This window comes from Streptomyces sp. NPDC093544, from assembly GCF_040683495.1.
Classification (GTDB): Bacteria; Actinomycetota; Actinomycetes; order Streptomycetales; family Streptomycetaceae; genus Streptomyces.
The window spans coordinates 1-45,816 of record NZ_JBFBEA010000045.1 but is presented as its reverse complement, the minus strand read 5'-3'; the positions used below and the strand labels follow the sequence as shown (position 1 = coordinate 45,816).

Sequence of the window (45,816 nt, the reverse complement as noted above, 5' to 3'; positions counted from 1 at the left end):
CCCGGCCGGGACGTGCACAGCGGCTTCCGCACCGTCCCGTGGACCCGCACAAGCACTGCCCGACACCCCCCGCCGTGCACGGACCGTACACGGACCGTGCACGGACACTGCACTGAGCCTGCGAGTGTCGGCATACGGCTCAATATGGCCCTGGCAAGATTTCCGTGAAGCCGGGCTGTGCCACCGTGCGCCGATGACGCTCCGTCACGGGAAGCGGCGTCGGAGGTGGGCCATGAGGACGACGCGGTGGCGCAGGAGCGGAACGCCGGCGCGGCCGGCCATGATCCGTTTCTGGAGCTTCAGGTCCGTGATCCGGCCTTCGTTGACGCCGGAGTTGAACGGGGTGGTGATGCCCTGCACGACTGCGGGCTGGTCCTCGCGGATGGCCTTGGCCAGGCTCGCCAAGGCAGACAGGCCAGAGGCCGCGAGTTGGTCGAGCCAGGCCGGCAGCGGGGCGGCGTCGCAGGCATCGAGCATGGCCGCGAACTGCCCTACCAGAGTGTGGGTTTGGTCGAGCTCCGGGCAGTGTTCAAGCAGCCGACGGAGTGCCTCGGTGGGGTGCAGGCCGCGCTTCGGCGGTGTGGTAGTGATCCACCGGGCGACCTGGCGGGGCGATGGTGGCCGCTCGCGCGGTGTGTCGATCGGCAGACCGCGGCGTGGCGGCGCGATGGCCATCTTGACCCGCTGGTAGTGGCCGCCGTAGCCCTTGGCGACAATCTCCTGGTGCAGCACGGTCGCGGTGTGCTCGCCTTGCTCCCAGCGCTGCCTCAGATACTCCAGATACGGGTCGAGGCTCGTGGACCGGCGGGGCGGAGTGCGCCGTACGCACTCCTGCCAACAGGCAGCGCGTGCGTACTTGGCCACGGTGCGGCGGTTCAAGCCGAGCTCGCGGGCTATCGCACTGAGACTGCGGGCCGTGCCGGCGTACTCCTGGACCCTCTCGAACAGTCGCTTCGCGTGACGGAGGGCGGGAGTATCGGCCGCCTCGCACGGTTCGTCCGACGGCGTTGGGGCCGGTTCGGGTTCACGTACTGCCGCGGCCAGGCAGCCGCGGTGGGCCGCAGCGATGTCCGAGACCCGCCTCGACAGCCCCTGCCACAGGTGAAAACGGTCGCTGACCTGCACCGCGTCCGGGGCTCCCTCGGCGATGCCCTGCCGGTAGACCAACGAACCGTCCCGGCACACCACCTCGACGCCGGGATGCGCACGCAGCCAGGAGGCCAGCTGCTCGGCATCGCGCCCGGCCCACAACTCGATCGGCAGCCGCGTGTCGGCATTCACGAGCAGCGTGCCGTAGACGTCCGCGTACAACGCGAAGTCATCCACGCCCAGCACCCGCGGCGTCGCGACCGACGGAAGTCCCATGCGCATCAACTGGAACAGCACACTCGTCCGCGACAACGGCGTCTTCAAGATGCACAGAAGCCGGGCCCCGCCACGGCCGGCGAGCAGCACCCCGGCCATCTCGACCAGATGCTGCAGCAGCGGACTGCGACGCTGATAGCGCACCGTCAGCCCCTCCACCTGCTCGGCAAACGTCCGCCGACCGCAGTCCGTACTGGCACAGAACAACCGCCGCACCGTCAGACTGATCAGCACCGGGCGGCCCCCGGCAGCGACATCGGCCAGCGTGCGGGAATACCGGCTGTGCACCCGCGCCGACTCGCACTGGCAGTCCGGACACGCAACCATCAACTCGCGGGTACGGGCAGCGATACGGACCACGCCGCCCGCCAACCACACTCGTTCCACCCGCACCGCATCGAGGTGCGGCGACACAATTCGTACGAGGTCATCACACTCACCGAAGATCCCGCTACCCGTGACGGAGCGTCATCGGCGCACGGTGGCACAGCCCCGCTTCACGAAAATCTTGCCAGGGCCAACCAGAGATGTACGCCAACAGCAGGAAACGGACCGGGACAGGGAAGCGGACGGGAACACACACAGACACAAAACCCCACCCCACCCCACCCCCGGCCGCAGGCACCCAGCAGTCACCCACCAGCGTCCCGCCACCGGGTGAAAAGACGGGGCCGCCATCCCCGCCGCCCCGGACAGCACCCCCGGACAGTCCCGCCACCGGCCGCACTCCAACCACCGCACGACACGCACCTGCACCGTCGATGCACCGGCGGCGGCGACGCGAGCGGCGAGGAGGAACACCGTCCCCGCCCCCGCCGGAGCCCGGGCCAGCGGGGGCGGGGACCCCCGCGATCCCCGCAGTCCCCCCTGGTCCCCGCAGTCCCCCCCTGGTCCCCGTGTCCCTGTAGTCCCCGACGGCCTTCTCCACCACCGACACGGCCCCCGCGATCCCCGCCCGAGCTGCTGCCCGGCCATAAGACGAACGCGCGGACCGGCGGGAAACCACCCAGCCACCACACAGCCCACCACCCCGGCGGCCCCGACCCCCCGCCGACCCCGGTCACCAGATCACCGCAGGCCCCCCCGTTACCGTTTTCGTGGCTCCGCAATGGGGCTCACCGGCCTTCGGGTCCGGCATGGCTTCCCCCCTTGTTGTTAATGATCCGAGGGGTGGTGTCACCGGGCCCGGAGGCATCGACGGACCGCTGATGAGGGGCTTGAGCACCGGCTTCACCCGAGCCGGAAGAGCTCTCCGTAACGTGGGTGTGGCAGCTCGATGCCGAGGCACGGCCGGACGAAATGCGTGACCGGAGGGGCCTGCACGTGATCGACACCGGCGACATCGACGTCTTCCTCGGCCTGGACGTCGGCAAGGGCGAACACCACGCCAACGCCGTCACACCGGCCGGGAAGAAAGCCTTCGACAAGCGGCTGCCCAACACCGAACCCAAACTCCGCGAGCTCTTCGCGAAACTCCAGGCCAAGCATGGAACGGTGCTGGTCGTAGTCGACCAGCCAGCCTCGATCGGTGCCCTGCCGCTGGCGGTTGCGAGGGACATGGACTGCCCCATCGCCTACCTGCCCGGACTGACCATGCGCCGGATCGCCGACCTCTACCCGGGCGAGGCCAAGACGGATGCGCGGGACGCGTTCATCATCGCGGACGCGGCCCGGGCGATGACTCACACGCTGCGGGCCATCGACGGCGAGGACGAGACGATCGCCGAGCTGGAATGATCGTCGGCTTCGACGACGACCTGGCCGGTGAGGCCACCCGCGTCGCCAACCGGCTCCATGGCCTGCTGACCCAGATCCATCCCTCGCTGGAGCGGGTGCTGGGGCCGCGGTTGCAACACCCGGCCGTCCTGGCCCTGTTGGAGCGGTTCGGCTCTCCGTCCCAGATTCGCAAGGCCGGCCGACGCCGCCTCGTCACGTTGTTACGGCCGAAGGCGCCGAGGATGGCCGAGCGGCTGGTCGAGGAGATCTTCGCTGCCCTGGACGAGCAGACCGTCACTGTTCCGGGCACCGAGGCAGCCGCTTTGATCGTCCCGAATCTGGCCGGATCGCTGACCGCCGTGCTTGACCAGCGCAAGTTGCTGGCCGGGCGGATCGAGGAACTGCTGGAGGCCCACCCTCTTCCGAAGGTCCTGACGTCCATGCCGGGCATCGGCGTCAGGACCGGCGCACGGATCCTGATCGAGGTCGGCGACGGCAGCACCTTCCCGACCGCCGGTCACCTCGCCGCCTACGCGGGCCTCGCCCCCGCGACCCGCAACTCGGGCTCCTCGATCCGAGGCAAACAGCCTTCCCGGCGGGGAAACAAGCAGCTCAAACGGGCCTTCTTCCTCTCCGCTTTCGCCGCTCTGGGCGACCCGGCATCGCGGGCCTACTACGACAAGAAGATCAGCCAGGGCAAGCATCACACCCAGGCCCTGCTCTGCCTCGCCAGACGCCGAGCCGATGTCCTCTACGCGATGCTCCGCGACGGAACCTTCTACGAATCCCGGCCGCCGACTGCGGTCACCTGACCAACGGCTCCGCAAGGAGGACAACTCGATCAGCCTCGACATCGAACCCGAGCACCGGATGGCCAGAGTCGCTCTCCGGATCCATCAGCACCGACTTGCCCAAGTGCCGCCCGATCTCACGAAGGAAGCCACAGAACACATCTAGTCGCGCCTGGCCCTGCAACTCCCGCAAATTGACGTCGAAGTCAATCTCATCGTCGGTATGGAAACGGAAGATCGCGAGCACACCGGGCACCGGCCAAACTCGCAAACTTGGGCACTCGGCTTCCGCGGGGCGGGCCAGAACGGCCGCCGCGCGAGGCACCGGAAGCACCGTCTCGCCTTCGGAGTACTGGTACTTCCAGCCCCTCTCAACGACAAGATCGAGGACCCACTGCCAGTCCTCCACGGAGGCACCTGGGACCCGCACATCCGGCAGCGACCCCATCAGGTCCGGATCGAAGAAACAGCTCACGTCGTCCCACAGCAGATCGGCCATGCCGCCATGCTGCCCGCCTACGCGAACCAACGCAGCCCCGTTTCGCTTGACCAAAGAGATAGGGGCCCCCGCTGCACCACCACCGTTCCAGGAGGTGCATGCGACAGCAGCGCCACCAGACGCGTACCGGCATCGGGTGTGAGTAGTTGCGGTACAGGAAGTGCCGTTGAGATTGATCATGGTCGGCTAGCTGTGTCGTCTCGTGAGGTTGGTTCCACGGCCGCGATCACTGCACGGTCGGCCCCGCCTTCTCGCTGACCTTCGCGTCCCGCTCCGCTGATACCGGGCGGGGAGGTCGCTGGTGTCGCCGATGAGTCGGCGCGCAACTCCCTCGACAGGATCCGCACCCATCCGGGTTTCGTGAGCAATGCCTCTGGGCTTGCGCCTACTCTCCGATCCCCTTCCAACGGACGACCCGGCCGCAGCGTCGGCAGCGATAGAGCAGAGCGTCGTTCCTGAACGCTTCGGCTCGCCGGCTTGCCTTTATTTCCTTGATCCGGGTGTGGGCGCACCGGGTGCCGGCCGCTTCGGCTTCAGCACGGTACCCGTAGGACCACCACGAGCTGTCCGGTCCGAAGTTGAACTGTTTTCCCGACTCCTGGTCGCGTGCGGGCCACCAGCACCGCAGCAGGCCACCCAGTCCGACCCACAGGGACCATTCGTCACCGCATACCGGGCAGCACCAGCCCTTCCCGTGTTCGTACCTGCCCAGCGAGTGGCCCCAGCCGGGCCGCTGCCGGTACTCGGACAGCCCGGAATACTGTTCTCGCCAAGGGTGCAGGCTGTAAGCCCTGGGCCGACCGTAGCTCCAACACGAGTGCCCCAACATGCGCCTACCGCTCATGCTCCCCACCTCCAGCAGAGAACCCGTGTGCCGCGGGCGCCTGGTAGCGAGCCCCCCGCACGCCGCCTTGGGCAGGAAGCCTCCGATGAGCCGGACCGCCGGCAGCGACTACCACGTCATCTTCGACTTCAACCAGCCGCCGGAACGGCTCGGCACCTTCCCGCAGCAATTGTCGTTCGAGGAGTTCGTGGAACCAACCTCATGAGACGGCACAGCTGTTCTGTTCACAGAGGTTGGTAACGATATAGCTCTGGCTGGCCCCCGTTGACATCCGCGGAGTCGGGCGGCGAGGAGGTTCAGGGCGTGGGCGCAGCTGGTGGCGTGTTGCGAACCCCGGCCGCGGCTCGGGCCAGTGCGGCGAGGACCGATGAGTGGTGGCCAGCTGGCCATGCGAGCACGGTCGTGATGTCCGGGGCGTCGACGACGGGCACCGCGACATGGTCGGGCCACTGCCAGGCGCGGCTGGAGGCAGGGATGACGAGCAGGGTCTTGCCGAGCGCGACGAGCTGAGCGAGTTGTGACTGGGTGTGCACCTCTGGCCCGGGGCCGTCGGGGTAGGAGCCGTCGAGCCGGGGCCATCGGGCGATGGGAAGGTCAGGCACGTTGCCGACGTCCGCAAGGGTGAGCTGGGGACGTGCGGCGAGCGGGTGTCCTGACGGGAGGAGGGCGACTTGGCCTTCGGTGCAGAGGTCTTCGGTATCGAACCCGGCCAGGTCGTCGACCGGCCGGTGCATGAGGGCCACATCTGCGCGCCCGCTGCGCAGGAACCGTGCCTGCTCACCGACCTCGCACAGGACGACTTCGACCGGTGCCGTATCGGTGTCGGCTGCCGACGAGGCGAGGAGTCGTTGCAGCAGTTCGTGTGATGCGCCGGCTTTCGTCACCAGTACCAGTGGCCGCTGGAGATCCTCTGCCCGCCGGGTCCGGCGCGCGGCAGCCGCGACCGCATCGAGGGCTACCCGAGCTTCGCGCAGCAGGACACTGCCGGCGCCGGTGAGGGCCACCTTTCGTCGATCCCGGTCCAGAAGCTGGACGCCGAGCCGACGTTCCAGCTGCCGGATGGCGCGCGACAGCGGCGGCTGCGCGATCCCGAGCCGCTGGGCCGCGCGCCCGAAGTGCAGCTCCTCGGCGACCGCAACGAAGTACCGCAACTCACGGGTCTCCAGGTCGTCCACTCGCATACCCTATCCACCTCGTGATACCCGCCGAGTATCACAGCGTACTTGATCGATATTGGACGAAACGGACGCCGCGCGCTGAGCATGGGCAGCGTGAACAACACCAAGACAGCGCTGGTCACCGGCGCGAACAAGGGAATCGGCTTCGCCATCGCTCAGGGTCTCGGAGCCCTTGGCTTCACCGTCGCAGTGGGGGCGCGTGACGACGCCCGACGCGAGGAGGCCGTGCGGCGGTGGCATGCCGCAGGCATAGATGCGTTCGGAGTCGCCCTCGATGTCACCTCCGACGCCAGTGTCGCCGCAGCGGCGGCGAGCATCGAGAAGGAAGCCGGGCGACTCGACGTCCTCGTCAACAACGCAGGAATCTCCGGCCGGTTCGCGGACGGGGCGCAGGACCCCACGACCCTCGACCTTGACGTCCTGCGCACTGTCCTGGAAACGAACGTGTTCGGGGTTGTACGGGTGACGAACGCGATGCTCCCGCTGCTCAGCCGTGCCGCCTCGCCCCGGATCGTCAACATGTCCAGCAACATGGGCTCGCTGACGCTGCAGACCGGCCCGGTCATGGCCGCCTACGCACCCTCCAAGTCGATGCTCAACAGCGTCACAGCCCAGTACGCCCGCCGATTCGCTGACACGAACATCATCGTGAACGTGGCATGCCCCGGGTACGTCGCAACCGACTTCACCGGATTCGCCGGGGAACGAACACCTGAGCAGGGCTCCGCGATCGCCCTTCGCCTCGCCACCCTGCCCGACGACGGCCCCCGAGGCGGCTTCTTCGACGACAAGGGAGCCGTCGCCTGGTAACTCTGCGCGCGCGAGAACGCCGAGGTGGCAGTGGGCGCGCCACGCACCCGCCAGGAACTGGGGTGGACCCCACACCACACCGACATGCTCAGCATGATCGGCGAACCCCCGCCTGAGAGAGGTGGCGACCCGCGAAGAGCGCACGCGTTCCGCGCGAGCCCATCCACGTTTTCACAACCCGCTACCGAACCTCACCACTTGCCGGCGCCCATCCAACGGCCGGGTGCACGAGACATCACTCGTGCACCCGGCCATCGTCATCTTCCGAGCCAGAAAAACCCCGCATGGTCCACCGCAACGCACCCCTGACCGAGACCGGCCGCCTGCGCCTGGCGCAGTGCGTCGTCGACGACCAATGGCCACTCCGCCGCGCGGCGGAACGCTTCCAAGTCTCACCCACCACAGCGAAACGGTGGGCCGACCGCTACCGCGAGCAGGGACCCGCCGGGATGACGGATCGCTCCAGTCGCCCGCACCTCAGCCCGCGTCAAACGCCGACCCGCACCGAGCGGCGCATCATCAAAGTCCGCGTCCTGCGCCGCTGGGGCCCAGCCCGCATCGCCTACCTGCTCGGCCTCAATCCCTCCACCGTGCACCGAGTACTTACCCGATACCGGATCGCCCGGCTGTCGCACCTGGACCGCGCCACGGGCCGTGTCATCCGACGCTACGAGCACGCCGCACCAGGCGGCTTGATACATGTCGACATCAAGAAGCTCGGCAACATCCCCAACGGCGGCGGCCATCAAGTGCTGGGCCGCCAGGCCGGTCGCAAGAACCGGATCGGCGGGGGCTACAGCTACCTTCACGACGCCGTCGACGATCATTCCCGCCTGGCCTACAGCGAGATCCTCGCCGACGAGAAGAAGGAGACCGCCTCCGCGTTCTGGACCCGGGCGCAGAACTTCTTCGGCCAGGCCGGAATCACCGTCCAGCGCGTCCTGACCGACAACGGCTCCTGCTACCGCTCACGCACCTGGGCCAACACACTGGCCGACGCAGGGATCACCCACAAACGCACCCGCCCCTACCGCCCACAGACCAACGGGAAAGTCGAACGCTTCAACCGCACGCTCCTCGACGAATGGGCCTACGCCAAGCCCTACCTCAGCGAGCAGGAACGCCGCGACGCGTACCCCGGCTGGCTCCATACCTACAACCATCACCGGAGACACACCGTGGGCCTTCCCCCACGAGAACTCCGCGACCTGCAACTCCGCGTCCGCACCGAGCAACAGACACCCGAGTGGAAGACCCGCTACGCGGTCCGCTCCGGAGTGGAGGGCACGGTCAACGAGTTCGCCCACGGACACGGCATGCGACGCTGCCGCTACAGAGGCCAGGGAAAAGCCCACATTCAGCACGCCCTGACGGCCATTGCCGTCAACATCGAGCGCCTCAGCGGACTGCCGCCGACCGAGGAAGCACCCACGCCCCGCCGGCCCACTGCCTTCCAGAACCACCTCGACCAGCGCGAGATACCCCGGCCGAAGTCCTGGCGAACCCTGGGCAGTTGACCTCGGCAACTCCAAGATCCCCGACAGAGTCAAGCACGGCACTGCGCTTGTGATCGTCGATCAGGTCGCCTCGATCGGTGCCCTACCGCTGGCCGTCGCGCGACAGTCGCGGGTTGGGAACAGGTCCGCGAACTCCTCGTCGCTGAACGACGGCCCGAACTCGTCCCTGACCCGGATCGCCGGACTCCCTTCGGGAACGCGGTCGCGCCACCCGCACCGTCTCTGCCGAAATCACCGCCGGCTCCATCGACACCCCCACACGACAACATCGGCCTCGAAGACCACCACCGCGTCCGGGAGACCGACGTCACGCCAGCTCCCGAATCAACCGACAGCGCCGGGTGCGGTCCGGGGGCTTTGTCCTGAACCTCCGGCTCCGTACCAAGAGCAGCTTGAACTCAGGGCGCCTACCCGCGACAGCGCGGTCCAAGTCATGGGCCGGCGGAAAGACTTCGCGATCGCCATGCTGCCCTCCACGGTTCACTACTGCGTACGGTCAGTCGAAGAAGCCTCGCCAACTGCTGATGAGCCGTTCTCCCAACTGCCACATCACACCACGCTCTTGACGTGACCACCTCCACAGGTATGGTCTAGTCCAAGTAGCAAATCCCGCTTGGAGGGCGCACACCATTGCGTCTGCACAGTGGATTCATGCTGCCGGCCTTCGCACTCCTGGCCCCACCCACGAGAAGCCGACCCGCGTACCGGGTTCCCCACGACCCAGTACATCCACGGGAAGACACGCAGTGAAGGAGAGAACACAACCATGAGGAAGACAGCCGTACTCATCGGCGCGGCCCTCGCCCCGGTGATCGCCGTGAGCCTGCCCGCGGCCTCCGCGAGCGCACACGGATACATCTCCAACCCGCCCAGCAGGCAGGCGCAGTGTGCCGCCGGGACGGTCGCCTGTGGCGACATCACATACGAGCCACAGAGCGTCGAGGGCCCGAAGGGGCTGACGAGCTGCAGCGGTGGCAACTCCCGATTCGCCGAACTCGACGACGACAGCAAGGGCTGGCAGGTCACTCCGGTGAGCAGCAGCACTCAGTTCCAGTGGAATCTGACGGCCAGTCACTCCACCAGCACCTGGCAGTACTTCGCGGGCGGACAGCAGATCGCCGAGTTCAACGACAATGGCGCCCAGCCCGGCTCGACCGTCACCCACCAGGTGAGCTTCGGCAGCCTCAAGGGCCAGCAGAAGGTGCTCGCCGTGTGGAACATCGCCGACACCGCCAACGCCTTCTACGCCTGCATCGACGTCAACGTCGGCGGCTGAAGCGGCAGTTCACGGACCCCGGAGGCGCCCCTGCCGGTTCGCCCGCCCCGGCGGGCGAACCGGCCACTGGCGGGCCTTACCCCCCACCGCTCCCCTTCGAGGGGAAGCACGCGCTCTTTTCGCGCCTGATCCATGGAGTGATCCCCATGCGTCGACGTACGCTCGGACTGCTGACCGCGACCTGCTCAGCGGCCCTGCTGTCCTTCATGACCCTCGCCCTACCGGCGGAGGCCGAACCGACGACGGCCGCGGCCGATTTCCTCGTCAGCGAAAGCCAGTTCAACCAGATGTTCCCGAGCCGGAACTCGTTCTACACATACAGCGGTCTCACGGCCGCGCTGAGCGCCTACCCCGGCTTCACGACCACCGGCAGCGAAACGGTCCAAAAGCAGGAGGCCGCAGCCTTCCTGGCTAATGTCAGCCATGAGACCGGCGGCCTCATCTACATCGTCGAGCAGAACACGGCCAACTACCCGCACTACTGCGACTCAGCCCAGCCGTACGGCTGTCCCGCGGGCAACGACAAGTACTACGGCCGTGGCCCGATCCAACTGAGCTGGAACTTCAACTACAAGGCGGCGGGCGACGCCCTGGGCATCGATCTGCTCAACAACCCCGACCTGGTGCAGAACGACTCCGCGGTGTCCTGGAAGACCGGACTCTGGTACTGGAACACTCAGACCGGCCCGGGGACCATGACGCCGCACAACGCCATGGTCAACAGTGCCGGATTCGGCGAGACCATCCGCAGCATCAACGGCACCATAGAGTGCAACGGCGGCAATCCGTCGCAAGTACAGAGCCGCATAGACAAATACCAGCAGTTCGCGCAGATCCTGGGCGTGGACCCGGGCGCCAACCTGAGCTGCTGACCCGACACCCACACCGCTGCGCCGGACTTCGTCGCCAACGTGAAAGCAGGCGACCGTCGGTGAAGGAGCGGTCAACGCCCCTTCACCGACAGCAGTCGCTCGGGGCACTGGGCTGTCGCCGGATGGCAGGTCCCCTGGGTGGCGCGGGCGGGGTCGTTGCGGAGCTTGGTGAGGGTCCGCCAGTTCTTGAGGTGCGCGAAGCCGTGCTCGACCGGGGCTCGTCCGGCGGCCAGGATCCAGTTGGCTTCCTTCTGGCCGGGGCTGAGTTTGCGGGCGCGGGTGGCCTTGAAGCCGGTGACGATGACCAGGTCATTGGGGTCGTCAGGCTTGTCGACGCCGAGGGAGCCGAGGTCGGCGAGTGCGCCGAGGCCCGCTGCCTTCAGGTGCTCGACGAGCTGGTTGCGGCGGGCGGCGGTGGCGTCGTGGGTGCGGCCGGGCCGGGCCGCGGAGATCCAGATCAGGCGGCCCTTCTCGTCAGTGAGGGCGAGGAAGTGCAGGCCGTGGCGTTGGTGTTTCCCGGAGTAGTTCTTCCGGTTGGCGGTTCCGGTGCGGCGCTGGGTGGGGACGAGGGTGCCGTCGACCAGGACGACCTCCCCGCCCCTCTTGGCGATCTTCTTCAGAGCGCGGTCCAGACGCGGGGCCTTCGCGGCGAGCAGGCCGATCACCTCGTCGCGCCAGCGGCGGACGGTGGTGGCGGAGACCTGGTTGCCGCCGGGCATGTCAGCCAGGCGCTCATCGTGGCGGAGCACGGCCAGCACGATCACGGCGACCTTCCCGGGCGGCAGGGCCCGCCAGCGCGAACCTATCGTTTTCAGGTGGCGCCTGAGCAGGTCGGCGAGGTGGTTGACGGTCCGCGTGGACAACGACAGGCGGCACTGGTAGACAAGCGAAACGGTGCCCTCGGCGGGATCATTGGTTTTCGTCACACAATTCCAACGGCGGCCGGGGGCACCCCGGTTACGGCCCCGACCGGGTTTTGGGCAGGACCAGATCGCGGTCACCGGCGGACGGTGGACTTCCCGTCGGGGCGTTTGTGCAGCCAGCCGCGGTCGGCGAGCTCGGTCATCATGGCGCGCGACGGCTCCAGCTTGCCGCACACCCTCCCCGCGATCCCGTGGCGTACCTGCCCGGTGACGGATCGTAGGAGCGGCACTGCGGCGAGCGCCGCAGAACCCGAGGACGTCCCCGGCCGAACGGGCAGGCGATCTTGACGGGAGTCATCCGTCCGCAACCAGTCCGGGCACCCCGCCCGTGTACACCGGACCCGCGACCAGCGACAGTGTGGGCAGGTCGACTTACCGAAATGCCAAGGACACCGTTCCAGTCGACGGCGACTGGTCGGGTTCGGGGCGAGCGCGGGGCTGTGCGCGGGGTGGGCGTCGCCGCGGAACCGGCCGCCCGGCCCGTCTTGTGGGGCTCAGAGTAGAGCGTGCATGCCGGCCAGCGTCACGATCGCGCCCCAGGCGATCGTCACGACGATCCACGCGATCACCGTGCGGTGAGGATCGGAATCGTAGGGTGGGGCGAAGGCGAAGGTCGCGGGGTCCTCGGGGCTGTAGCGGACGGACAGCCGGGTCCCGAGGGGGACGTCGTCGTGGTGGGTCAGGCCGGCGGGGCCGATGCCGATGACCGTCAGACCCTCGTGCGTGGTGAAGGTGACGACGGCGGTGTAGGTGTATGTGGTGATCTCCTCGTTGTGATGGGCGTCGCGCATGAGGGAGACGACCTCAGCGGGAACGGTCGGTGCACCGTCGAGCAGAGCCCTGCGACGCCCTCGCCGCCGGATGGCGCCGACGCAGGCGCATGCGAGGAGGACGGTCAGGCCATCGCCGAAACCGAGCAGGGCCCAGCCGTAACTGTGGTGCTGGACGGTCGTGAAACGCACGAGCAGGACGGCCGCGCAGAGCACCGCGGCCCAGAACGCGCCGGCCAGCTCCTGTCCCCTGCTGACCGGCGAGCTCTGCACGCGGAACCGGGAGGGTTCTCCCGACGGGAAACGCACCCAGACCGGCCGGCCCGCCCAGGCGACGTACAGCGCGCCGTTCTTCCCGCCGGCCGTTCGCAGGGTCAGCTCCTGCGCAGTCGACGGGTCCTGGAAGGCCACGGCCACCGGCAGGCCGTGCGTTCGATCCGTCTCGGGCGGCGGTACGTCGACCCGCACGACCCGGGAGCCGACGGAGCGCGCCACCGGGTCCGAGGTGAACCCTGTCGCGTACCAGACCGCCTCCACCAGCGCCCACGCGCCGAAGCCGGCGGCCAGCAGCAGCAACAATGCGTTTCCTGACATTCGCCAATCCCCCGCCTCGCCACACGTGAGGTCGAACTCTGTCCACAACGGCGAGAGCCTTCCAGTTGCTGGACTGGAAGTCATCAGTGAGCCTGCGCGAGATTCGGAAAAGAACGACCTCTCAAGCAATGGGCCCCGCGGAAGCCCGCACATCTTGCCTGCACGTGGGCGGGCACAACCGGCAGTGCGGATCAGCCGTGAACGGACGGTGGGACTACGTCGATCCGGGAGTGGAGCAGGGACAGTTCCTCTTGGACGCGCGGGTCCCGCTGGTAGTCCATGTGTCCAAGGATCGGCGCCGGCAGGGGGTCGTGGGCAGTGCGGCCGTAGCGCAGGGGGTCCTTCAGGGGGCCGAAGTCCACTTCCGGCCCTTGCCCGGGCCAAAGGGAGACGGGGCCGCCGATCGGGTCGGTCAGCCGCCATCCGTTGCGCCAGGCGTGCAGATCGCGGTGGAGCGACTGTAGGTGCCTCGGGCCGAAGTAGGCGGGGAACCATCGGCCGTAGAGCCTGCCGAGGGGCGAGCCGCAGGTGAGGAGCAGGATGCGGTGGCGGTCGGTGGGGGGGAGTTGCCACATGGCGGCGGCGGCCAGGACGCTCCCCTGGCCTTGGCTGGAGACGACCAACCGACCGCCTACTCTGCGCAGGGACGTGGTCATCCGCCAGGTGAGGTCGGAGATCGCTCTTTCGGCGTAGGAGGGAGGGGCGAGCGGGTGGGCTGCCCGGGGCCAGAAGGTGCCGATGTCCCAGAGGATCCCTATCGTGCGCCGCGCCGCGGGGTTCCGATAGGCGCGCCAGCCTGACGCCAGCAGCAGGAAGAGGGCAGTGCCCGCGAGCCAGGGTCCGAGTACCTGGCCCATCTCCGCCAGCTGGGGCAGCGGGGCGGAGGCGGCGAGCGCGGCGTGGCTTGGGACTTGGTCCGTCAGCAGCGCGCCGAAGGTGGCCGTGGCACTGAGGGCCAGGACTGCCAGGGCCACTGTGCCGAGGACCGCCGGGGCGGAGTCGGTGAGTTTCGCCCGGGTCATCGCGACAGCGATGGCCCGGGTGCGCGCCGCGTCGTGATGCCCTCCGTGGCCTGGTAGTTCGTTGGGGTACTCGGGGAACAGAACCGTCACCATGTAGGCCATGTGCCGAATGAGCCGCCATTGTCGGCTCGCCGCCAGCATGGCCAGCGCCGCCACGACCAGGACGACGAGGGGGATCACTGCCGCGTTCCAAGCAAGCACGACGGGTGGCCCGTCGACCATGGATCCCTGCTCCCCCGCGGCGCCGCCCCCGTCCAACCAGTCGCCGAACCGTTCAGCCACACTGGCGGTGAAACCCACCGCCAGCCCGCAGGCGACCGCCGCGAACGCGGGGCCCGCCTGTCCCCCAAGCGCCGGGAGCGCACCGCTGGCAGAGCGTTGGAGCAGCCAGGCAGTGACGGCGAGCGCGACCACGAGAAGCCACGGCACCACTGTCAGGTGGACGAGGTCTTCGGCGCCGGGAACGCGCCCGACAGACTGCCAGCCCGGCCGGGACCAGCCGATGTACACGAGAGCGAGGACGAACAGAGTCACCGCGGCGGCGGGCAGGAGCCGTACCAGCGGCGAGCCGCGCCGTACGTCCACCCGAGCCTCGCTGCCGCCGCCCTGGCACGCGGCCACGAGCACGACACTCCAGGCGACCGCCACCAGGGCGGTCAGGATCCAACCCGCCGTCCTCAGCGTCGCGTCGCCGACCGGTTGGCGGTCGTGGTCCAAGCCCGCCGCAACCAGAACGCCGACGATGGTAAGGAGGCCCGCCGCGAAGTGGGTCGCGCGCAGGTGCAGCGCGCGCCGCCGCCCATACCAGAAGCCCGGCAGGGCCAGCTTGGACGCCCGGGCGCCATACCCGTACTCCTCCTCCGCGTGCCGTGCCGGCGGAGGGGAGGCCGGCTCGTGCGTCCGGTGGGACAGCGCCCAGACGGCCAGGAGCACGCTGGCTGCCCCAACGGCGGCCACCGTCAAGCGGCGGCCCGGCTGGGACCACCAACTGTCCTCGAGCGGGCTCACGAAGGCCAGCCACTCGTTGTCCTCCACGCACTGCCTGGTGCCGGCGCACTGCCACGCCACGAGGTCAAGTGCCACCTCGCAGAGGAGGGCGACCAACAGTACGGACAGGGCGAGCGCAAGGAGTCGCACGAGGACGTCGTACGCCTGTTGGGCTCGGTGCCGTCGAGCGCCGTCCGGCTTGGCCCAGTGAGCGAGGTTGACCGCCATGAACGGCAAGAACAGCAGCCACAACGCCCGGGCCGCGTTGCTCAAGGCCAGGTTCGACCAGGAGTACGCCTCGGAAATGGGCTCGCCGGAGTTCTCCCGCGCTCCGGACCTGCGGTAGATGCCGGCCATGCGGTCGCCCGCGACGAGTTCGACACGCGAGTCGTTCAGCATGCGTTCCGGTGAACTGTCGTCAACGCCGTGGATGGTCAGCTCGGTGATCCGCTCCCGCGCCCTGGCGAGGGCGCTCCGGTGCACCTCGTTGTCAGTGGCCGCCTCGACCGAGATGTTCTCGGCGAGCACCGGGGCGATGCCGATGCTCTCGGCGATGCGCTCGATGCGCCGGGCGTCGGTCGCCAGTTGCACCGCGCCTTCGGGATCTCCCAGAGAGGTGATCTGCTGGGCATAGCTCGAGAGCAGATAGTCCGGAGTACCCGGAGGCCAGCCGGCTTCCGCGTAGTCGGCGGCCCAAGTCTTGATGCGAGCCTGGTAGTCGTCGATGCCGTACCCGAGTGCTTTGCCAGCTGCCGCGAGCAGTGTGTCGTGGGCGAAGAGGTATCCGCGCTCCCTCCGGGTGGCGGGCGGGCTGTCCTGTGGCAGGGCGGCCAGCGCCTCTGCGGCGCTTCCGCTCGAGCGCAAGATCCGGCCGAGTGGGCCTCCGAGCCGCTGCTCGAGTTCGAACGGCCGTCGCCCGGTGAGTTCCTGCAGGTCTCGGACAGTCAGGCTGCCACGGGCGGCTGCGACCAGGCCGATGAGGTCGCGGGTCAGCTCGTCACCCCGCAGCGCCTCGTCCATCTCCCGGACCGCCTCGTGCTGTGTGTTCCGTGCAGCCGCTGACGGCTCGAGGCGCAGCACCGGACAGCCCTGCAGCGGGTGGTCGGCGTCGACGTCCGCGGGGAGGCCGGGATGGGACCGACTGGTCACCAGCACCCGCATATTGGCCGGCGGAGTGCTCGGCAGAAGGGAGGCAATGCTCGGCCCCGACGACCTGTCCTCGTCGAGCCCGTCCACGATCAGCAGGAGCGTGGTGCCGTCCGCCGCTACGCGTTTCACCGCTTCCGCCAGGAGCAGCCGCAACTCCCCTGCCCGGGCTGCCGGCGCGGTGCTGTCGATAGGGTCTCGACGGGCCAGCGCGGCGCACTGCTGGATGAGGGATTCGACGTATGCGGGGCTTTCCGCGTTGCCCGCGAGACGGTTGGTGATGAAAAACCACACCGGCACGATTCCGTGCGGCGGATGCAGCGAGAGCCACGACGCCAAAGCGGTCTTGCCTGACCAGGGGGCACCCTGGATCCACAGGTAGGGATCGGGCCCCGCGCAAAAGGCGATCAGATTCTCCAGCTCCGGCTGCCGGTCAAGGAGTTCGTCCGGCGCGAGGTCCTGCAGGTGTGCCGTGAACGCGGTAAGAGCCAGCTCATGGCGATTCGGAGGTATCACGTCCTCGAGGTCCTGGGGTCGTAGACCGACGCCCAGCACTATCTCGAGTGCGACGAGATCGCTGTCGGTCAGCTGTTCCGCCCACCTGTCCACCCGACTCGCCGCGAGCCGCCCCGGGCCGTCGGACAGATGGTGCTCGGCGATCACGCCGATGATGCGTCCACGGCTGTGCACGGCGGCTCCAGACATCCCCGACCACGGGGAGCCCTCCGTCACCGAGGCGGGTGGAAGGACCGACAGGTCGAGAGTGCCCTCGCGACGGTTGGACAGCACCGCGCAGGTGGCATGGACGTGCTCCGCGTCTCGGTACCGTGAGCCGTCGGGAGCAGTACGCATCTTGAAGGCGGGGAAGCCGACTGCGCTGCCGTGGATGACTGCGTCCCGCTCACCGGCCCTGCCGAACTCGGCGGGGACGGCCGGGGGTGCCCCGGGCACGGCCAGTACTGCGATGTCGATTCCCGCATGCGCCCAAACCACCGCAGATGTCGAGCCCATCTCGCCCGGCCGGTCCGCGTTGAAGCGAACCCGTACAGCTACCGCGTCCGCCACCAGATGCCGCGCGGTCAGAACCTTCTGACGCGCGATGAGGTAACCGGAACCACGTCGTCGGCCGCCACCCGGCAGTTCCACGATGACTTCGGCCGCGAACTCGACCCGGAGGCCGTCCGGCGCGGGTGGCATGCCCTTACCGCTCTCCGGCGACCTCGTCACCGGAGATCAGTGCTGTGCGCGTGGTTCCGTCGACACCCACGGCTCTGGGCTGGAGGGTCAGGGTGATCCGGTGCGTAGTCGTTTGCCCGTGCTTTCCGTCCGCTCCGGCCTCAACGACCCAGAACCGCACCTTGCCACTGCCACCAGCCTCGCGGGACACAGCCACGGTCGCTTCGACCTCAACAGGTCCAAGCTCGAAGCGCATCGGCTGCGCGGATCCATCGGCCATCGCGGCGATCAGCTCCCGGCGCAACTCGCGGATCATTTCGGTGAGTTCAAGCACGGTTCCCCCTCGCCCCAGTCTAAATGCTACCCGCCCGGTTGACGCAGATTGGGGAAACAACAAGGACAGGTAGACAGTGGCATGGAGGGCCGACGCGGGAACGACCGCTCGGGGTCCATGACACCCAGAGCCCGCCTCTCCGGTACCGAGCGGGAACCACTGCGCAAGCCCGCTCCTCAAAGGAGTCCCCACCACGCTCTCCCGGAGGCGCTGCCCGCCCTTCCGTCAACGTCAGCTGTCCGTTGGTGACGCCTGTCAGGCTGGCCGAGTCGCCTTTACAAGGCATCTGAGGTCCAGGTAGTTGGTGACGGCCCGCTCGGCGGCATAGGCACAGGACAACCCCTGGTGAAGTCGGCCCGAGAAGTGCTTCCAGGAAACAGGCAGGCCAGTCAAGAGACCGGAACCGCGCCCCGGGCCGACTTCACCAGCAGGGGCACTCCGATCGACCTTCCAGCATGTGCCGGTGGGACCGGACTGACACAGTCCGGTCCCACCGGCACATGGACAGCACCTTTTGAGCCTCTGGACCTATCCGGGGACCGGGGGCTGAAGGCCTGGCCCTGGCGGCGACGTCCGCGCTCGGGAGGCAACGGCCGTGCCCCGTCGGGTCGGGTCGGTGGTGCCTGGTTGCCAGGCCTGCCAACCGCGGGACAGTACGTAGGCCAGAGCGACGATCACGACGAGGGCGAAGTCGACCATGCCGGCCAACCGTGCCTCGGGAATGTCACCGACTGCCACAGCGAACACGACGAGGGCGGTCTTGCCGGCGAGCGCCAGCTCCCAAACGCCTGCCGCTTGGCGAGGCCTGGCCGCGAGTAGGGCGAAGAGTCCGATGAAAAAGGCGTAGGTGATGGTTCGCCAGGCCTCGACCCAGAGGCGGTCATCGGCCGCGTTGGTCATCCTGATGATTCCGTCGGCGAAAGCGCCGACCGTCGCGAGTGCGGCGAAGGCCGCGAGTCCGCGGCCGATGCGGTCTGCTCGGCCGGAAGGGGCGACGGCCGCGTGGACGTCGATTGCGATGGTCATGTCACTCCTTGAGTGCAGGACGGACGTGTTGGACGTGCGTGCGGGGCCGGTCGGTCTGGTTCAGTGGGTGGGGTCGAGGACGCCTCGATTGCCCTCGGCCCAGGCAGGTCGCACGGTGATCCGGGCGATGCGCCAGCGGCCCTCGGTGCGCATCAGCTCGATCTCCCCGGCGGCACCGTTGGACCACAACGGGCCGTCGTGGGCGGCTTCGCGGCGCAGCCACGTGAGGATGTTGACACTTGCCGTGGCGCGATCGCCGTCGAGGTCGACCAGCAGCGTCGTGGCCGCGTGCATCGTCGCGTCCAGGGGGTCGAGCTGCTCCTGGTAGTGCCGGGTCTGCTCCGCGGCGGTGCGCGACTGCGGTTCACCACCCAGCATCGCGGTGTAGTCCGAGACGACGGTGTCGGCGAGCAGGTGCTCGACGGTGTGCCAGTCGCGGCGGTCGAAGCCCCGGACAAGCTGGTGGACGACGTCCTGTATCTCGAACCGGTCGCTGATTTCCTGCAGGTTCATGAGATCTCCATAAGGTGCCGGGCTCGGGTGGTGTGGTCGTACCGGCTGTCGTCGGCGTGGCTCAGGGTGGTGTCGAGCCAGTCGAAGACGCGGGCCATGGCCAGACGTTCGGCGCCGGCGTGACCGTGGGCGTCGGCGCCTTCGGCGGCGGTGAAGTGCTGCAGGTGCGCGGGGGCGGTGAGGTGGTCGTAGAGCTCCTGGGGCTGGGGCTTCGTCGTCCCGTCACCGGCGAAGAACAGGTCGTCGCCCGCCGAGCAGACCAGCACCGGGCAACTGATGCGCTCGGCGACCCCGTCGCGCAGGTGGTAGTCCAGGTAGCGGGCGAGGAACTCCCGCGAGGTGGCGCTGCCGGTGGCGTAGCGGCCGTGACCGAACGCCCACCGCAGGGTGGGGCTGTCCCCCGCGGCGCGCTCGAGCAGGTCGTCGAAGGCCGGGTCGTGATCGGCGCGGGCGCGTCGCTCGACCTCCGCGCGGGGCAGGGGCAGCAGTCCGGTCAGTGCCTCGGCGGCGTCGTACACACCGTCGACGACGACCACGGCGGCCAGGCGCGGCTCATATGCGGCGGCCCGTGGGGCGAGCATCCCGCCCAGGCTGACGCCCATCAGCGCGACCCGGTCGTGGTCGACGCCGGGAAGGGTCTCGAGGTGGTCCAGGACCGGGCCGACCACGTGCTCCCAGTCGGGGCGCAGCACCAGGCCGCGGCGGTGGATCGCGCTGGGCTGCCCGGGCCCGTCGAAGGACAGCGCGTTGTACCCGCGGTCGAGGGCGGCCAGTCCGCCCAGGTAGTGCAGCTCTTCGGCGCTTCCGTCGAAGCCGTTGTGCATGACCAGCGTGGGGCGCGGGGCCCCGTCGAGGGAGGGGCGGTAGAACCAGCCCTCCAGCACGGTCCCCTCATACGGGATCCGCACCGGCTCGATCGCGGGCCGGTACAGGCTCGCCGCCGTCGCGAAGCAGGCGGCGCCGCGCTCGTAGGCTTCGTTGATCCGAGGGTCGTCTGGGTCGCCGTGGAGGAAGAACTCGGCGGTGCTGTAGTACGTCGCCGCGCGAAGCATACCGTCACGGGCGCTGACCCGGTGTCCTGCGGCCAGGCCGGCCTCGGCCTGGGCGCCGACCCGGTCGGCGGTTGCTAGCCACGCGTCGTGCCAGCTGTCGTAATCGCCGGAGGTGATCGCCTCGGCGCTGATCAGCACCTCGCCGATGTCGGATCCGCCGTAGGCGGCGTGTCCGAGAATCCGCAGCGTCTCGAACCAGAACTGCCGGTCGTCGGCGAACAGCACGGGGCGCATCAGGCCACCGCCTGCGCCAGGTGGGCCGAGTGGGTCCGGTGGGCGTCGATCAGGAAGTCGCGGAACGACCGAGGCGCCCGGCCGGTCACGTCCTGCACGGTCGTGGTGATCCGCTCCTCGCTGCCTCCCGCGATCTCTACGTCCATTTCGGCGAGCACCCGGGCGTAGTCGTGGGGCACTCCGCTCGCCTCGATCGCCGCGGTCAGCTCCTCGACCGTGATCGAGGTGTGGTGCACCGGGGTGCCGGTGACCGCACTGACCACGGCGGCGGCCTCGTCATAGCTGAGGGCCTGCGGGCCGGTCAGGATCAGCTCGCCATCGGGGATCGGCTCCCCCCGCAACAGCTGACCGGCGACGGCGGCGATGTCGTCGGGGTCGATGAAGGCCACCCGCCCGCGACCGGTGGCGGTGGTGATCCGGCCGCGTTCCCGGATGCCGACCGCCACGGGGTGGCTCCCGACGAAGTTCTGCATGAACCAGGAGGGCCGTAGTACCGCCGCCTCCGGGACACGGGCTCGCACCAGCGGCGGCAGGGCGCCCAGTCCCGACGGCGCGTCGGTGACCGCGGACGCGCTGAGCAGCACCGCCCGTCGAGTGCCGGCGGCGACGGCCACGTCGAGGAAGCCACCGACGGCTGCGGCCGGGTCGGAGTCACTGAGCGGGGCCACCAGGAACACCCGGTCCACGCCGTCCACGGCCGCGGCGAAGGTGCCCGGGTCCGCCCAGTCGAACATCACATGCCGGTCGTCGCCGGCCACCGGGTGTCGGCTGGCCGTCCGCACCGCTACGCCCCGAGTGCGCAGGAAGGCAGCGACTCGACGGCCGGTGGTCCCGGTCCCGCCTGTGACAAGAACAGTCCCCATGAGCTGGTCCTCCCCATTTCCATCCGGCCGGGACGATACCGTCCCGTCCGTTCCACCGGACCGTAGCACGGCCGGGACGATACCGTCCCGTCCTGCGCTAGGATGAATGCATGACGAAGCCCAGACGCCCCCCGACGGGCAATGCCGTTTTCAATCAGGCGGTCACCGATGTCCTCACCGAGGCGGCCATCGACCTACTGGTGGAGTCGGGCTATGCGCGCCTGACGATCGACGGCGTGGCAAAGCGCGCCGATGTCGGCAAGAGCGCGATCTACCGGCGTTGGCCGTCCAAGCTGGAGATGATCGTCAACGGGCTGGTCGAGCTCAGCACCCCGATCGGCCCCGCACCGGACACCGGGTCCCTGCGCGGTGACGTACGGGCGTTGATGCAGGCCGCCTTCGACTGGCTCAGCGACCCGCGCATCCGGGCCGTGCTGCCCGACCTGATCGCCGAGTCCGACCGCAACCCCGTTCTCGCCGAGGCGGTGGCGGAGCATGTCACGGGTCCGCGCGTGACGTGGGCTCGCGCCGCGCTGCACCGGGCGTGCGACCGGGGCGAGCTGGCCGCCGACGACGTCGACCTGGTCCTGGACCTGACCATCGCCCCGGTTTTTTGGCGCCTCACCCACGCCCGGCCGGTGAACGACCAGTACCTCGACCGGCTCACCGACCTGACGATCGGCGCGGTGCAACAGAACGCCGGCTCTTGACGCGCCGAGGTCGAGGTGGCGCGAGCGGACCGTAGCGCGCGAACGCCGTTGTACGAGTTCGGTGACAGTCGATCCCGGCCCGCATCTCGGCTACCGCCCCCCGGCCGGACAGGCTCTCCGCGAACCGCAGCACCGACACCAGCGCAGGCTGCTCCGTAGACAACTGTCAACGGCCATTGAGATGCCCAGGTGGGTGGCCGCTGGGTGTCCAGGCTGGTGGCCATCAGAAACCCAGCATGTGACCAGTGGTGTTCCTGGGGGTGGGGGTCAGGTCAAGGGGACCACTCCCTTCCCGGCGAGGGCCTCGGCGAGGCGACGCGAGTCGCCGGAGGTGGTCACGAGGTGAGCGTGATGCATGGGGCGATCGGTGCTCCCGCCCGCGAGAGTCTTCGGCATGATCGTGTCGAAGCCCGAGGGGTGGATGCTGCTGGTCACAGCAATGGACCGGCGCTCATAGGCGGCATTGATGATCCGGTAGAACGCCTCCGCGGCGTCCTCGCCGACGGGCAGCAGGCCGATGTCGTCGATGACGATGAGGTCCGCGCGGCAGATCCGGGCGACGGTTCGTGCGGTGGACCCGTCGACCTTCGACTTGCCGATCGTGGCGCTCAGCGTCTCCAGGGTGAACCAGGACAACCGCAGGTCGTTCTCGATCGCGGCCTGGGCGAGCCCTTCGGTGAAGTGACTTTTCCCTGTGCCAGGCGCTAGCAACGGTTTGCCGTGAGGTTCGGCATGTCACCGCAGTGTGTGACGTTCATGAGATTGAAGTGACAGAGCTGCGATGTCAGTGCGTCCCCATATCTTGTCCCGATGATTCGGAACGTGGTCGACGAGCGGGTCTTCGAGGCGGCAGTAGTTGACTCCCAGCGGGCGGTGGCGGAGTTCGACGGGGCTCGCCAGTGGCTGGCCTCTGCCAGGCAGGGGCCGATGGAGCCGCTTGCGGCCGAGGTCTGGGTATTCGACGAGGATCTTGCCCGGGTGGTGTTGGTGAAGCACCGTTGGCGGGGCTGGGTTCCGCCGGGCGGGAAGGTCGAGGCCGGAGAGACACCGCGAGCGGGTGCGAGCCGGGAACTCTTCGAAGAGGCGGGGCTTCGGCCGGAGTTGCTGTCTGAGCCGGCGGCGGTCGCAGTTCGTTCGTTTCACCCGGACTGGCCGGTCACGTTGGGGTTGTCGTATGCCGCGGTCGTTGATGTGGCGACGCCGTTCGTCGCGGAGGCCGGCCAGCCGGTGGCCTGGATACGCTTGGACGAGGGTTGGGAGAGCTACTTTCCCGATGACGTGGCCCGAATCCGTAAGCACGCGGATTGGATAGCTGGTCAAATGGGCCGTCGCTGAGGGGCGGCGTCGGCCCGCCGCCACGGCGTGCGAGTTCGCGTCGGAGGTCGAGGTTCTCGCCGTGGGCCTGCTCCAATGCGTCCCGCAGGGCCTGTACTTCTTCTCGGTGCTGCTTCTTCAGGCGTGTGATCTGGCTGGTCAAGGCGAGAACGAGGGTGCTTTCCGCGTCGGCGAGGGCGGCCGGTGCAGGAATCGGGCGGCCTTGGGACCGCAGGCGTTCAATGCGTCCGCGCAGGTCGGGGTGGTTATAGAGGAAGGCATGGGAGACGCCCGCCTCGCGTTGAACGGTTTGGAAGGTGATCGGCTCGCCGCGCTTGATGAGGGTGCGGAGAGCCTGCTCGGCGGTCTTCGTTTTGGCCTGTGACTTCGCCTTGGCGGCGTTCAGGGTCTGGGTGCGCTTGGTGCGGGCGTCGGTCACGGTCAGGCCCCTCGGTGACGGTCAAGGTCGAGAGCGAGCGAGACGGGGCCTGCCGGGGCGATGCCGCAGCCGACGCCCTGGACGGCGCAGTTGGGCTTGTCACCGATGGTTTCCAGGAGCCGGGTCAGGGCCGTGTGCTCGGCCCGTCGCTGCGATGGCTGGTACGGCGCGAGCGATGGCTGATCACCTCAGGTCCCGGCTGCTTACTGGTCACGCATCAGGCAGCAGGGACTCGGCGTCGATGCGGGAGAAGACGAGGTCACTCATCTCCTCGACGGGCCTGCGCCAGCGCCCCGGCGGCCGCGGTGGGGTTCGCCTCCACCGTCTCCCCGGCCACGAAATACCGGGCCCGCTTCGACCCGGATGGCTGCACGGCTGGGCCAACGCAGTCTGAGCAGCTCCTCGTCACCGCGAAGTGCCGCGACCTGCCCAGTGCGGTAAGTGGCTCGGTTTCTTCCGCTTCTGTGGGGAAAACCCACCCCAGCCGCCACAGCGCGGATGCCGCAACCGCCTATGGAGCCGCCACCTCATGAGCACCCCACCGGCGCGCACACCCTGGGCGCCTTCCTGGCCGCACTGCGCGCAGGGCGCGGACCCCGCCACCGACCCCGTCGGCTGCCGCGGCATCCACGTCCCCGGCCATACCGTATGTCTCGCCCATCTTGCGGACCCCGACCGCACCGCCTACCTGGCCGGCCTGACCCCCGGCGCCGACATCGACCACCGCGGAACCTCCTTCACCGCACCGCTCCTCACCGCCCTGTTCGACGTTCTCCGGGACCCCACCACCGGAAGCCCCCACTTCGGCGAAGCCCTGTTTACCGAGGCGCAGTTCTCCGGCCGCGCCAACTTCAGTGGGGCGCGCTTCTCCCGCACGGCCGAGTTCCGCGACGCACAGTTCTCTAGCGACGCGTGGTTCGGCACGAACCCATGGTCCCCGGACACCCGCGATTTCGACGGCGCGCAGTTCTCCGGCCACGCCAGCTTCGATGGGGCGCGCTTCTCCGGCCACGCCGAGTTCGGCGAGGCACAGTTCTCGAGCGCCGGGTTCGGCGAGGCACAGTTCTCCGAGCAGGCCGGGTTCGGCGGGGCGCACTTCTCCAGCGCATGGTTCGCGTTGGCGCGGTTCTCCGAGGACGCCTACTTCGGCATGGCAAAGTTCTCCGAACTCGCCGAATTCAGCCATGCGCGGTTCTCCGGCGACGGCGTATTCAACTGGGCGCAGTTCTCCGGCGACGTCCACTTCGGCGGGGCGCAGTTCTCCGGCGCAGCCAGGTTCAGCCTCGTACAGTTCGAAGGTGCATCGTCTTTCGGGCCGGTGGTGTGCGCCGGCTCGGTCTTCCTGACCCGCACGGTGTTCACGGCCCCGGTGACGATGGAGATTGCGGCGCAACACGTCATCTGTGAGCGGACCCGGTGGGAATCGACGGCGACCATCCGCCTGCGTTACGCGGTAGTGGATCTCAGCCACGCGGTACTGTCCGCCCCCGTAGCCGTCACGGCCCACCCCGCCGCCTTCGCCTACCTCGGCGGCCCGCCGACTGACGAGAGCCTGCTGGCAGGTACCGCCGAGGTGCGGGTGACCTCGGTGCAGGGCGTGGACGCCGCGCACCTGGTCCTGACCGACACCGACCTTGCCGACTGCCTGTTCTCCGGGGCCTTCCACCTCGATGAGCTCCGCCTGGAAGGCCGCACCACGTTTGCCTCCGCCCCGACCGGCTGGCACTGCCGCGGCGTCTGGCCGGCGCGCTGGACCCGTCGGCGCACCCTCGCCGAGGAACACCACTGGCGTGCCCAGACCACCCGACATCCCGCCCTCTCACCCGGCGATACACCGCTTCCCGGTCAGTGGCGTCCCGGCCCGCACCACTCCGACCCCGCCCTCACCCCCGACCCCGAAGACGTCGCCGCCCTGTACCGGCAGCTCCGCAAAGCCTTCGAGGACAGCAAGAACGAACCCGGCGCCGCCGACTTCTACTACGGCGAATGCGAGATGCGCCGCCACGACCACATAGGCACCCCCAAAGGCGAACGCCGACTGCTCTGGGGATACTGGCTGCTCTCCGGCTACGGCCTGCGCGCCTCCCGCGCCATGGGCTGGCTGCTCGCCGCCATGTCGCTGACCGTGCTGCTGCTCGTCAGCTTCGGTCTGCCCACCCACGACCCTGACCCCGCCACCACCGGAACCCTCCAGGGCAGCAAGATCAGCCTTAACACCAGCACCCCCACCCCTGCCTTGCAAGACGGCTGGGACCAACGCATGACCTGGACCCGCGTCGAGAAAGGCACCCGCGTCGCCGTCAATTCCGTGATCTTCCGCTCTTCCGGGCAGAACCTCACCACCTCCGGCACCTACATCGAGATGGCCTCCCGCCTCCTCGAACCCACCCTCCTCGCCCTCGCCGTCCTCGCCATCCGCGGACGCATCAAACGCTGACCGCTCACCTGCGTCACAGGGGCCCGGATTGCTCAAGGTTCCCCGGCATGGGACAACCAGCTGTGGTCGGGGCTGAGCGCGGCCGCACCCCAGGTCGGCCTCCTGGTCGCCCCGACCATGACGGTCAGCAGGCGCGCAGGGCCGGGCCGATCACCTCGGACCCGAACTTGGCACGGACCCGGTCGGCTGCCTCCTCCATGACCAGCCGGGCTTCGCGGCCGGGATCGAGGCTGAGCTGCTCGGCAACGGCGACGACCGCGTCCTCGCCCTTCAATGCGATCCGCCGCAGGCGCCCACGCTGGAGACCGGCTGCATCCAGCAGCTGGAAGACCGCCGTGCGCAAGTCGTCCTCGAGCGCGGACGGCGCGCCCGGACGGCGGCTCTTCTCCCACCGCGCGTCGCCCGCGAAGAGCAGCTGGAGCGTGACGGCCCGGGCCGTTTGGCCCCGGCGGCGCACCGTGATGCCGAGCCGTACGACCAGCTCCAGCAGCCGGGCCCGCAGCTCCGCGCCCGTCCAGCAGGTCCCGCTCGAAGCGGGTCCCGACGCTCGCGGCCACCGGCATGGACCTGGGGGTGACGTCACTCCAGGCGCGTGGTCCTGCAAGATGCATCGGGACCTGCGAGCCCACGTGGTCGCGCATCAAGGCGGCCACGGCAACCGCTGAGCCAGCGGGACGGCGTCCTTGCCACCGCGGAGGCGGTCGGCTGCCACATCATCGGCCGTGCTAATAGCCGGGAGGCCTCGGCAGCGGACGATTCAAAGCTCCCGCGCTGTCGGTACCGGACCGCTACCGCTGGACGGGTTGTCGCGTTCCTGCCCCGTCGGCTCCCTGCTGGCAGGGGACCCGGAGTGCAGGCGCGCGAGACTGTCGTCCACCCATCCGCGGTCGTCTTCGTGTAGAGAGCCGTCCTGGCTGAGGGCTTTGAGGATCTTTGAGGCTTTGGCCGTGTCAAGGGATGCCAGCATGTCGGCCGCCCAGACTCTGTCATAGCCGACAAGGGTGGTGTCGAGCGCGAGGGCTTCCAGGAGATCGGCCGCGCCCGGGCCCAGTAGTCGGGTGAAGGAGTGGGCTGCGTTGATGCGTTGAGAACGGTCGAGTGTGAGGTCGCGAGCGAGTGCTTCAAGTGGACCTGCAGCGGCAGCGCCAGCTGCTTCGAGAAGATCAGTCGCGGCGCGAATGCGATGGGTCCGATCCAGGGTGGTGTCGCAGGCGAGCAGATGCAACAGGCTGATACCGCCGGAGCCGTCGTGCGCGTACAGTCTTCCCGCCGCCCACATGCGGGTTTCTCCAGGGAGGGTGGTGTCCCGGCCGAGAACGCCCAACAGTGCGGTTCCGCGAGTTCTGTCGGCGGCCAGGAGTTTTTCCGCAGCCCAACCGCGGGCATGAGGGTCGAGGTCGCGGTCGGTACCCAGTGCCTCCAGCAGTTCGATGCAGCGGTTGTCGCTGCGGCTGAGGAGTGCTTGGGCCGCATTTGTGCGCGCGCTGCTCTTGAGCGCCGAGTCGCTTGCGAGGCTGTGGAGTAGGTCGGTGCCCACGGGGCCGGCCAGGCTGACGAGGGTCTCGGCCGCTGCGACTCGACGAGGTGCGGGTGTTGAGGCGTCTTCAGCCACTGACCGGAACCGTCGGGTGGCGATGTCGACTGCCTGCCCGGGAAGTGCGGTGCTGAACAGGGCAAGGTCTGCGATGAGGGCGCAACCGTCCATGCTGGTGCGGGAGGCGAGCCGGGTGAGGATCGAGGCGGAGTCCTCGCCCGATACGGAGTCGAGGAGGAACCCGACGTAGGAGATGTCGACATGGTGGGGGACCCGGTAGCGAGTGGCCCAGCCGGGTAACAGGCCGCGCCGCGGTGAAAAGACGGACTGCAAAGAGCGAGAGGCTGCTTTCGGCGTGCGGGTGGCATGTTGGGCGGCCAAGTATTCCAGCATGGTCTGGTGCAGGAAATCGAACCGGCCGGCGCGGGTGGTCATCAGACCGCTGCGCCGCAGGCTTCCTTCGAGGAACGCTCGCCACACGGCCGCGGACACGTGAGGCGCGGGTTGAGCGGCGGGATCGGCTGCGATGGCGGCGACGGGATCGGATTGGTCGCCGGCCAGACGCCCCGCCGCGTGCTGTGCGATCAGCGCGGGCATGCGGTCCAGGGCTTCTTCGGCGTGGGCCAGGGCCGTGGTGCCGTAGCGGTTGAACAGGTGACGTGTCTGCGTCCGGATGCCTCCGCTGCCGGAGTGCTGGCGTTCGTTGAGCAGATCGGTGAATGCCCGGTAGACCGCCCCACGGCTGGTCGGCAACGGAGTCTCTGGGTGTCCGGCGTGCAGCTGACAGAGCATGGACGCCATCAGCGGCGTGCGCGCCAGGTCGGTCAGCCGGGTACCGGCCAGTGATTCGAGGAAGCGTGCCACCGCCCTGTCCACATCGGGCAGTTGAAATGCCTCGAACCAGGAACGGGCGACGTGCGGGAGATCGTCAGCCGTGAAGGGCTGCAGGGTGTAGTGCGGAACGCGCTGGGTGCTCCGGGAAGCAACGGTCTCGGAGTCCGGGGTCCCGTCCAGAGCGTCGAGGGCACCGTAAGGCAGGGGACGTGTGGCTACGACAAAGCGGTAGCAACTGGCGTTGTCACCGGCGCGTACCGCGGTGATAGTGCTGAGAATGGTACGGCGCGCAGTGGAGTCGGCCACCTCGTCGAGACCGTCGACAAGTACCAGCCAGGGCACATCCGGGTAGGGCGGAGCCTCGAAGAAGCTTGGGGGCAGGGCTTGGGCCAGGCCGTACGCGGAGAGTTCCGCGGTCGCTGCCGCGGCAAGCGCATCGGCCAGCGGGCGCTGGCCGAAGAGAGCCGCGGCCTGGACAAGCACCGGTACCGTCGCCTCTCCGGCACCCTGTTGCCAGTGTTGGATACCCGTGGCCAGGCGGGTCCGCAGCAGGCTGGACTTGCCTCCGCCCGGCCCGGCCAGCACCACGCACATCTGGCCGTCCGCCAACACTTGGTCCGCCGGCAGCAGGCGGGACAAGGCATCAGCCTCGTCTCGCCTCCCGTCGACCAACTGCCGCAGGTACACAGAGGCCAGCGGGGGCATCATTCCCTGCAGGACACCGGGGTAAGGGTGCTCGCGGGCTGCCCGGCTGGCTGCGTCCAGATAGTCATCCAGGTGGCGGCCGCGCCGATCGGCCTGGTGGCGCAGTTTGTGCAGTTTGGCCAGCGCATCGTCGGAGATGCGCAGCGCGGCGCCCAGGCGGTCCAGTGTGTCGGCGGAGGGCACACCCGTTGGGCGGTTCAACGCGTTACTCACGGTTGCGTTCGATACGCCGGCCGCCTTCGCGAGGTGACTCTGCGTCATGCCGACAGCCGTCATCGACTCCCTGAGCAGCCGTCTAATCTCCGTGTTCGCCGCTCCCCCCGATGGTTCGTCCACGTCCCTCACCGGACCCCCCTGAACTGGCCTTTCATCCTTGTTCACTTCACACCGGTGAACGGCTCTTGAGGCTATCTCTGGTGATGAGCCCGCTGAGGGCCCTTGCCGCAATCGCCTTCACTCCCGGGAGAACAGCCATGCCTGAGCACGTGCTATTCATCGTCACTCCACTGGTAGCGGGGATCCTGATTCGCCTCGTCCGGCGACCGCGTCTCGCCCCGGCCGATCTCGTGCGCACCATCTGTGACCTGCTCACTCTGCGCATGATCCTTCGGGACACCGCGCCTGACGAGCGAGTCGCGCTCGTCGCGGCCCACCGCGATTGGCGCGGCCCATCAGCAGCGACCCGCAGTCCACGGCCCCGCCACACCGCTCCCCGCGGCCCCCGATGACCGGACCTGACCTGGCCGTCGCACCTCTGACTCGGATGTGTGCAGCGGATGTAACGGTGCCTTTGGGCCGCCGTCGAGGCCGACCTCAAGCCCCACGCCAAGTCCCGCGGCACCTACGGCGCTCCACGCATCCACGCCGTGCTGAAACGCAAGGGCGCCCTCTGCGGACGCCGCCGCATCTCCAGACTGATGCGGCCGGCCGGCCTGCAGGGCCGCCACCGCAGACGACGAGCGGATCGTGTTCGTCGTGGGGACGCAAATCCACGGGGCCCCGCACAGCGGTACCTCGCTGGTGCAGTCCCTCACGTTCGCCACAGCGGCCCGTCTCGAAAGCCCCGTCACCCCGAAGATGATCGCCCAGGTCTCCCGTCCTCTCACCGACGCAGGCTGGCAGCACACTGCGCCCGGACGGTACTTTCATTGGCGGACGCCCACCGGCGACGTCGGCATCGCATTCGACATCTTCGCCGCGCCACGCATCGACACGACTCTCACCGCCTGGATCCTCTGGGCCGTTTACGGCAGGCTTCCTGTCGGAATCAGGGATGTCGGTTTCCTTGACCAGGCCACCGCTGGAGGAACCGTCGCATCCACGGCGCGGCTTGCTGCGACGGGGTGGGCGCGGGTGGTGTCGTTGGCATTACGCTACTTCGCTGGCTGGCAGTATCGAACTGCCAGCGGTCGTGCACCGCGTTGATGAGCGCGGTGGCTGCCGTCGAGTCGAAATGCGCCAGGCTGGCGACGACCTCGGTCCATGAACCGGTGGCGAGCGTTGCGGCCAAGTGGTGGCGAGCTCGAGGCATCAAAGGTGAACTGATGAGCGTGTCCCCAGGGGCTGACGGCGTATTCGTGTTCGGTTTCACGAGTGTCCGGACGAGCTGCGCCGCAGAGAGCCAGTGCTCGTCGATGAGCGCTTCGGCTTCGGCAAGGAGCCGAAGGGCCCGAGCCCCATCGCTGGAAGCTACCGCCTTCAGCAACCAGGTCAGTACCTCCAGCCGCTGCGCCGGGTAGGTTAGTTGAGCGAGGAGCGTCTCTGCCTCGTCGGCCCATCGAGCGGCCAGGGCGTCGTCGCTCGTAGCAGCTACTGCTTCCACCAGTCGTGTGAGTGTGCATGCACGCTCGTACGTGTTGGTCATCTGGTCGGTGAGGAACTCAGCCCGATTGTGGTCACCGGTTGCCGCCGCGATCTCCGCGAGCCGGCCCAGGGCTCGCTCCCGCGAGTCGGGATAGGTGATCTGCCCGACAATTGTTTCCGTCTCATCGGTCAACTGAGCGGCAAGCCCGTGTTCGCCTATGGCTGCTGCAGCCTCCGTGAGCCGTGCCAACGCCTCCACGTTCCCGTCCAGACGGCTTGTCTGCTTGGCGAATCCGACCTCCTGTGCGAGGAGCCGGGCAGCCCGTTCGTGATCGCCGATGACGGCCAGCAGTCCTATGAACCGGGCCATGGCGTCCGCGCGGTACACGGGATGGTCGATCTGCCGGGCAAGGAGCGTTGCTTTGTCCGCCCATTGGACGACCCTTTGCCGCTGTCGGCTGGGGGACACTGCCTCGGCGAGCGCGGCCAACGCCGTCGCCTGTACGCCGGCGTTGGTGATCTGTCCGATCAGCGACTCCACCTTCGTGATGACTCGCTCTGTCTGGTCGCGGTCACCGCCTGCTGCGATCACTTCCAGGAAGTAGGTCATCGTCAACCTCTGAAATTCCGGATGCTCGATCCGTTGCAGAAGCGGCTCAGCCTCATCGGCCAGGTGGGCAGCCCGCGTGTGGTCACCGTCATCCCTGGCTGCCTTGACGAGTACGGCCATCAGGCCGAGGCGCTCGCCTGGGTCGGCAACCCGTCTGGCGATCCCCGCTGCTCGATCATGTTCGCCGCAGACGGCGAAGGCCCTGGCGAGCGAATTCCACTTCCACTTCTCATCCCAGGGTCCTCGGTTGGTGGGCTGTCCGGCGAGCTCTTCTGCCTTGTCGGCCAGCCGGGCGGCGCGATCGTGATCGCCGCTGGCGGCCACCGCGTCCATGAGCCGGGTCAGTGCGTTCACGGCCTGGTGTGGGTCGGCTGTCTGCCTGATGCTGGTCTCCGCCTCGTCTGCCCATCGGGCTGCGCGCGCGCAGTCACCGTCGGTGGCAGTGACTTTCACCAGATGCATCAGCTGGTCGAACCGAACGTCCGGATCGGTTGTCTGCATGGCGAGTGCCTTCGCCCGCTCATGATCGCCACGGGAGGTCGAGGCTTTGACGAGCCAGGTCAGAGCCTGTTCCCGCGAGTCCGGATAAGTGATCTGCTCGATGAGCGTCTCGACCTCGGCGACGAGGTGTGCGGCCCGGGCATGGTCACCATTCGCGGCCGCCAGCTGCGCGAGGTCGGCCATCTGTTGTGCCCGCCGGTCCACGGAGGTGTCCTGCTCGATGAGGGCCTTGGCTGCGGTAATCAGTCCGGTCGCCCAGGCGAAGTCACCGATCGAGGTCACTGTTCTTGCGAGGCGAATCAACGCCTCCGCCCGCAAGTGGTGATATCTCGTCTGCTCGACGAGCGCTTGAAGTTCGGTGGCGAGCCGGGTCGCACGCGGGTGGTCCCCGTTGCTTGTCGCCGTCTCCGCGAGCGCGACCAGTGCTCGCTGCCGTGCATTCTGGTCGTCGATCTGCGCGCTGAGCACGTGCGCGGCATCGATGAACGCAGCCGCCCAAGGATGATTGCCGATGACGCCCGCCGCCTGGGCCAGTTGAGTCAACGCCGAAGTCCGCTCTTCGGGTTCGATGATCTGTCCGCAGCCCGCTTCCACCTCGTCGGCCAACCGGGCGGCGCGGACGTGGTCACCCTCGGCGGCCATCCCGGCGAGACGGGCCAGAGCGGTCATCCGTTCGTAGGGGTCGTCGATCCGTCGGGCCAGCGTCTCCGCGCGATCGTAGGCACCGCCATTGGCGACCGCCGCCGCCAGTTCTTCCCAGTCCGGATCGTCGTCCGGATCGTTGATCTGCTCGATGACCATTTCCGCTTCCGCCTGGTCGGCCAGCCGTCCGGCCAGAGCGTGGTCACCGCAGGCGGTTGCCGCTGACACGATCGCAGTCAGCGCACTGGCTCGGACGCCGGGGAAGGCGTGCCCGACGAGCTCCTGGGCCACCGTAATGAGCGTGGCGGCCCGCGTGTGGCCACCCGTGCCGGCCAGTGCCTGCGCCAACCCGGCCAGCACTCTCGCACGTTCCCAAGCTGAACTGATCTGCCCGGTCAGCGTCTCTGCCCGATCGTGCTCGCCTGCCGTGGCCAGTGCTTCCACAAGCACCTTTAATGGCTTCAGACGCTCGTTGTGGTCCGTGATCTGACTGATGAGCGCCTCGGTCTTGTCTGCGAGTCGCAAGGTCCTAGCACGGTCGGCGCCGGCACCCGCTGCCCGGGTGAGCCGGGCCATTGCCGTTGCGTGCTCGCTGAAATCAGTAACCTGCTCAGCGAGGGCTTCGGCCCGATCGTGGTCGCCGCCGAGGGCAACCGACTCCACGAGGTTGGCCAGTGCCCGCTCCCGCCCTGCCGGGTCGGTGATGTGGTCGGTGAGCGATTCGGCTTTCTCGGCCAGACGGGCGGCCCGTGCAGGGCCTTCCTCGAACCGGGCCAGCAGTTCCGCGAGTTCAGCCAGGGCCAGCGCCTGTGAGTACGGCTCGGAGTACTGGTCGATGTGGGTCTCGGCTTCCGCAGCGATCCGATCAGCCCGCTCGTGGTCGCCGTTAGCGGTCAACGCTTTCACGAGCGCGAGGTAGGCGGCGTGCCGCAAGGTGGCGGGGATGCCGCCGATGACACCTTCGGCGCGTTCGGGTTGGCCGATCCGCGCCCAAACGGCGGGGAGCGTGGCGGGGATTTCGAGGTTGCGGGCCTCGAGTTGCGCCAGCTCGACGGCCAGCAGTGCCAGGCTGGTCAGGTCGGGGCTGGACTGGTTGAGGATGGGCTGTTGAGCGGCGCTGATCTCGCTGAGGGCGAGCGCATCACCTCCGGTGAGACGGCGCATCCGGTCGTGCCGGGCCTGATCGGTTCCGCAGGCCATGAGCCGCGGCAGTTCCCCGATACCGGCGAGCATTTGAGAGTAACTGCGCAGCAGATACAACGGAGTGTCTGCGGGCCAGCCGCGCTGCCGATACGTTGCGGCCCAGCTGTGGATCCGTTCGCGATAGGAGTCCAAGCCGACGCCGCCGTACCGCTGCTCAGCCACCTGGCGCAGGGTCTCGTGGGCGAACAGAATGACCCGCTCGCCCGGGTGCCCGTCGGTCGAGGCCGCGGCCCTGCTGTTGAGGCTGCGACCGAACGTTCCGCCCAGCACGCTGTCGATGTCCATGGCCGGTCGTACGGTGAGCTGAGCCAGGTCAGCCAAGGTAAGTCCGCCTCCGGCCGCAGTGATCAGCCCCAGGACGTCGCGGTGGAGCGGGTCTGGGCTCAGGAGCCGGTTGAGCTCAAATCGGGCGCGGTGTTCGACGGCGCGAGCATGTGCGGACGCTTCGAGTCGTCTTGGGGTGAGGCTGCTCAACGGATGGTCGGCGTCGACGTCATCGGGAAGGGCCGGGTGCGGGCGGCTGGCCACCAGGATACGGACTTCCGGCGGCGGCCGTCGCGGGAGCAAGGCAGCAATGCTGGGGCTCCCAGCCTGGCCGGTGTCCTCGTCGAGGCCGTCGATCACCACGAGCAGTCGGCGGCCCATCTCCCGGGCTCTGCCGGCGGCGTGTTCCATCAGGTGTACCAGGGTTCCCTGCCGCGCCCCGGCCGTCAGCATGACGGCTGGAGGTTCGTCGACCAGGGCGGCGAGCTGCTCGATCAGCGCGATGGTACAGGCGGTGCTGTCCGACTGCCCGGCCAGCCGGGCGGTGACGAAGAACGACACGACGTCGACTCCCGAAGGCGGCTGCAGCGCGAACCACGCCATCAACGCCGACTTGCCCGCCCACGGCCCAGCCTGCCACCAGGCGTAGGGCTGCTCGCCGGCGCAGAACCCGACGAGCTCGTCCAGCTCCGCGCCGCGGTCAAGTAGACGCTCGGGCGCGATGTCGCGCAGCTGTGCCTGATAGACGGACCGTACCCAGGCACGCGTCGAGGGCGGGACGGCATCGGGCAACACGTCGGGAAGCCCGAGCAGATGCCGCAGTTCGGCGTCCCGGCCAGGGGCCAGGTTCCTCAGCGCTACGTCCAGACGTGCGGCGGCCAGCCGCCCCAGCCCGTCTGAACGGTGATGCTTGGTGATCACGCCGATGACGCGATCCCCTGCCCATACCGCGGCACCGGACATGCCCTCCCAGGGCGACGCGGCAGGCTCTGGATCACGTCCCGGCGGCGGGACCCTGACCTCCAGCGTGCCCTCGCGCCGGTTGGACAGCACCGCCACTGAACCGTCGGCCTGGTGCGAATCTCGATACGACCACGCGCGGTTCCGCTCGTCGTCCTTCAATTTGAATCTGGGAAACCCTACCGCCCGGACAGTCAGCACCGCCGCGCGTTCATCACCGATCCCGCCGAAGCGGGGCGCCACGACCGGCGGCTCGTCGTCGTGCGGCGTGATGGACAGCACCGCGATATCCGAGCGCGGATCTTTCCATAGCGGGATCGCCTCGGTTGTCCACTCATCGGTCAGGTCAGCATTGAACCGCACACGTACCGTTGTCGCGTCCTCGACGACATGCGCAGCTGTCAGCACGGAACTGGGGCCGACCCGGTATCCGGAGCCCCGCCGTCCAGGCTCGCCGTCCAGGACGACGATGACCTCAGCGATCTGCCGGGCTACGGCACCGCGACCGGCCGGGATCGGTCCGTCATCCACTGTACGGACGCTACCGTTCACCAGTTTGCTCTGTCCCGGAGATCAGCGGCCTACCTGTCCTTCCCTGGCGTCGCGGATCCAGCGTCAGCTTGATGTGCTGTACCGCCTCAGATGTCGCCTTGCCGTCCGCGCCCAACTCGACGACCCAGAACCGCACCTTCGCTCCCGCATTCGCCTCCTTGGTGACCGCGACCGTCAACTCCAGCTCCACCAAGCCCAACTCGAACCGCAGCTCCTCGCTATCACCTGCGTGCATGGCCTTGGTCAGGTCCGCGCGCAACTGACCGATCAGTTCCGCAAGCTCCACGGCCATCGATCGCCACCCCTCCCACGACACGTCGACCCGGGCCACATCGTGGCATCTGCCTGCACGACAGAACACCCCCTACACCATGCCGCCCATATCAGGACACGCTGCCGTCCCCCCGCCGGGCTGGGCACGGTCGCGGGAGGGGCGGAGCGCCCCTTCGGCGAACGAGGCTGCGGGCTGTCGGCGGTGGGTGTGCCGCTGTCAGGGACGGGCACAGACGGCTGTGGCGGCCCTGCGGACCGTGGCACGCGGTCAGACCAACGCACTCAAGGTCTTGCCCATGGCGTCGAAACTGCTCCGGACACCATCGACGTTGCCCAGGCGGTGCCGTTCGAGACGGAGCCCCGGCCCGGATCCCCGGGGACCGCGTAGGCACCCGCCGTGATGCTCGACCTGCACCTCTACGCGGAGGTGTTGGGACGGCTACCGGGCACTCGTGGGCGGCTGGGCCGATGGCCGCGTGCTGATTCGCTCCCGCGCGGGCGGTGACCTGACCGGAGCCTTTCCCGAGATCGTTGCCGCTGCCGCCGATCCGCCCGACGACACCGCGCTCGACGGCGTTATGTGACCTGTGGGGGTTTCTCAGCCCCAAGGTGTCTCAGGCGGCGCAGCTCCCATAGACGAGACGTGACGGGCGTCGCGGCCACGTACCGCAGCGGCCGCTCAGAGGTGGCCGTCCAAGAACTTCCGTACCTCGGCGATGGTCATAGGCCCCGTGCCGTGCGCCACCACCTCTCCCTCCTTCAGCAGGACGTAGGACGGCGCTCCGGTGATCCCGTATCGCTCGGTTGCGGCCGGACAACGCGTGATGTCGGTGCGGACAGCCGTCAGGCGGCCCGTGTAGTCGTCGGCGATGCCACCCACGACGAGGTCCATCACCCGGCAGGGCTCGATTGCCTTGGGCCATGTCCCGGTGAAGTATGCGAGGACCGGAACTCCGCTCATCCCGAGGATGAAATTGAACTCCGCGTCCTCACGGGGTCGGTGAACCCGCGTCGCCATAGAAGCTCCTGACCTCACGTTCCGTCATTCCATCCCCATCATCCCTCGCGCGGTGCGCCAGGCCGGCCCGGTCGGTCGTCCGGTTGGCCTGTCGGAAGGGAGGCACGGGGCCGTCGCGGAACCACGGTGGTCCCCGGCGCGAGCGGCCCGGCCCCCGCCCCTGGTGACCCGGCCTGGCTGCCCCGCCGGTCACCCAGCTGCAGCCCTCCGCGCGCCCGTGGGTCAGCTCGTGCCAGGACAACGCCCTCCACGACGAAAGGAAAGCTGTTTCCAGGGCATGGCGGTTCAGATCACCGACCAGATGCTCGATGATCGCGTCGACGAGCGGGCCGGTGCGCATCGTCCACCGGATCCAGTCGAGCCGTATCCGCCCCCGCGCTTGTCAGAGCCAGCGCCCCCGACGGGCTTCCCGAGGCCTTGTCCGGTCTTCACATCAACCTCCGCTCTCAGCCGGCTCATACCGCTCTTCCCCGGGCCGCACGAGGCAGCTGATGGCACCGAGAACGAGGCACGATTCCTGGACCGCTCGCGAACGCGGTCCTGGACGGTCGGCGTACGCGTCAGCTGACCCCAAGACCGACCGCCAGCGTCAGTTCAAGGACCCGGTGCGGCGATGCGAGATCCGGAAACAGCTCCCGCAGCTGCGACATCCGATACCGGACTGTCTGGGGATGGACGAACAACGCCGCCGCCACCTCGTCCCGTCTGCCCTGGTGCAGCAGCCACTCCCGCAACGTCTCCTCCAGCCGCCGTGCGGTCGCGACAGGCAAGGTCCGCAACGGTGCGAGGGCTCGGGCACGCAGGTCTGCGAACGCGTCCGCGTCGGCGCTCAGCACCAGCTCGGGCAGGTGGTCCTCGGTGTCGCGAATATCAGAGGAGAGGGAGCGCGCGCGTACGGCGCGCGCGTACGAGGCGGACGCACGCGTCCATGGCCGGGCAGGGCCGACCACGGCGGTGCGGTCGGTCAGCTGGCGCAGGAGATGTGGTCGGTCGGCATCAGGGACGAGCAGCACACCAGTGGCGTCCGGCAGATCGTCCAGGACGAGGGTGCTCGGGTCGAGCGCGCGGTAGGCAGGCCGGGCCTGGGCGGCGGGCAGCAGGACCGCGGTCAGCGAAACCGGAGGCTGCCATCCGGCCCGTTGAGCAGAGGCCAGCAGCACGTCCGGGCTCGCGCCGGCGAGGAGGTCGCGGGTCAGGTGTTCCAGGTGGCGCTCGTGGTCCCTGCCCCGGGCGCCCAGTTCGTCGGCATGGCCCGCGGCGCTCGCGGCGGAGAGCTCGTCGATGTAGGCGAAGGTCAGCTCGGCGAACTTGGCGACCTCGGCGGCGGGCAGACCTGCGGGCACGGCACCCGCTGCCAGGCATCGCCAGGCCACACGGGCGCCGACGCGGTAGGCGCTGAGCAGGGCGTCCATCGAACGGCCGTCGCGCACCTCGCCGCGGCCCAGCTCGTAGGCTGCGTCACCGGCGTCGCCGCCCGTGGCGTTCCCGCTCGCGAGGTCCAGGTAGTGCCCCAAGGCGGTGCGGACGGCTCGGCGGATGCTGGCGCCCATGCGGCCTGAAAGCGCGTTGGCGTAGGGAGGGACCTCGTCGATGATCGCCTGGACGACCTCGTCGGCGGTGGTCCTCAGCGCGGCCCGAAGTGCGGTGACCGTCGTCTCATCCAGGGCCAGTTCGCCGGCCCTCCGGACTGCATGGCTCACGTTTCTATTCCCTGCGAACAATTCAGCCGACCAGATTTACGTCCTACGGTCAGGACTTTACGCCCTGAGGCGCAGCAAGCTGGGGTCATGACGAGTACAGCCCTCCGCAGCAGGGCGAGGAAACTGCTGGAGATGGTCACGACGCCGCTGCTGCCGTCGGACTACCTCGACCTGGTCAGCCCGCTGCGCGCGGGCGCTGACCTGCGTGGGCGCATCGAGGCCGTGCACCCCGAGACGGGTGACGCCGCGACTGTCGTGATCAGACCGGGGCGGGGCTGGCGCGGCCACACAGCCGGTCAGTACGTGCGGATCGGGGTCGACGTCGACGGGGTGCGCCTGTGGCGTGCCTACTCCCTCACCTCGCCGACAAACCGCCAGGACGGCCGCGTCACGATCACCGTGAAGGCGCTCCCGGACGGCAAGGTCAGCAACCACCTGGTCCGCCGGGCCAAACCGGGCACGCTGATCCAGCTCGACCAGGCGACCGGTGACTTCGTGCTGCCGCAGGCCAAGCCTGCCAAGGTGCTCTACCTGACGGCCGGCAGCGGCATCACGCCCGTGATGGGCATGCTGCGCGACACCGAGTTCGACGACGTCGTCATGGTCCACTGCGCGCCACAGCCGCAAGACGTGATCTTCCGCAACGAACTGCACGACCTGGTCGCGGACAAGAAGCTGCGGCTCACCGAGGTGCACACCGACACGGACGGCAAGCTCGACATCGCCCGTCTCGACGAACTCGTGCCCGACTGGGCCGAGCGCGAGACCTGGGCCTGCGGGCCCGCGGGCCTGCTCGACGCCGCCGAAGAGCACTGGAGCGAGCACGGCGTACAAGAGCGCCTGCACACCGAACGCTTCCGCCCCAGCATCGTCGTCGCCGGCGACGGCGGCGAGGTCACGTTCAGCGCCACCGGCAAGACCGTCGACGCGGACGGCGCCACGCCGTTGCTGGACATCGGCGAGGAGGCCGGCGTGCTCATGCCCTCCGGGTGCCGCATGGGCATCTGCTTCGGCTGCGTCACGCCCCTCAAGGCGGGCGCCGTCCGCGACCTGCGCACCGGCGAGATCACCGAGGCCGAGCCGGGCGTCCTCATCCAGACCTGCGTGTCCGCCGCGGCGGGCCCCTGCGACATCGAACGGTAGGAGCACCTTGACCGCCACCGACCCCACCGCCCACCTGACCGCGGAGCAGATCGAGGAGCTAGGCCGCGAGCTGGACGCGATCCGCGACGAGGTGATCGCCGACCGCGGCGAGAAAGACGCCGCCTACATCCGTAAGGTCATCTCGGCGCAGCGCAAGCTCGAGCTGGTCAGCAGGGGCGTGCTGCTGTTCTCGATCTTCCCGCCCGCATGGCTGCTCGGCACCGCCGGTCTGTCCGTGGCGAAGATCATGGACAACATGGAGATCGGCCACAACGTCCTGCACGGCCAGTGGGACTGGATGCGGGACCCGAAGATTCACTCCACCACCTGGGAGTGGGATCACGTCTCGCCGTCCGAGCAGTGGAAGCACTCGCACAACGAGCTGCACCACACGTACACCAACGTGATCGGCAAGGACAACGACCTCGGCTACGGCATCATGCGCGTCGACGAGGACCAGAGGTGGCACCCGTTCCACCTCGGCCAGCCGCTGTGGAACTTCATCAACGCCTGCTTCTTCGAGTACGGCATCGCGGCGTACGACCTGGAGCTCGGCAGGAACCTGCACAAGCGCCGCCGCAAGAATCCGGAGTTCCGCGCGCGGGCCAAGGCCGTGGGCCGCAAGATCCGCAAGCAGGTGCTCAAGGACTACGTGATCCACCCGCTGCTGTCGGGCCCGTCGTTCCTCACCACGCTCGCCGCCACGTTCACCGCGAACCTGGTCCGCAACATCTGGACCCACTCGGTGATCATGTGCGGGCACTTCCCCGAGGGCGTGCAGGTCTTCGAGCGCCGGTCGATCAAGGGCGAGACGCGCGGCCAGTGGTACCTGCGCCAGATGATGGGCTCGGCGAACATCAGCGGCAGCAGGGCCATGCACTTCATGACCGGCAACCTGTCGCACCAGATCGAGCACCACCTGTTCCCGGACCTGCCGAGCAACCGGTACGCCGAGGTCGCGGTGAAGGTGCGCGCGCTGTTCGAGAAGTACGAGCTGGAGTACGTCACCGGGCCGCTGCCCAAGCAGGTGTTCTCCGCGTGGCACAAGGTCTTCCGGCTCTCGCTGCCGAACAAGAAGCCCAAGATCAAAACGCCGGACCGCGCGCAGGAGCTCGTCGCCGCCTGATTCCCGGTATCGGTTCAGATCTCCCGGCCGTACCGGCGGCACCACCGGGTTCGGTGAGATCCGTTGCGGACGGCGGGCAGCCGCGACATCGGACCGTACGACACGGGATCCGGGCAGCCCGGTGCCCGGCTACGCTGCCTGGACGTGTGCCAGGAGCTCAGCGCACAGCCCCCGGCGAGGTGTTGTAGTGCGCTGACCTGCCGTGGCCGGGCCGGTAGTCGGGCACGACCAGCGCGCCAGTGGCACCCCGGTCTCGGCCGGGAGCTGGCAGGCCAGGGCCTTGGCCTCGGCGACCTGCACGGGGGTGAAGCGGGCCGGGCGCTCGCTGCGCCTGCGGTCGGCCAGGGCCGGCAAGCCGCCGTCGGCGAACCGGCCGCGCCAGGTGACGCACGGTGTCCACGTGCGCTCCCACCTCGACAGCGATCCGCGCGTTGGACCTGCCCCGGGTCGCCATGAGCACGATCTGTGACCGGATCCTGGTCTGGTGCGGGGTTTCGTGACCGTAGGCCGCCTTCTTCAACCGTTGCCGCTCGGCGGCGGTCAGGGTTATGGGCCGGGCGGCAGGAACAGGAAAGGCAGACAGGCCGATCAGCAGAAGTGGATCACAATGCCATGGGGGTCTGGCTCATGCCGTCTGGTGATGGGTGGCGTCAATTGTCAGGCTCTGGCTCTCGTTGTGTGGAGCTGGGACACCGCGCAGAGAAGTAGAGGTCCGCGACCACCGGTTGACCTGTTGGTGGTTCCTCAGCGGCAAGAAACGCCTCAAATTTGGTGTGCTGATCTACTGCGTCGTGTCGCGGGACGACTCACCGCCGCGCCTGCCTGCCGGAAGTGGCTTGAGCCGGACTCTGTTCCGGACGTACGACGTAACTGGCCAGGCGGCACAGGGTCTTACGGCCATCGGGCGGCAAGACCCGGCTTGGCAGAAGACCGTCAGCCGAGGGGGACCTTCGCGAAGGACTCCCACTCGTACATCTGGTTGTCCCGGTGGATCACGATGAGCTCCGCGCTGGAGATGCGAGCCTGTGCCGAAGCGAGGTTGAGGCAGGCGAGGGCCTGTGCGATCGGCTCAGCGGGACCGTCTCCGGCGCTGTAGGCCACGGAGACATGCGGGGTGAAGCCCCCGGCCTTCTCCGGGACCTCACCGAGAACGTCCCCGATGGCATCCCGGATAGCGTTCCGGACGGCTCGGGCAGGGCCGTCGGGGTGAACGTGCAGGAGCACCGCCTCCGGGTCCAGCACCTCCGGCCCGATCTGGAGGTCGAAGGCTGGGATGGCGGCCAGTCGCGGCTGGGCCGCATCCACAATGGCGTGGACGTCCTGCTCCTTGGTTTCACCTACGAAGCCGATCCCCTGCATGGTCAGGTGCAGCCACTGGTCAGGGATCGGGGTGAGGATTTTTCCGAGAGATGCGAGCGCGGACCGGTACTCGGCGGCGAGCCGGTGCACATCGTCCTGGCTCTCGAACGTCAGGTGCCTGAGGTTCCCCCGGGATGGAGCAATGCTCAAGACCTGTGGATCGGCCTCGGGTTGGCATGCGAAGGGCGTACCTTCCCGAATGATCCTTTGATGGTCATCGAGTAGGCCGACGTTGGCGCGTCGGCCGGGAAGGCACGCCCGTGCTCACGGTAGTCAACGAAGACGGAACGACGCCACACGGCTCCCTGATTGACGAGATCGTCCGCGAGGGCGCGAGGCGGATGCTGGCCGCCGCTCTGGAAGCAGAAGTCAACGCCTGCATATCCGAGTTGGCCGACCAGCAGGACGATTCCGGCCGCCGTCTGGTCGTGCGCAACAGCTTCCATCAGTCGCGGAAGGTGACGACATCGGCCGGGGCGATCGAAGTGAAGGCCCCGCGGGTCAACGACAAGCGCGTCGACGAGGCCACCGGCGAACGCAAGCGGTTCTCCTCGGCGATCCTGCCGCCCTGGGCCCGTAAGTCGCCGAAGATCAGCGAGGTACTGCCGCTGCTCTACCTTCACGGCCTGTCGTCCGGTGACTTCTTGCCCGCGCTGGAGCAGTTCCTCGGCTCCTCCGCCGGCCTCTCACCCCCGACGATCACACGGCTGACCACGCAGTGGCAGGCCGACCACAAGGCGTTCATGGACCGCGATCTGTCCGCCACGGACTACATCTACGTCTGGGCTGATGGCGTTCACCTGCGCATTCGCCTGGAGGAGGCGAAGGCCGCCGTCCTGGTCATGGTCGGCGTGCGGGCGGGCGGCACCAAGGAACTGATCGCGATGACCGACGGCTACCGCGAATCTTCCGAGGCATGGGCGGCACTGATGCGGGACTGCGCCCGCCGGGGCATGCGCGCCCCCGTCCTGGCGGTCGGCGACGGGGCGCTCGGCTTCTGGAACGCATTGAACGAGGTGTTCCCCGAAACCCGTCACCAACGGTGCTGGGTGCACAAAACCGCGAACGTGCTCGACGCGCTGCCGAAGTCGGCCCAGCCCGCGGCCAAGCGCGCGATCCAGGAAATCTACAACGCCGAGGACAAGGAGCACGCGGCCAGGGCCATCGCCGCGTTCACCAAGCAGTACGGGGCGAAGTACCCCAAGGTCGTCAAGCGGATCACGGACGACGAGGAGGAACTGCTCGCGTTTTTCGACGTCCCCGCCGAGCACTGGATCCATCTGCGGACCACGAACCCGATCGAGTCGACCTTCGCCACCGTCCGGCTACGCACCAAGGTCACCAAGGGTGCCGGCAACCGGGCCGTCGCCCTCGCCATGGTCTTCAAGCTCATCGAGTCAGCCCAGGAACGCTGGCGGGCCGTGAACGCACCTCACCTCGTCGCCCTGGTCCGGGCGGGCGCCCCCTTCGAACGCGGTCACATCGTCGAGCGCCCCGAGGCGGTGGCGGCGTGAATCGGCCCACCAGCGGTGGGCTGCACCACGTCGAGCTGTGGGTGCCGAACCTCGACCGCGCGGTCGCCTCTCTCGGCTGGCTGCTGGAGGCCCTGGACCACACCCTCTTCCAGAGCTGGAACAACGGACGCAGTTGGCGTCTCGGTCCGACTTACCTGGTCCTTGAGCAGTCCCCGGCCCTCACCGCCGACCGGCACGACCGCTGCCGGCCAGGGCTGAACCACCTCGCCTTCCACGTCGAAGACGAAACCGCGGTCGACAGGCTGGCCACCGACGCAACCCGGCACGGCTGGCATCTGATGTTCCCCGACCGGCACCCGCACGCCGGCGGCGCACAGCACTACGCCGCCTACCTGGAGAACGACGACGGCTTCGAGGTCGAACTCGTCGCGATCAACCCACCACAACACAACTGAGATCAGCCAATCCACGGGTCTTGACGATTACTCCTGTGACAGCACTATCGGCAAGCTGGGTGACCAGCCGGGGAGCGATACGGACCGCACGTGTCAAAGCCCGATCCGAAGCCCTCGAAGCGCGTCATGACCGACTCGGAGATTCACGGCGAGCTGGTTACGCGGTTCTCCTCAACTGCGTCATCGACATGCGATGGCAACTCATTGCCGGTGATCTCGGCCGGAGTGACGCGCCCCCTCACCCAGAAACGGGGCGGAGGGCGCTCAGCATGCGACGCGCCTGTCAGACGCGGGCGACGGCGACGAGGTAACTGAGATCGACGTACAGGTTCGCCTGCGAGGCGGCCTGGAACTCGGTCTGGATGGTTTCGTTGCCACCCACCCACCACACATAGCTGGCGTCCGGCCTGCCGCGGAAACGCTCGTTGACGGTGATCCGGTTACCTGGTTCGGTCGCGCCGTCCGAGCCGCCGCTGCCGGTGGAGTCCGACCAGAGCTGCGTCCTGCGGTTGACCACCGAGTGCCACTGTGCGCCGGAACCGTCCAGCAGTTCATCCACGATGACCGAGATCCAGCCCTGGCTGTCCGCCCCGCCGAGCGCGGTGGAGAAGTACCAGTCGTACCGGTAGTCGACCGTGGTCCGGAACTCGAAGTCGCTGAAGCTCCCGAGGCGGAAGGGGCCGCCCATCTCCGCCGTGCCGCCCGCGGCTCCGGTCGAGAAGTAGATCCCCAGCCCCACGTGCGACTCACCGGTGCCCAGGTCCACCGTCGACGTGCCACCGGGCGTCGCGTTGACCCGCCGCCATGGCCACGGACGCGTGAACAGCTGCAGGTCGGGCGCTGCCGCCTCCGGCGGGCGCGCGTACTGCGGAGACTTTTCCATGGTCGTGCGCACCTTGTCCTGCCAGGCGGAGACGGCCTCCGGGTCCGACGAGCCGGGCTGCGCGGGCGCCGAGGTCTCGATGAGCGCCGCGTTGCGGTGCGCACGGTCGGTCCTCGTCCGCATCTCCCGCTCGAACTCCTCGGTCCGGGCGTCGGCCAGCGCTCCGAGCGTGTCGCCGGAGATCTTCACCTCGTTGGAATGGCCGGACGTGGCATCGGCGTACTGGTTCATGGGGCTCCTCCTGCTCGCTCACAGACCGCGCGCGGCGGTCTCCCCCATTACCGTCTTCGTAGCCCCGCAACGGGGTTACCGGCCTTCGGAGTTGGCATGACTACCTCCCCTTGTCGAGTGCATGGCCCGGGGGGTGG

The 45,816-nt window shown here is 68.5% G+C and carries 33 protein-coding genes and 4 pseudogenes; 14 read left to right on the top strand and 23 right to left on the bottom strand.

The genetic code is table 11. The annotated features are described in order from the left end of the window. Positions 1 to 204: 204 nt before the first annotated feature. A complete protein-coding gene (locus AB0N66_RS39920) occupies positions 205 to 1,743 on the bottom strand; it encodes an ISL3 family transposase (protein WP_365445001.1) in 1,539 nt (512 codons plus the stop codon). A gap of 921 nt (positions 1,744 to 2,664) precedes the next feature. On the opposite strand from AB0N66_RS39920, the pseudogene AB0N66_RS39915 reads away from it, so the two are divergent. After that, positions 2,665 to 3,893: pseudogene (locus AB0N66_RS39915) on the top strand (IS110 family transposase). Here AB0N66_RS39915 and AB0N66_RS39910 read toward each other — a convergent pair. Next, entirely contained in the window at positions 3,886 to 4,371 is a 486-nt protein-coding gene (locus AB0N66_RS39910) for a hypothetical protein (protein ID WP_365444995.1), read from the bottom strand. The pseudogene AB0N66_RS39915 and the gene AB0N66_RS39910 sit on opposite strands and share 8 nt — an antisense overlap. Before the next feature lie 1,140 nt (positions 4,372 to 5,511). Then, a complete protein-coding gene (locus AB0N66_RS39905; RefSeq protein WP_365444992.1) occupies positions 5,512 to 6,396 on the bottom strand; it encodes a LysR family transcriptional regulator in 885 nt (294 codons plus the stop codon). Between the two features lie 81 nt (positions 6,397 to 6,477). Here AB0N66_RS39905 and AB0N66_RS39900 point away from each other — a divergent pair, with 81 nt between their 5' ends. The 5 genes and pseudogenes from AB0N66_RS39900 (at position 6,478) to AB0N66_RS39880 (ending at position 10,868) form a co-directional block, all read left to right on the top strand. Then, positions 6,478 to 7,203 (top strand): SDR family oxidoreductase, encoded by a 726-nt coding sequence (locus tag AB0N66_RS39900; protein WP_365444989.1) that lies wholly within the window; start codon positions 6,478 to 6,480, stop codon positions 7,201 to 7,203. Positions 7,204 to 7,487: 284 nt separating this feature from the next. Next, positions 7,488 to 8,381, top strand: a pseudogene (locus tag AB0N66_RS39895) (IS481 family transposase); the annotation flags it as partial. Further along, on the top strand, positions 8,382 to 8,720 hold the full coding sequence (locus AB0N66_RS39890; protein WP_365444998.1) for a transposase: 339 nt from the start codon (positions 8,382 to 8,384) through the stop codon (positions 8,718 to 8,720). A gap of 766 nt (positions 8,721 to 9,486) precedes the next feature. Continuing rightward, positions 9,487 to 9,996, top strand: a complete 510-nt coding sequence (locus AB0N66_RS39885; protein ID WP_365444986.1) for a lytic polysaccharide monooxygenase auxiliary activity family 9 protein — start codon at positions 9,487 to 9,489, stop codon at positions 9,994 to 9,996. Between the two features lie 146 nt (positions 9,997 to 10,142). Further along, positions 10,143 to 10,868 (top strand): chitinase, encoded by a 726-nt coding sequence (locus tag AB0N66_RS39880; RefSeq protein ID WP_365444983.1) that lies wholly within the window; start codon positions 10,143 to 10,145, stop codon positions 10,866 to 10,868. A 71-nt stretch (positions 10,869 to 10,939) separates the two neighbouring features. Here AB0N66_RS39880 and AB0N66_RS39875 read toward each other — a convergent pair whose 3' ends face one another. The 9 genes from AB0N66_RS39875 to AB0N66_RS39835 form a co-directional block, all read right to left on the bottom strand. Next, a complete protein-coding gene (locus tag AB0N66_RS39875; protein ID WP_365444981.1) occupies positions 10,940 to 11,794 on the bottom strand; it encodes a transposase family protein in 855 nt (284 codons plus the stop codon). A 71-nt stretch (positions 11,795 to 11,865) separates the two neighbouring features. Then, entirely contained in the window at positions 11,866 to 12,021 is a 156-nt protein-coding gene (locus tag AB0N66_RS39870) for a hypothetical protein (protein WP_365444978.1), read from the bottom strand. Between the two features lie 264 nt (positions 12,022 to 12,285). After that, positions 12,286 to 13,155, bottom strand: a complete 870-nt coding sequence (locus tag AB0N66_RS39865) for a DUF3592 domain-containing protein (protein ID WP_365444975.1) — start codon at positions 13,153 to 13,155, stop codon at positions 12,286 to 12,288. 191 nt (positions 13,156 to 13,346) lie between these two features. Beyond that, positions 13,347 to 17,507: a trypsin-like peptidase domain-containing protein gene (locus AB0N66_RS39860; RefSeq protein ID WP_365444972.1), complete on the bottom strand. Its 4,161-nt coding sequence runs from the start codon at positions 17,505 to 17,507 to the stop codon at positions 13,347 to 13,349. Positions 17,508 to 17,511: 4 nt separating this feature from the next. Then, positions 17,512 to 17,820: a trypco2 family protein gene (locus AB0N66_RS39855; protein WP_365444969.1), complete on the bottom strand. Its 309-nt coding sequence runs from the start codon at positions 17,818 to 17,820 to the stop codon at positions 17,512 to 17,514. Positions 17,821 to 18,348: 528 nt separating this feature from the next. Continuing rightward, complete coding sequence (locus tag AB0N66_RS39850; RefSeq protein WP_365444966.1) at positions 18,349 to 18,846, bottom strand: hypothetical protein; 498 nt, start codon at positions 18,844 to 18,846, stop codon at positions 18,349 to 18,351. A gap of 60 nt (positions 18,847 to 18,906) precedes the next feature. Continuing rightward, positions 18,907 to 19,359 (bottom strand): nuclear transport factor 2 family protein, encoded by a 453-nt coding sequence (locus tag AB0N66_RS39845; protein WP_365444963.1) that lies wholly within the window; start codon positions 19,357 to 19,359, stop codon positions 18,907 to 18,909. Beyond that, a complete protein-coding gene (locus tag AB0N66_RS39840) occupies positions 19,356 to 20,645 on the bottom strand; it encodes an alpha/beta hydrolase (RefSeq protein ID WP_365444960.1) in 1,290 nt (429 codons plus the stop codon). The genes AB0N66_RS39845 and AB0N66_RS39840 overlap by 4 nt, the downstream gene beginning before the upstream one ends. Next, positions 20,645 to 21,508 (bottom strand): NAD(P)H-binding protein, encoded by an 864-nt coding sequence (locus AB0N66_RS39835; RefSeq protein WP_365444957.1) that lies wholly within the window; start codon positions 21,506 to 21,508, stop codon positions 20,645 to 20,647. The genes AB0N66_RS39840 and AB0N66_RS39835 overlap by 1 nt, the downstream gene beginning before the upstream one ends. Before the next feature lie 110 nt (positions 21,509 to 21,618). Here AB0N66_RS39835 and AB0N66_RS39830 point away from each other — a divergent pair, with 110 nt between their 5' ends. Next, positions 21,619 to 22,218: a TetR/AcrR family transcriptional regulator gene (locus AB0N66_RS39830; protein ID WP_365444954.1), complete on the top strand. Its 600-nt coding sequence runs from the start codon at positions 21,619 to 21,621 to the stop codon at positions 22,216 to 22,218. Between the two features lie 267 nt (positions 22,219 to 22,485). Here AB0N66_RS39830 and AB0N66_RS39825 read toward each other — a convergent pair whose 3' ends face one another. Next, on the bottom strand, positions 22,486 to 22,929 hold the full coding sequence (locus AB0N66_RS39825; RefSeq protein ID WP_365444951.1) for an ATP-binding protein: 444 nt from the start codon (positions 22,927 to 22,929) through the stop codon (positions 22,486 to 22,488). A 99-nt stretch (positions 22,930 to 23,028) separates the two neighbouring features. Between AB0N66_RS39825 and AB0N66_RS39820 the strand changes: the two genes are divergently transcribed. Then, positions 23,029 to 23,553 (top strand): NUDIX domain-containing protein, encoded by a 525-nt coding sequence (locus tag AB0N66_RS39820; protein ID WP_365444948.1) that lies wholly within the window; start codon positions 23,029 to 23,031, stop codon positions 23,551 to 23,553. Between the two features lie 163 nt (positions 23,554 to 23,716). Here the strand turns inward: AB0N66_RS39820 and AB0N66_RS39815 are convergent. Then, positions 23,717 to 23,971, bottom strand: a pseudogene (locus AB0N66_RS39815) (DUF6262 family protein); the annotation flags it as partial. Between the two features lie 529 nt (positions 23,972 to 24,500). Between AB0N66_RS39815 and AB0N66_RS39810 the strand changes: the two are divergent. After that, positions 24,501 to 26,408: a pentapeptide repeat-containing protein gene (locus AB0N66_RS39810; RefSeq protein ID WP_365444945.1), complete on the top strand. Its 1,908-nt coding sequence runs from the start codon at positions 24,501 to 24,503 to the stop codon at positions 26,406 to 26,408. Positions 26,409 to 26,532: 124 nt separating this feature from the next. Here AB0N66_RS39810 and AB0N66_RS39805 read toward each other — a convergent pair whose 3' ends face one another. Both AB0N66_RS39805 and AB0N66_RS39800 read right to left on the bottom strand, forming a co-directional pair. Continuing rightward, positions 26,533 to 26,991, bottom strand: coding sequence for a hypothetical protein (locus AB0N66_RS39805; protein WP_365444942.1), 459 nt, complete (start codon positions 26,989 to 26,991; stop codon positions 26,533 to 26,535). 174 nt (positions 26,992 to 27,165) lie between these two features. Beyond that, positions 27,166 to 29,817: a helix-turn-helix domain-containing protein gene (locus tag AB0N66_RS39800; protein ID WP_365444939.1), complete on the bottom strand. Its 2,652-nt coding sequence runs from the start codon at positions 29,815 to 29,817 to the stop codon at positions 27,166 to 27,168. A 485-nt stretch (positions 29,818 to 30,302) separates the two neighbouring features. Between AB0N66_RS39800 and AB0N66_RS39795 the strand changes: the two are divergent. Then, positions 30,303 to 30,437: pseudogene (locus AB0N66_RS39795) on the top strand (IS3 family transposase); the annotation flags it as partial. Between the two features lie 311 nt (positions 30,438 to 30,748). Here the strand turns inward: AB0N66_RS39795 and AB0N66_RS39790 are convergent. The 4 genes from AB0N66_RS39790 to AB0N66_RS39775 all read right to left on the bottom strand — a co-directional run bounded on the left by AB0N66_RS39790 (position 30,749) and on the right by AB0N66_RS39775 (position 39,007). After that, positions 30,749 to 35,995 (bottom strand): trypsin-like peptidase domain-containing protein, encoded by a 5,247-nt coding sequence (locus AB0N66_RS39790; RefSeq protein WP_365444936.1) that lies wholly within the window; start codon positions 35,993 to 35,995, stop codon positions 30,749 to 30,751. Positions 35,996 to 36,005: 10 nt separating this feature from the next. Beyond that, positions 36,006 to 36,308: a trypco2 family protein gene (locus tag AB0N66_RS39785; protein WP_365444933.1), complete on the bottom strand. Its 303-nt coding sequence runs from the start codon at positions 36,306 to 36,308 to the stop codon at positions 36,006 to 36,008. Positions 36,309 to 36,968: 660 nt separating this feature from the next. Then, positions 36,969 to 37,307, bottom strand: a complete 339-nt coding sequence (locus AB0N66_RS39780; protein ID WP_365444930.1) for a thioredoxin domain-containing protein — start codon at positions 37,305 to 37,307, stop codon at positions 36,969 to 36,971. 560 nt (positions 37,308 to 37,867) lie between these two features. Beyond that, positions 37,868 to 39,007 (bottom strand): helix-turn-helix domain-containing protein, encoded by a 1,140-nt coding sequence (locus AB0N66_RS39775; protein ID WP_365444927.1) that lies wholly within the window; start codon positions 39,005 to 39,007, stop codon positions 37,868 to 37,870. Positions 39,008 to 39,094: 87 nt separating this feature from the next. Between AB0N66_RS39775 and AB0N66_RS39770 the strand changes: the two genes are divergently transcribed. After that, complete coding sequence (locus AB0N66_RS39770) at positions 39,095 to 40,150, top strand: ferredoxin reductase (protein ID WP_365444924.1); 1,056 nt, start codon at positions 39,095 to 39,097, stop codon at positions 40,148 to 40,150. 7 nt (positions 40,151 to 40,157) lie between these two features. Continuing rightward, on the top strand, positions 40,158 to 41,276 hold the full coding sequence (locus tag AB0N66_RS39765) for an acyl-CoA desaturase (protein WP_365444921.1): 1,119 nt from the start codon (positions 40,158 to 40,160) through the stop codon (positions 41,274 to 41,276). A 129-nt stretch (positions 41,277 to 41,405) separates the two neighbouring features. On the opposite strand, the gene AB0N66_RS39760 is transcribed toward AB0N66_RS39765, so the two are convergent. Then, positions 41,406 to 41,630 carry a hypothetical protein gene (locus AB0N66_RS39760; RefSeq protein ID WP_365444918.1) on the bottom strand — a complete coding sequence of 75 codons (225 nt, stop codon included), beginning with the start codon at positions 41,628 to 41,630 and terminating at the stop codon, positions 41,406 to 41,408. A gap of 579 nt (positions 41,631 to 42,209) precedes the next feature. Then, entirely contained in the window at positions 42,210 to 42,785 is a 576-nt protein-coding gene (locus tag AB0N66_RS39755; protein ID WP_365444915.1) for a 2'-5' RNA ligase family protein, read from the bottom strand. Between the two features lie 110 nt (positions 42,786 to 42,895). Here AB0N66_RS39755 and AB0N66_RS39750 point away from each other — a divergent pair, with 110 nt between their 5' ends. Next, positions 42,896 to 44,149 (top strand): IS256 family transposase, encoded by a 1,254-nt coding sequence (locus AB0N66_RS39750; RefSeq protein ID WP_365444912.1) that lies wholly within the window; start codon positions 42,896 to 42,898, stop codon positions 44,147 to 44,149. Next, positions 44,146 to 44,565: a VOC family protein gene (locus tag AB0N66_RS39745; RefSeq protein WP_365444909.1), complete on the top strand. Its 420-nt coding sequence runs from the start codon at positions 44,146 to 44,148 to the stop codon at positions 44,563 to 44,565. Before AB0N66_RS39750 ends, AB0N66_RS39745 begins: the two co-directional genes overlap by 4 nt. A gap of 283 nt (positions 44,566 to 44,848) precedes the next feature. Here the strand turns inward: AB0N66_RS39745 and AB0N66_RS39740 are convergent, their stop codons facing one another. Beyond that, positions 44,849 to 45,679, bottom strand: coding sequence for a hypothetical protein (locus tag AB0N66_RS39740; protein ID WP_365444906.1), 831 nt, complete (start codon positions 45,677 to 45,679; stop codon positions 44,849 to 44,851). Positions 45,680 to 45,816: the final 137 nt, after the last annotated feature.

Bases quoted from the DNA above. Each gene is read 5' to 3' on its own strand.
- AB0N66_RS39860 (WP_365444972.1), bottom strand. From the start codon at position 17,507: ATGCCACCCGCGCCGGACGGCCTCCGGGTCGAGTTCGCGGCCGAAGTC.
- AB0N66_RS39885 (WP_365444986.1), top strand. From the start codon at position 9,487: ATGAGGAAGACAGCCGTACTCATCGGCGCGGCCCTCGCCCCGGTGATC.
- AB0N66_RS39850 (WP_365444966.1), bottom strand. From the start codon at position 18,846: ATGACCATCGCAATCGACGTCCACGCGGCCGTCGCCCCTTCCGGCCGA.
- AB0N66_RS39785 (WP_365444933.1), bottom strand. From the start codon at position 36,308: ATGGCCGTGGAGCTTGCGGAACTGATCGGTCAGTTGCGCGCGGACCTG.
- AB0N66_RS39880 (WP_365444983.1), top strand. From the start codon at position 10,143: ATGCGTCGACGTACGCTCGGACTGCTGACCGCGACCTGCTCAGCGGCC.
- AB0N66_RS39840 (WP_365444960.1), bottom strand. From the start codon at position 20,645: ATGCGCCCCGTGCTGTTCGCCGACGACCGGCAGTTCTGGTTCGAGACG.
- AB0N66_RS39905 (WP_365444992.1), bottom strand. From the start codon at position 6,396: ATGCGAGTGGACGACCTGGAGACCCGTGAGTTGCGGTACTTCGTTGCG.
- AB0N66_RS39910 (WP_365444995.1), bottom strand. From the start codon at position 4,371: ATGGCCGATCTGCTGTGGGACGACGTGAGCTGTTTCTTCGATCCGGAC.
- AB0N66_RS39770 (WP_365444924.1), top strand. From the start codon at position 39,095: ATGACGAGTACAGCCCTCCGCAGCAGGGCGAGGAAACTGCTGGAGATG.
- AB0N66_RS39865 (WP_365444975.1), bottom strand. From the start codon at position 13,155: ATGTCAGGAAACGCATTGTTGCTGCTGCTGGCCGCCGGCTTCGGCGCG.
- AB0N66_RS39810 (WP_365444945.1), top strand. From the start codon at position 24,501: ATGAGCACCCCACCGGCGCGCACACCCTGGGCGCCTTCCTGGCCGCAC.
- AB0N66_RS39780 (WP_365444930.1), bottom strand. From the start codon at position 37,307: ATGGCGACGCGGGTTCACCGACCCCGTGAGGACGCGGAGTTCAATTTC.
- AB0N66_RS39845 (WP_365444963.1), bottom strand. From the start codon at position 19,359: ATGAACCTGCAGGAAATCAGCGACCGGTTCGAGATACAGGACGTCGTC.
- AB0N66_RS39900 (WP_365444989.1), top strand. From the start codon at position 6,478: ATGGGCAGCGTGAACAACACCAAGACAGCGCTGGTCACCGGCGCGAAC.
- AB0N66_RS39835 (WP_365444957.1), bottom strand. From the start codon at position 21,508: ATGGGGACTGTTCTTGTCACAGGCGGGACCGGGACCACCGGCCGTCGA.
- AB0N66_RS39830 (WP_365444954.1), top strand. From the start codon at position 21,619: ATGACGAAGCCCAGACGCCCCCCGACGGGCAATGCCGTTTTCAATCAG.
- AB0N66_RS39740 (WP_365444906.1), bottom strand. From the start codon at position 45,679: ATGAACCAGTACGCCGATGCCACGTCCGGCCATTCCAACGAGGTGAAG.
- AB0N66_RS39820 (WP_365444948.1), top strand. From the start codon at position 23,029: ATGATTCGGAACGTGGTCGACGAGCGGGTCTTCGAGGCGGCAGTAGTT.